The organism is Pseudomonas sp. QD4 (assembly GCF_049199125.1).
Classification (GTDB): domain Bacteria; phylum Pseudomonadota; class Gammaproteobacteria; order Pseudomonadales; family Pseudomonadaceae; genus Aquipseudomonas.
In genome coordinates, this window is the sequence record NZ_JBLZOM010000004.1 from 1 (window position 1) to 57,671 (window position 57,671).

Annotated in this window: 51 protein-coding genes, 1 tRNA gene and 2 pseudogenes (1 of these 54 running past the window's edge); 25 read left to right on the forward strand and 29 right to left on the reverse strand. The window is 60.4% G+C overall.

Annotated features, from left to right (window positions below; genetic code table 11):
• Positions 1–1,654, reverse strand: a 1,654-nt coding sequence (locus ACOZJV_RS22975) for a type VI secretion system Vgr family protein (protein WP_421548592.1), incomplete at its 3' end; no start/stop codon positions are given.
• Between the two features lie 201 nt (positions 1,655–1,855).
• Between ACOZJV_RS22975 and ACOZJV_RS22980 the strand changes: the two genes are divergently transcribed.
• The 8 genes and pseudogenes from ACOZJV_RS22980 to ACOZJV_RS23015 all read left to right on the forward strand — a co-directional run bounded on the left by ACOZJV_RS22980 (position 1,856) and on the right by ACOZJV_RS23015 (position 11,294).
• Positions 1,856–2,374, forward strand: a complete 519-nt coding sequence (locus tag ACOZJV_RS22980; RefSeq protein ID WP_020297291.1) for an RNA polymerase sigma factor — start codon at positions 1,856–1,858, stop codon at positions 2,372–2,374.
• A 199-nt stretch (positions 2,375–2,573) separates the two neighbouring features.
• Positions 2,574–3,545: a FecR family protein gene (locus ACOZJV_RS22985; RefSeq protein WP_421548593.1), complete on the forward strand. Its 972-nt coding sequence runs from the start codon at positions 2,574–2,576 to the stop codon at positions 3,543–3,545.
• Between the two features lie 119 nt (positions 3,546–3,664).
• The gene (locus tag ACOZJV_RS22990; RefSeq protein WP_421548594.1) at positions 3,665–6,271 is read left to right on the forward strand and encodes a TonB-dependent receptor; all 2,607 of its coding nucleotides are present in this window, start codon (positions 3,665–3,667) and stop codon (positions 6,269–6,271) included.
• A 114-nt stretch (positions 6,272–6,385) separates the two neighbouring features.
• The gene (locus tag ACOZJV_RS22995) at positions 6,386–6,994 is read left to right on the forward strand and encodes a biliverdin-producing heme oxygenase (protein WP_078471837.1); all 609 of its coding nucleotides are present in this window, start codon (positions 6,386–6,388) and stop codon (positions 6,992–6,994) included.
• A 153-nt stretch (positions 6,995–7,147) separates the two neighbouring features.
• Positions 7,148–7,549 (forward strand): YbaN family protein, encoded by a 402-nt coding sequence (locus ACOZJV_RS23000; RefSeq protein ID WP_078471838.1) that lies wholly within the window; start codon positions 7,148–7,150, stop codon positions 7,547–7,549.
• Between the two features lie 410 nt (positions 7,550–7,959).
• Positions 7,960–8,919, forward strand: a pseudogene (locus ACOZJV_RS23005) (chemotaxis protein); the annotation flags it as partial.
• A gap of 387 nt (positions 8,920–9,306) precedes the next feature.
• A pseudogene (locus ACOZJV_RS23010) lies at positions 9,307–9,825 on the forward strand (methyl-accepting chemotaxis protein); the annotation flags it as partial.
• 119 nt (positions 9,826–9,944) lie between these two features.
• Positions 9,945–11,294, forward strand: a complete 1,350-nt coding sequence (locus ACOZJV_RS23015) for a CoA transferase (RefSeq protein ID WP_421548595.1) — start codon at positions 9,945–9,947, stop codon at positions 11,292–11,294.
• 42 nt (positions 11,295–11,336) lie between these two features.
• Here ACOZJV_RS23015 and arcD (ACOZJV_RS23020) read toward each other — a convergent pair whose 3' ends face one another.
• The gene (gene arcD / locus ACOZJV_RS23020) at positions 11,337–12,764 is read right to left on the reverse strand and encodes an arginine-ornithine antiporter (protein ID WP_421548800.1); all 1,428 of its coding nucleotides are present in this window, start codon (positions 12,762–12,764) and stop codon (positions 11,337–11,339) included.
• Positions 12,765–13,212: 448 nt separating this feature from the next.
• Here arcD (ACOZJV_RS23020) and arcD (ACOZJV_RS23025) point away from each other — a divergent pair, with 448 nt between their 5' ends.
• The 12 genes from arcD (ACOZJV_RS23025) (at position 13,213) to ACOZJV_RS23080 (ending at position 27,485) form a co-directional block, all read left to right on the forward strand.
• Positions 13,213–14,640, forward strand: coding sequence for an arginine-ornithine antiporter (arcD, locus tag ACOZJV_RS23025; RefSeq protein ID WP_078471842.1), 1,428 nt, complete (start codon positions 13,213–13,215; stop codon positions 14,638–14,640).
• A gap of 46 nt (positions 14,641–14,686) precedes the next feature.
• A complete protein-coding gene (gene arcA / locus ACOZJV_RS23030; protein ID WP_020297282.1) occupies positions 14,687–15,943 on the forward strand; it encodes an arginine deiminase in 1,257 nt (418 codons plus the stop codon).
• 75 nt (positions 15,944–16,018) lie between these two features.
• Positions 16,019–17,029: an ornithine carbamoyltransferase gene (locus ACOZJV_RS23035; RefSeq protein ID WP_078471843.1), complete on the forward strand. Its 1,011-nt coding sequence runs from the start codon at positions 16,019–16,021 to the stop codon at positions 17,027–17,029.
• Between the two features lie 65 nt (positions 17,030–17,094).
• On the forward strand, positions 17,095–18,024 hold the full coding sequence (gene arcC, locus ACOZJV_RS23040; RefSeq protein WP_078471844.1) for a carbamate kinase: 930 nt from the start codon (positions 17,095–17,097) through the stop codon (positions 18,022–18,024).
• 73 nt (positions 18,025–18,097) lie between these two features.
• Positions 18,098–18,457, forward strand: coding sequence for a DUF5064 family protein (locus tag ACOZJV_RS23045; RefSeq protein ID WP_078471845.1), 360 nt, complete (start codon positions 18,098–18,100; stop codon positions 18,455–18,457).
• 123 nt (positions 18,458–18,580) lie between these two features.
• Positions 18,581–20,089 (forward strand): sigma-54-dependent transcriptional regulator, encoded by a 1,509-nt coding sequence (locus ACOZJV_RS23050; protein WP_020297278.1) that lies wholly within the window; start codon positions 18,581–18,583, stop codon positions 20,087–20,089.
• Positions 20,090–20,401: 312 nt separating this feature from the next.
• Positions 20,402–20,785, forward strand: coding sequence for a glycine cleavage system protein GcvH (gcvH, locus tag ACOZJV_RS23055; RefSeq protein WP_421548596.1), 384 nt, complete (start codon positions 20,402–20,404; stop codon positions 20,783–20,785).
• Between the two features lie 9 nt (positions 20,786–20,794).
• On the forward strand, positions 20,795–23,644 hold the full coding sequence (gcvP, locus tag ACOZJV_RS23060) for an aminomethyl-transferring glycine dehydrogenase (RefSeq protein WP_421548597.1): 2,850 nt from the start codon (positions 20,795–20,797) through the stop codon (positions 23,642–23,644).
• 114 nt (positions 23,645–23,758) lie between these two features.
• Positions 23,759–25,135, forward strand: a complete 1,377-nt coding sequence (locus ACOZJV_RS23065; RefSeq protein WP_201127524.1) for an L-serine ammonia-lyase — start codon at positions 23,759–23,761, stop codon at positions 25,133–25,135.
• Between the two features lie 41 nt (positions 25,136–25,176).
• Positions 25,177–26,301, forward strand: a complete 1,125-nt coding sequence (gene gcvT, locus ACOZJV_RS23070; RefSeq protein WP_421548598.1) for a glycine cleavage system aminomethyltransferase GcvT — start codon at positions 25,177–25,179, stop codon at positions 26,299–26,301.
• A 382-nt stretch (positions 26,302–26,683) separates the two neighbouring features.
• On the forward strand, positions 26,684–26,896 hold the full coding sequence (locus tag ACOZJV_RS23075) for a cold-shock protein (protein WP_007977299.1): 213 nt from the start codon (positions 26,684–26,686) through the stop codon (positions 26,894–26,896).
• Positions 26,897–26,996: 100 nt separating this feature from the next.
• The gene (locus tag ACOZJV_RS23080; protein WP_421548599.1) at positions 26,997–27,485 is read left to right on the forward strand and encodes an RDD family protein; all 489 of its coding nucleotides are present in this window, start codon (positions 26,997–26,999) and stop codon (positions 27,483–27,485) included.
• A gap of 61 nt (positions 27,486–27,546) precedes the next feature.
• On the opposite strand, the gene nadA is transcribed toward ACOZJV_RS23080, so the two are convergent.
• The 19 genes from nadA to ACOZJV_RS23175 all read right to left on the reverse strand — a co-directional run bounded on the left by nadA (position 27,547) and on the right by ACOZJV_RS23175 (position 43,544).
• Positions 27,547–28,605 (reverse strand): quinolinate synthase NadA, encoded by a 1,059-nt coding sequence (nadA, locus tag ACOZJV_RS23085; RefSeq protein WP_078471851.1) that lies wholly within the window; start codon positions 28,603–28,605, stop codon positions 27,547–27,549.
• Positions 28,606–28,911: 306 nt separating this feature from the next.
• Entirely contained in the window at positions 28,912–29,670 is a 759-nt protein-coding gene (locus ACOZJV_RS23090; protein ID WP_421548600.1) for a lipopolysaccharide biosynthesis protein, read from the reverse strand.
• A gap of 559 nt (positions 29,671–30,229) precedes the next feature.
• Positions 30,230–30,305 (reverse strand) — tRNA-Lys (locus ACOZJV_RS23095).
• Between the two features lie 63 nt (positions 30,306–30,368).
• Complete coding sequence (gene queC, locus ACOZJV_RS23100) at positions 30,369–31,070, reverse strand: 7-cyano-7-deazaguanine synthase QueC (protein ID WP_421548601.1); 702 nt, start codon at positions 31,068–31,070, stop codon at positions 30,369–30,371.
• A gap of 1 nt (position 31,071) precedes the next feature.
• Positions 31,072–31,719 (reverse strand): 7-carboxy-7-deazaguanine synthase QueE, encoded by a 648-nt coding sequence (gene queE / locus ACOZJV_RS23105; RefSeq protein WP_078471854.1) that lies wholly within the window; start codon positions 31,717–31,719, stop codon positions 31,072–31,074.
• A gap of 166 nt (positions 31,720–31,885) precedes the next feature.
• Entirely contained in the window at positions 31,886–32,707 is an 822-nt protein-coding gene (gene ybgF, locus ACOZJV_RS23110; protein ID WP_201127533.1) for a tol-pal system protein YbgF, read from the reverse strand.
• 6 nt (positions 32,708–32,713) lie between these two features.
• A complete protein-coding gene (gene pal, locus ACOZJV_RS23115; RefSeq protein ID WP_003178634.1) occupies positions 32,714–33,211 on the reverse strand; it encodes a peptidoglycan-associated lipoprotein Pal in 498 nt (165 codons plus the stop codon).
• Between the two features lie 52 nt (positions 33,212–33,263).
• Positions 33,264–34,544, reverse strand: coding sequence for a Tol-Pal system beta propeller repeat protein TolB (gene tolB / locus ACOZJV_RS23120; RefSeq protein ID WP_177326775.1), 1,281 nt, complete (start codon positions 34,542–34,544; stop codon positions 33,264–33,266).
• A gap of 17 nt (positions 34,545–34,561) precedes the next feature.
• Positions 34,562–35,641 carry a cell envelope integrity protein TolA gene (tolA, locus tag ACOZJV_RS23125; RefSeq protein ID WP_020297266.1) on the reverse strand — a complete coding sequence of 360 codons (1,080 nt, stop codon included), beginning with the start codon at positions 35,639–35,641 and terminating at the stop codon, positions 34,562–34,564.
• On the reverse strand, positions 35,641–36,093 hold the full coding sequence (tolR, locus tag ACOZJV_RS23130; RefSeq protein ID WP_161955761.1) for a protein TolR: 453 nt from the start codon (positions 36,091–36,093) through the stop codon (positions 35,641–35,643). Before tolR ends, tolA begins: the two co-directional genes overlap by 1 nt.
• A 23-nt stretch (positions 36,094–36,116) precedes the next feature.
• Positions 36,117–36,812, reverse strand: coding sequence for a protein TolQ (gene tolQ / locus ACOZJV_RS23135; RefSeq protein WP_020297264.1), 696 nt, complete (start codon positions 36,810–36,812; stop codon positions 36,117–36,119).
• On the reverse strand, positions 36,802–37,269 hold the full coding sequence (gene ybgC, locus ACOZJV_RS23140) for a tol-pal system-associated acyl-CoA thioesterase (RefSeq protein ID WP_020297263.1): 468 nt from the start codon (positions 37,267–37,269) through the stop codon (positions 36,802–36,804). The genes tolQ and ybgC overlap by 11 nt, the downstream gene beginning before the upstream one ends.
• 138 nt (positions 37,270–37,407) lie before the next feature.
• Positions 37,408–38,466 carry a Holliday junction branch migration DNA helicase RuvB gene (gene ruvB / locus ACOZJV_RS23145; RefSeq protein ID WP_020297262.1) on the reverse strand — a complete coding sequence of 353 codons (1,059 nt, stop codon included), beginning with the start codon at positions 38,464–38,466 and terminating at the stop codon, positions 37,408–37,410.
• On the reverse strand, positions 38,467–39,075 hold the full coding sequence (gene ruvA, locus ACOZJV_RS23150; protein ID WP_020297261.1) for a Holliday junction branch migration protein RuvA: 609 nt from the start codon (positions 39,073–39,075) through the stop codon (positions 38,467–38,469).
• Positions 39,076–39,191: 116 nt separating this feature from the next.
• Entirely contained in the window at positions 39,192–39,716 is a 525-nt protein-coding gene (gene ruvC / locus ACOZJV_RS23155; protein ID WP_020297260.1) for a crossover junction endodeoxyribonuclease RuvC, read from the reverse strand.
• A gap of 129 nt (positions 39,717–39,845) precedes the next feature.
• The gene (locus ACOZJV_RS23160; RefSeq protein ID WP_201127535.1) at positions 39,846–40,592 is read right to left on the reverse strand and encodes a YebC/PmpR family DNA-binding transcriptional regulator; all 747 of its coding nucleotides are present in this window, start codon (positions 40,590–40,592) and stop codon (positions 39,846–39,848) included.
• Positions 40,593–40,708: 116 nt separating this feature from the next.
• A complete protein-coding gene (gene aspS, locus ACOZJV_RS23165; protein ID WP_020297258.1) occupies positions 40,709–42,484 on the reverse strand; it encodes an aspartate--tRNA ligase in 1,776 nt (591 codons plus the stop codon).
• Between the two features lie 97 nt (positions 42,485–42,581).
• On the reverse strand, positions 42,582–42,803 hold the full coding sequence (locus tag ACOZJV_RS23170; RefSeq protein ID WP_020297257.1) for an FmdB family zinc ribbon protein: 222 nt from the start codon (positions 42,801–42,803) through the stop codon (positions 42,582–42,584).
• 267 nt (positions 42,804–43,070) lie between these two features.
• Positions 43,071–43,544: a Dps family protein gene (locus tag ACOZJV_RS23175; RefSeq protein ID WP_020297256.1), complete on the reverse strand. Its 474-nt coding sequence runs from the start codon at positions 43,542–43,544 to the stop codon at positions 43,071–43,073.
• 458 nt (positions 43,545–44,002) lie between these two features.
• Between ACOZJV_RS23175 and ACOZJV_RS23180 the strand changes: the two genes are divergently transcribed.
• Positions 44,003–44,608 (forward strand): cold-shock protein, encoded by a 606-nt coding sequence (locus tag ACOZJV_RS23180; RefSeq protein WP_020297255.1) that lies wholly within the window; start codon positions 44,003–44,005, stop codon positions 44,606–44,608.
• 76 nt (positions 44,609–44,684) lie between these two features.
• Here the strand turns inward: ACOZJV_RS23180 and ACOZJV_RS23185 are convergent, their stop codons facing one another.
• The gene (locus tag ACOZJV_RS23185) at positions 44,685–44,891 is read right to left on the reverse strand and encodes a SlyX family protein (protein WP_078471858.1); all 207 of its coding nucleotides are present in this window, start codon (positions 44,889–44,891) and stop codon (positions 44,685–44,687) included.
• 3 nt (positions 44,892–44,894) lie between these two features.
• Positions 44,895–45,320, reverse strand: a complete 426-nt coding sequence (locus ACOZJV_RS23190) for an HIT family protein (protein ID WP_078472050.1) — start codon at positions 45,318–45,320, stop codon at positions 44,895–44,897.
• Between the two features lie 921 nt (positions 45,321–46,241).
• Between ACOZJV_RS23190 and ACOZJV_RS23195 the strand changes: the two genes are divergently transcribed.
• On the forward strand, positions 46,242–47,579 hold the full coding sequence (locus tag ACOZJV_RS23195; protein WP_421548602.1) for an OprD family porin: 1,338 nt from the start codon (positions 46,242–46,244) through the stop codon (positions 47,577–47,579).
• A gap of 277 nt (positions 47,580–47,856) precedes the next feature.
• Here ACOZJV_RS23195 and ACOZJV_RS23200 read toward each other — a convergent pair whose 3' ends face one another.
• Together ACOZJV_RS23200 and ACOZJV_RS23205 are read right to left on the reverse strand one after the other, a co-directional pair.
• A complete protein-coding gene (locus ACOZJV_RS23200; protein WP_020297251.1) occupies positions 47,857–48,699 on the reverse strand; it encodes a mechanosensitive ion channel family protein in 843 nt (280 codons plus the stop codon).
• 134 nt (positions 48,700–48,833) lie between these two features.
• A complete protein-coding gene (locus ACOZJV_RS23205) occupies positions 48,834–49,319 on the reverse strand; it encodes a YajQ family cyclic di-GMP-binding protein (RefSeq protein ID WP_020297250.1) in 486 nt (161 codons plus the stop codon).
• 144 nt (positions 49,320–49,463) lie between these two features.
• Here ACOZJV_RS23205 and ACOZJV_RS23210 point away from each other — a divergent pair, with 144 nt between their 5' ends.
• The 3 genes from ACOZJV_RS23210 to ACOZJV_RS23220 are packed head-to-tail and all read left to right on the forward strand — an operon-like array spanning position 49,464 to position 53,048.
• Complete coding sequence (locus ACOZJV_RS23210) at positions 49,464–50,381, forward strand: putative 2-dehydropantoate 2-reductase (protein ID WP_078471860.1); 918 nt, start codon at positions 49,464–49,466, stop codon at positions 50,379–50,381.
• Positions 50,382–50,427: 46 nt separating this feature from the next.
• Positions 50,428–52,464, forward strand: coding sequence for a sensor histidine kinase (locus ACOZJV_RS23215; protein WP_078471861.1), 2,037 nt, complete (start codon positions 50,428–50,430; stop codon positions 52,462–52,464).
• 2 nt (positions 52,465–52,466) lie between these two features.
• Positions 52,467–53,048 (forward strand): cob(I)yrinic acid a,c-diamide adenosyltransferase, encoded by a 582-nt coding sequence (locus ACOZJV_RS23220; protein ID WP_421548603.1) that lies wholly within the window; start codon positions 52,467–52,469, stop codon positions 53,046–53,048.
• A 59-nt stretch (positions 53,049–53,107) separates the two neighbouring features.
• Here ACOZJV_RS23220 and ACOZJV_RS23225 read toward each other — a convergent pair whose 3' ends face one another.
• The 4 genes from ACOZJV_RS23225 to secA all read right to left on the reverse strand — a co-directional run.
• A complete protein-coding gene (locus ACOZJV_RS23225) occupies positions 53,108–54,049 on the reverse strand; it encodes a Nudix family hydrolase (protein ID WP_201127548.1) in 942 nt (313 codons plus the stop codon).
• Positions 54,046–54,678, reverse strand: coding sequence for a glutathione S-transferase family protein (locus ACOZJV_RS23230; protein WP_421548604.1), 633 nt, complete (start codon positions 54,676–54,678; stop codon positions 54,046–54,048). The genes ACOZJV_RS23225 and ACOZJV_RS23230 overlap by 4 nt, the downstream gene beginning before the upstream one ends.
• Before the next feature lie 105 nt (positions 54,679–54,783).
• Positions 54,784–56,001, reverse strand: coding sequence for a bifunctional glutamate N-acetyltransferase/amino-acid acetyltransferase ArgJ (gene argJ / locus ACOZJV_RS23235; protein WP_421548605.1), 1,218 nt, complete (start codon positions 55,999–56,001; stop codon positions 54,784–54,786).
• 123 nt (positions 56,002–56,124) lie between these two features.
• On the reverse strand, positions 56,125–57,671 hold the 3' portion of the coding sequence (gene secA / locus ACOZJV_RS23240) for a preprotein translocase subunit SecA (protein WP_078471866.1). Its footprint extends 1,195 nt past the window's final position; the window shows 1,547 of its 2,742 coding nt (coding positions 1,196–2,742); its start codon lies off the right edge, out of view; the stop codon is at positions 56,125–56,127.

A 57,671-nucleotide genomic window follows, 5' to 3' on the forward strand; every position in this document is an offset into this window, starting at 1 on the left:
GGTCTTGGCCGATATTGACCTGCTCGTTGTTGCCTACGGTTTCCTTGCGGTCGTGACCGATAGAAACAGTTTCGTCGTGCTCGACCTGCTCGCTGCGGTCGTGACCGACGAAGGTGGTTTCGTCGTGGTTGATATGGATGTTCTGGTCTTTCTGCGCGTGGACGTAGATTTCCTCCTGATCCTTTTCGTCCTCGAAACGCAGTTCGTTGAAGCCTTCGCCCTTGTGGGTTTTGCTTTTGAGGGTCATCCGGGTCTTGTGCCGGGGCAGTTCGTAGGGCGGCAGTTGCAGGCGGTTATAAGTGCGGCCGGTGATGATCGGTTGATCTGGATCGCCGTCGTAATGCGAGACGATGACTTCCTGACCGATGCGCGGGATCGCCATATGGCCCCAGGTCGCACCCGAAATGTTCTGCGAAACGCGGATCCAGCAGGAGCTGTATTCGTCCTCTTTCCCTTCTCGATCCCAGGGGAATTGCACCTTCACTCGGCCGTATTCGTCGGTAAATATCTCCTCATTTTTGGGGCCGACCACCGTGGCATTTTGCGGGCCGTCGATACGGGGTTTGGACAGCGGCTCTGCGCGCCATTCGGCATCGTCCGGCACCAGTTCGGCCTGGTAGCTGTAATGGGTGCCCAGCTGCGCCTCGGCACTTTCTTCAGCCTGGCTGGTGTGCTGTTTGCCATGGTGAACGATGCTCACCGGGCGCCAGCCACGGTTCAGGCCTTCCCGTGGGTGGCCCGCGAGAGTGAAGGAAATGCCCGGTTGCAGGCGCGGATCATCGCCCTCCACCAGGGCCATGCGCGCATCGCGCCGATGACCACGTAGGCGGTTTTCAGCGAAGGGTTTTCCGGCCTCGTCAAACTTGGCTCGGGCGGGATAATCGTAGCGTTCGTACTGGCGACCCTGGTGGTCCAGATCGACGCCATCGCGGCTGTGCTGATGGCCATAGCGCGGATGGTGAAAGGTGTAGTCACGCTGGGTCTGGCGCGCCGTGCGCACGTTTTCGCTATAAGCAAAGCGGCGTAGAGCCGGTTGTGGCTGATCACCGCCGGGTATGGGGTTGTAATGCACCGGCTGATCACCCACCCGGCCGTGGATAAAAAGACGGTCGCTGTGGACCAGTTGATGGCCTTCGGCGCTGTGGCGGAAGGAATAAAAGAACCCTTCCTCACGCATGATGCGTTCGACGAAGTGGTAGTCGGTGTCGCCGGCCTGTACGCAGTATTCGCGGGTTTGGTGTTCGGTGGTGAGACGTTGCTCGTAGTCTTGAGTCAGACCGTGAGCCTTGAGCACCGCCTCGGTAATCTGCGGAACAGTCAGCGTCTGGAAAATGCGCCAGTCCGAGCTGAGCTTCAACCGTGCCAAGCGCGGCTCGACCACCGCCGAATAGCGCGTACGCCTGAAGCCGCTGTCGTGCTGCACGAAGGAGGAAACAGCGCCATGCACATAGCGCACGGGCGTCTCACCGTGCCAGAGGGTCAGCAGCGCCGATCGATCCAGCACCTGCCCGAAGTCGATGGCGGGATTGGCACTACTCAGTTCGACAGCCAGATGAAAGGTCTCGGACAGCGCTTCATGCAAGGTGAACTCAACAACGTCAAAAGACTCGTCGCCAATACTGAAGGTAAAGCGCAGATCGGCTTGGCTGGCCATGCATAACTCCCTGTGACTGAGTTCCTGATCTCTAAAGCCCTGGGCCTGTACCGGCCGGCAGGGCTGTCGCCTGACTGCGGGAATCTAGAGTGGGGAGCGAGCGTGGGGCTATAAGGTGAGTCTGAAACTCACCCAGGACTTGACCAAGCACGTAGATGATAAGCATTATCATCAACTGCAAAAAATGGATCAGGCCCCGCTGTGAGTCAATCGCGCTTCAACAATGTCTTCCTCACTCAACGAATTTCTCTGCTGCGCACGCTGGAGCGGATGGTCGATAACCACAGCACCGCCGAGGACCTGCTGCAGGAAACCTACCTTCGTGTGACCCGGGCCCTCAATGAACGGGCCATCGATCACCTCGAACCCTTTGTGTTCCAGACCGCGCGCAACCTGGCTCTGGACCACTTGCGCGCGCGCCGCATCCAGGGCAGGACCCTGCTCGAAGACGTGCCGATGGAAGTGGTGGAGAACGTCGCCGCCCCCACCAGCAGCGCAGAGGATGCGGCCCATGCCGAACAACTGCTTGAGCGCCTGAACCTCAGCCTCAATCAGCTCAGCCCGCGCCAGCAGCGGATTTTTATCCTCAGCCGCCTGCACGGTCACAGTTATCAGGAGATCGCCGAAGAACTGCGGGTGTCCCTGAGCACAGTGCAAAAGGAATTGAAACTGATCATGGCCATCTGCATCGGCGTCGCCGAACGCCTGGACTCACAGTGAGTCTTAGAACCTGTTCACGATCCAGCGAGCGATGCTCAGCCACTTGTTAATGCCCCATGAACCAAGCACAGCGGATCGTGAACAGGTTCCGAGCTGATGATCGGAACGACTGCGTCAGCCCCGGGGGTTTGCTAACCTTGCCCGGCTTTCGCTCTCTCTTGAAAAAACAGCTGTGCACAGACACAGCCGAGGAACACCCGTGACGGATACTCACCGCGCCGAGCCGCCTACCCCCTCGGGCGCCTCTCCACAGGAGCTGGCCATGGATCAGGCGCTGGACTGGCTGATCGTGCTGGACCATCCCAGTGCCGAGCAAACCCGACAATTCCAGCAATGGCTGACGGCCTCCGCGCTCAATGCCCAGGCCTTCGAGAAAGCCCAGGCGATCTGGAACGGCCCGCACGTGGCGCAATCCGCCGTCGCCCTCGACAGCGCCCCGCCCAAGGTGTCACGCCTGGCCCGCCTGCGACCCCATTGGAAACCCCTGGCCACGGCCGCGGTACTGGTGCTCGGGCTGTTCAGCTTCAGCAATCTGCCCCTGCGCCTGCAGGCCGACCACCTGACCCAGGTCGGCGAACGTCAGCGCCTGCAACTGGAAGACGGCTCCAAGGTGCTGCTCAATACCAACTCGGCGTTTTCCAGCGACATCGACGATCAGCAGCGCGTGGCCCGGCTGTATCAGGGCGAAGCTTATTTCGAGATCCCGGCCAACCGCGGCCTGCCCCTGGAGCTGGAGGCCGGCCCGGTCCGGGCCAGCGTGCGCGATACCACCTTTGCCGTGCGCTATCTGGACGGCATTGCCCAGGTCCAAGTGCAGCGCGGCGCTATCGACTTGCGGGCGACCCATGCCGACCAGCGCATTCGCCTGTCCGCCGGGGAAAGCGTGCGCGTCGGCCCCCAGGGCTTCGAACCCCCGGCCAAACTCGATGCAGACAAGGAGCTGGCCTGGGTCCAAGGTCGCCTGGTGTTCGAAAACTGCCCGATGAGCCAGGTCCTGGCCGAACTGCGGCGCTATTACCCGGGCTGGATCGTCAACAACAACCCGCGCCTGACCGATGTGGCCGTGACCGGCAATTACCGCCTCGATCAGCCCCTGAATGTGGTGCGATCCCTGGCCCACATCACCTCGGCGCGGCTCTCGGAATTCCCGGCGCTGGTGATCATCAACTGAGAATAATTATTTTTACTCGATAGCCTTGGGTCGTACGTCTCGTTATAGCCAATGCAATTGATTCGCATTTTAAATGCTGATCTGCACCTATAAGATTCGTGCGACCCGGAGCGCTTTCGATGTCCTCTCGCCTCAACAGCCGATCCCCTGTTCCCTCTGCCCGCCTGCAAAGTTGCACCCTGTCGTTGCTGACCGCCGCGATCCTGCTGGCCGGCGCCCAGGCCACGCCCGCCATGGCCGCCACTGCCCCGGCGCAGTCCAGTTCGAGCATGGGCAATTATCATTTCGCCATTGCCCAGCAACCCCTGGTCTCGGCGCTCAATGCCTTTACCGCGGTCACCGGCTGGCAGGTGGGGCTGCCCGCAGAACTGGGCGCCGGCGTCGCCTCCCCTGGTGTGCGCGGCTCGCTGCCGCCGGAAAAAGCCCTGGACCGGCTGCTGGCAGGCACCAACCTGAACTATCGCAAACTGGGGAACAACACCATCGTCCTGGAAAAGCGCAGCGGCGCCGACGTGGTCAACCTGCAGCAGATGACCATCAGTGCGACCCGCCAGGAACAGGACGTCAGTTCGGTGCCGAGCACGGTGACGGTGCAGGACCGCACCCAGCTCGACCGGCAGAACGTGAATAACATCAAGGAGCTGACGCGCTACGAACCCGGCGTATCGGTCGGTGGTGCAGGCAAGCGCGGTGGCGGCATCAGCGGCTACAACATCCGCGGCATCGACGGCGACCGGATCCTGACCCAGGTGGATGGGGTCGAAGTGCCCAGCAGCTTCTTCAACGGCCCCTACGCCGAAACCCAGCGCAACTACGTCGACCCGGAAATCATCAAGCGCGTGGAAATCCTGCGCGGCCCGGCCTCGGCGCTCTACGGCAGCAATGCCATCGGCGGCGCGGTGAGCTATTTCACCCTCGCCCCGGACGACATCATCAAACCCGGCCAGGACCTGGGCGCACGCCTGAAAACCGGCTACAGCTCCGCCGACAACAGCTGGCTGACCTCCGGCACCTTCGCCGGGCGCAGCGGTGAGTTCGACGGTTTGCTGCACCTGAGCCAGCGCAACGGCCGTGAAACCGAGTCCTACGGCAGCACCGGCGGCACCGGCCTGAAACGCACCGAAGCCAACCCGGAAACCGTGCGCACCACCAACGTGCTGGCCAAGCTGGGCTGGAATTACAACGACGATTCGCGCCTGGGCCTGACCTACGAAAAGTACAAGGACGACCGTGACAGCAATCAGCGCAGCGTGGTCGGCGGCTTGTTCTTCAACGGCATGGGCAGCAACCTGTATCGCGCCCGAACCGCCAACGACACCGTCACCCGCGAGCGTTTCGGCCTGGAGCACAGCTTTGCCCTCGACAGCCTGCTGGTGGACAAGATCAAGTGGAGCCTGAACTACCAGATCGCCAAGACCGACCAGCATGCCGATGAGATCTACCAATCCGGGCGCCGCGTGGCCCGCACCCGCGACACCCTTTACCAGGAAAAACAGTGGGTCTTCGACGCCCAGCTGGACAAGGCGTTCAACATTGCCGATACCGAGCACCTGCTGACCTACGGCACCAATATCAAGCAACAGAAAGTCACCGGTTACCGCTCCGGCACCGCCGTCTGCCTCAACGTGGCCACCAACTGCCCGGTCATCGGCGGGCCGAGCCTGATGCCGGCGGACAGCCTGGTCAAATCCAGTGACTTCCCGGACCCGACCATCAACACCTACGGCGTGTTCGTCCAGGACCAGATTCGCTGGAACGACTGGACCTTCCTGCCGAGCCTGCGCTACGACTACACCCAGCTCAAACCCCACGTGACCGATCAGTTCATCAATACCATCGTCGCTGCCGGCGGCAGTGCCAGCGAAATCGACGCCAAGGAAAAAACCTGGCATCGCCTGTCGCCCAAGTTCGGCCTGACCTACGCCCTGACCGAGCAGTACACCTGGTACGGCCAGTACGCCGAAGGCTTCCGCACACCGACCGCCAAGGCCTTGTACGGGCGCTTCGAAAACCCGGGCCTCGGCTACTCGGTCACGCCGAACCCGAACCTGAAGCCGGAGAAAAGCCAGAGCTGGGAAACCGGCCTGCGCGGCAACTTCGAGCACGGCAACTTCGATGTGGCGGTGTTCTATAACAAGTACCGCGACTTCATCAACGAAGACGCCATTGCTCCGGGCTACAACCAGGTCAAGTTCCTCAGCGCCAACATCAAGCACGCCACCATCAAGGGCGCGGAAGTCAAAGGCCGCCTGAACCTGGACGTCCTGGGCGCTCCCCAGGGGCTCTACACCCAGGGCTCGGTGGCATACGCCTACGGGCGCAACGCCGACAACGGCGAGCCGCTCAACAGCGTCAACCCGCTCAAGGGCGTGTTTGGTCTGGGCTACGACCAGGACAACTACGGCACCCTGCTCAGTTGGACCCTGGTCAAACGCAAGGATCGGGTGGATGACAACGCATTCAAGGCGCCGGACGGCCTGACCAGCAGCAGCCAGTTCAAGACCCCGGGCTTCGGCATTCTCGACCTGACCGGCTTCTACAAGGTCAACGACGACGTCACCGTCAACGCCGGCCTGTACAACCTGACCGACAAGAAATACTGGAACTGGGACGACGTACGCGGCTACGACGGGGTCGGCGAAGCCGGCATGCTCAACCCCGCCAACCTCGACCGCCTGACCGCTCCCGGGCGCAACGTCTCGGTCAATCTGGTGTGGGATATCTGATCCATCCAGCGCCTCGCTGCCCTTTTTTTTCATGGGCAGTGAGGTTTTTTTACTGTGTCGCGTCTTCTTGTTCGTCTAGTCACTTAAGTGCATCTCATTCTCAAGGACATCTTCATGACCGCCCAGGATTCTACCCAGCCTCATCACCTGCGCTCGCAACGCCTGAACCAGATCACCCACGAGCCGCACACCAAGCTCGACACCCTGGTCAAGGCCCACGCGCCGTTTGAAACCCAGGGCAACTTCGCCCGCTTCGTGGTTGCGCAGTACCTGTTCCAGTCGGAACTGGTGGACCTGTACAACGATGCCGAACTGAACAAAATCGTCCCTGACCTCGCGGCCCGCTGCCGCGCCGAAGCGGCCAAGGCCGACCTGGCCGACCTCGACACCGAAGTCCCGGCACCGGTAGCCGGCGCGGTGAGCAACCCGAGCCAGGCCGAAGCCCTGGGCTGGATCTTCGTTTCCGAAGGCTCCAAGCTCGGCGCCGCGTTCCTGATCAAGCGCGCCGTAGGCCTGGGCCTGAGCGAAACCTTCGGTGCTCGCCACCTGGGCGAACCGGCCGGCGGCCGTGCCGAAGGCTGGAAGAGCTTCGTCAAGACCCTCGACGGCCTGACGTTCAGCGCCGAAGAAGAAGCCGCGGCGGAAAAAGGCGCCCTGGATGCCTTCAACCGCTTCACCGTGCTGCTCGAACAGGCTTACGCCAGCGCCCCGGAACTGGCCTGACGCAACCTGGGCAGGCCAGGCCCGACAAGGGCTGGCTTGCCCCTTTCAGCGACTTGGGTACCTGGCTTGAGCCGCCGCCAGCTTGCCGGCGATGGCTTTTTTCAGAAAACCGACCCAGGATTAAGCCTCTGCTCGTCACTCACCAGCGAACCCATGACCCGCTCCCCCCGACCCGCCTCGAAGCTCTCGCGCCTGCTCTTCGGCCTGCTGGCCTACACCAGCCTGGCCATCGGCCTGATCGCCATCGTCGTGCCTGGCCTGCCGACCACCGAATTCATCCTGCTGGCCGCCTGGGCCGCCACCAAAAGCTCGCCACGCCTCAGCGCCTGGCTGGAAAACCATCGCCTGTTCGGCCCCATCCTCAGTAACTGGCGCAACGGCAAGATCGTCAGCCGCCGGGCCAAGGTCAGCGCCACCCTGAGCATGCTGCTGTGCGCCGGACTGATGCTGGCCCTGCTCAATCATCACTGGACCATGTACCTGGCCATCGGCGGCATGAGCCTGGGCAACCTGTGGATCTGGTCGCGGCCAGAGGCCTTGCCTCAGATTTCCTAGCCGAAGATGACCGCTCGTCGGCTGCGTCTCACGCAAATGCCGCGCAAGCCGATGTTCCGGGCATAGCGCTGAATGGACTTGGCGCCATGAGTCATCCGACTCAAGGCTCATCACCTGTCCCTTCGCGAGATCGCCCCATGCTCGACTCTCTCTCCATCCGCCTGAAAATCGTGCTGTTGTCCGGACTGTGCCTGCTGGGCGTGGTCGGGTTGATCGTTGGCATGAACCTCTACCAGACCAACCAGAACAATCAGTTGGTCAGCACCTCCAGCACCCGGATGCTCACGGGCAGCGTGCAGAACCTGTTGCAATCCAGAGCGGGCGAACAGGCGGTCAGGCTGCAACGGAGTTTCGGCGACAGCCTGCTGGCAGTGACCGCCCTGGCCGACCAGGTCAAGGATCTGCGGGCCATGGCCGGCAAACGCGCCCTCGAAGCCTCGGCGCTGCGTGAAGAACTGAACCAGAGCCTGAAGACCGCATTCGAGCGCAATGCCAAGGTGCTGGGCATCTGGCTGGCCTTCGAGCCCGACGCCCTCGACGGCAAGGACAGCGAGTTCGCCAATGACCTGGCCCGGGGCTCCAACGAGCACGGGCGCTTCGCCAGCTACTGGAGCCGCGCCGGCGGCACCGGGCTGAACACGGTGATGACCAACGAAGACCTGAGCAAAACCACCCTCAGCCTCAGCGGTACGCCCTACAACAGCTGGTACACCTGCCCACGCGACGGCAAGCGCACCTGCCTGCTGGACCCCTACGCCGATACCGTCGGCGGCAAGTTGATGCTGATGACCACCATTTCCCTGCCGTTGATCATCGACGGCAAGGTGCTGGGGGTGATCGGCGTCGACATCGCCCTGGACTCCCTGCAAGCCGCTGCCGCTGACGCCCAGCGTGAACTGTTCAACGGTGCCGGGCATATGCTGATCGTCTCCGGCAGCGGGGTCCTGGCCGCCTACAGCTCGGACGCGAGCAAAGTCGGCAAGAACATCGGCGACACCCTCGGCGCCGACGGCAAGGACGTGCTCCAACTGCTAAACGGCAACAGCCCGCAAACCCTGCAACAGGGCGACCTGATCCGCAGCGTGTACCCGGTGAGCCCGATTGCCGACGCCAAGCCCTGGGGCGTGGCCATCGACTTGCCACAGCAGGTGCTGCTGGCCGACTCGATAAAACTCCAGGCCGTGCTCGATGACGCCCAGGCCAGCGGTACCCTCAAGGCCCTGCTGGTGGCCACCGGCGCCGGCCTGCTGGGCCTGTTGCTGATCTGGCTCAGCGCCTCGGGCGTGACCCGGCCGATCAACAGCGTGGCGCAGATGCTCAAGGCTATCGCCAGCGGCGACGGTGACCTGACCCAACGCCTGCACTACAGCAAACAGGACGAGTTGGGCGAACTGGTGAACTGGTTCAACCGTTTCCTCGACAAGCTGCAGCCGACCATCGCCCAGATCAAGCAGAGCATCACCGACGCCCGTGGCACCGCCGATCAGTCTTCGGCCATCGCCCGCCAGACCAGCGAAGGCATGCAGGTGCAGTTCCGTGAAATCGACCAGGTGGCCACCGCCTCCAACGAAATGAGCGCCACCGCCCACGACGTTGCCAACAGCGCTTCCAACGCAGCCAACGCGGCACGCGGCGCCGACCAGTCGGCCCGGGAAGGCATGACCATCATCGAGCGCAGCACCCGTGATATCAGCACCCTGGCCGAGGAAGTGAGCAAGGCGGTGACCGAGGTCGAAGCCCTGGCGGTCAACAGCGAACAGATCGGCTCGGTGCTGGAAGTGATCCGCAGCATTGCCGAGCAGACCAACCTGCTGGCCCTCAACGCCGCCATCGAAGCCGCCCGCGCCGGGGAAAGCGGACGCGGGTTCGCGGTGGTCGCCGACGAGGTGCGCAACCTGGCCAAACGCACCCAGGACTCGGTGGAAGAAATCCGCCAGGTGATCGAACGCATCCAGAACGGCACCCGTGGCGTGGTGGCGACCATGCACTCGAGCCAGACCCAGGCCCACAACAACGCCGGCCAGATCCAGCAGGCCGTGCAGGCCCTGGGCAAGATCAGCGATGCAGTGACGGTCATCAGCGACATGAACCTGCAGATCGCCAGCGCCGCCGAACAGCAAAGCGCCGTGGCCGAAGAGGTCAACCGCAATGTCTCGGCGATTCGCAGCGTGACCGAAACCCTGACCGAGCAGGCCACTGAGTCGGCGAAGGTCAGCAGCCAGTTGAACGCGCTGGCGACACACCAGATGAAATTGATGGATCAGTTCCGGGTGTAACCGCCCCAGGCACTACCGACCGCTGTTGGTCATGAGGGAACCGCCGGCTCTGCCAGCGGGTTCTCGACAGCCGCAGCGGTTTCGGGGTGCAATGCCCCTCCTGCTCTGGAGGGCCTGCCATGACCGACATTCTCACGTCCATTCAAGCTGCGCTGGGGCTCTCCCAGTCGTCCATCGACTTCAGCGAAACCGGGGCCCTGCCCTCGGCCTTTGCCGTGACCGATCTGGCCAGCGCCAGTATCGCCAGCGCCGGCCAGGCCGTGGCCGAGTTGCTACATCGGCAGACCGGGCGCCTGCCGGCGCTGCGGGTCGACCGACGCCTGGCGTCGTTCTGGTTCGCCACGTCACTGCGCCCGATCGGCTGGAACATGCCACCGCTGTGGGACCCGGTTGCCGGAGATTACCCGACCCAGGACGGCTGGATCCGCCTGCACACCAATGCGCCCCATCACCGGGCGGCTGCCGAACAGGTGCTGGGCCGGGTCAGCGAGCGCAGCGCCATGGCGGCCAAAGTGGCGCAGTGGGGCAAAACCGAACTGGAACAGGCGGTGGTCGACGCTGGCGGTTGTGCGGCGCAGATGCGCAGCTGGGCGCAATGGCAGGCCCATCCCCAGGGGCAGGCGGTACAGACCGAGCCCTTGGTGGCGGTGATTGAAAATCCGCCGACCGCGCTCGGAACCTGGTCGGGAAGCCCGGCCCAGCCGCTGGCCGGGATCAAGGTATTGGACCTGACCCGGGTGCTGGCCGGGCCGATCGCCAGCCGCTTTCTCGCCGGGCTGGGGGCCGATGTGCTGCGTATCGACCCGCCGCACTGGAATGAGCCCGGAGTGGTCCCGGAGGTCACCCTGGGCAAGCGTTGCGCACGCCTGGATCTGCATGACCCGGCCGACCGCAGCACCTTCGAAAGCCTGCTCGGGGAGGCCGATATCCTGCTCCACGGTTACCGCGCCGACGCCCTGGAACGCCTCGGTTATGGCGTGGCGCAACGCCAGACCCTGGCCCCGGGGCTGATCGATGTCTGTCTCAACGCCTACGGCTGGAGCGGCCCCTGGCAGAACCGCCGGGGTTTCGACAGCCTGGTACAGATGAGCTGCGGGATTGCCGACGCCGGCATGATCTGGAAGCACGCCGACCAGCCCGTGCCCCTGCCAGTCCAGGCCCTGGACCACGCCACCGGCTACCTGATGGCCGCCAGGGCGATTCGCGCCCTGGACCAGCGCCTGCAGACCGGCGCCGGCAGCAGTTCGCGCCTGTCCCTGGCCCGTACCGCGCAGTTACTGCTGGAGCACAGCGCAGGCCCCTGCGAGCAGCCGCTACGCGCGGAAACAGCCGAGGACCAGGGCTTATTGGTGGAACAGACTCCCTGGGGCCCGGCCCATCGCCTACAAGTGCCGTTGCATATCAGCGGCTCGCCGTTGCAGTGGGCCCTCCCGGCCAGCGAGCTGGGGTCCCATCGGGCCAAATGGTGATGGCCGGCCCAAAGGCAGCCAGGGCGCTGGGCGGAGGGTGATTCAAAGCCTTAGCAGGCCGCTGTACAGGCCGTAGGCCGCCAGTGCCGCGCCCATGATCACGGCGGCGAAGATCAGCTTCTCGAAGCGGGTGAACAGCGGTTCGCCCTGCTCCCGTTTGGCCTGGGCGAACAGCACCACCCCCGGCGCATAGAGCAACGCCGACAGCAGCAGGTACTTCAGGCCGCCGGCATACAGCAGCCAGATCGCGTAGGTCAGGGCGATGGCGCCGATGAACAGGTCCTTCATGCGCTGCGCCGAGGCCTGCTCGTAGGTTTCACCGCGGCCGCTGAGCAGCACCGCATAGGCCGCCGACCACAGGTACGGCACCAGGATCATCGACGAGGCGAGGTAGATCAGGCTGGTGTAGGTACCGGCGGAGACCAGCGTGATCACCAGGAAAATCTGGATCATGCAGTTGGTCAGCCACAGCGCATTGACCGGAACGTGGTTGGCGTTTTCCTTTTTCAGGAAGGCCGGCATGGTCCGGTCGCGGGCAGTGGCGTAAAGGATCTCCGCGCACAACAAGGCCCAGGACAGCAACGCGCCCAACAGCGAGACCGCCAGGCCGATGCTGATCAGCAACGCGCCCCAGGGCCCGACGATATGCTCCAGTACCGCCGCCAGGGACGGGTTCTGCAACTGGGCCAGTTCCGGCTGGGTCATGATCCCCAGGGACAGCACATTGACCAGCACCAGCAACGCCAGCACCCCGAGAAAACCGATCACCGTGGCCCGACCGACATCGGAGCGTTTCTGCGCCTTGGCCGAGTAGACACTGGCGCCCTCGATGCCGATGAACACGAACACCGTGACCAGCATCATGCTGCGCACCTGATCCATCACGCTGCCGAAATTCGGGTTGCTGCGGCCCCAGATATCGCGAGTGAACACGTCGGCCTTGAACGCCACGGCGGCGATCACGATAAACATCAGGATCGGCAGGATCTTGGCCACGGTGGTCAGTTGATTGATGAACGCCGCCTCCTTGATCCCGCGCAGCACCAAAAAGTGCACCGCCCACAGCAGCACCGAGGCACAGCCAATGGCAACGGGGGTGTTGCCCTGGCCGAACACCGGGAAGAAGTAGCCCAGGGTGCTGAACAGCAGCACGAAGTAGCCGACGTTGCCCATCCAGGCACTGATCCAGTAGCCCCAGGCCGAAGAGAAGCCCATGTAATCGCCAAACCCGGCCTTGGCATAGGCGTAGACCCCGGAATCCAGCTCCGGCTTGCGATTGGCCAGGGTCTGGAAGACGAAGGCCAGGGTCAGCATGCCGACGGCGGTGATCGCCCAGCCGATCAGGATCGCACCGGCATCGGCACGCGCCGCCATGTTCTGCGGCAACGAGAAAATCCCGCCGCCGATCATCGACCCCACCACCAGGGCAATAAGCGCACCGAGTCGAAGCTTTTGCGCCGGTTGTGCCATCCCTACCTCTGCATTCATGAGTCCATCCGGCGTCAACGCTACACGCAATTAAATAACTTCTACAGATTTACGTATTACTCAGTAAGTCAATTAACCATCGCTTTTTCTATAAATGGCATCACAACTCGTGGAACGCGCTGAATAACCGGCGCTTTTATCGAGCCCACGTACTAAGTGCCATCATTATGACCTGTTTCAATACCGTTACATGATTTGCACATTCGGCAAAACGAACTAGCTTGAACCCTCGTCGCCGATGAGAAGTCTTGTTGTTCACGCAGCTTGAAGGCTCTGGAAAGCGCTTTCCAGACGCCCAATGATCATATGGAAATGTTCCTTAAGTCATTCATAAACAATGGAATGTAGCAATGAACTGATCTAAGTCAGCTATTCAAAATGATATCAGCCCTACGCTGACAACTCTCTTCTCCTGCATTGGAGTCATGCAATGTCTGACACTCCCGGAAAACTACGATTAGGTGCGCTAGTCGCCTTGGTAGTCGGCTCGATGATTGGCGGCGGGATCTTCTCATTACCGCAAAACATGGCCGCCAGTGCCGACGTCGGTGCAGTTCTTATTGGTTGGGCCATTACCGCGGTGGGGATGTTGACCCTGGCTTTTGTGTTCCAGACCCTGGCCAATCGCAAGCCGGACCTGGACGGCGGGGTTTACGCCTACGCCAAGGCCGGTTTCGGCGATTACATGGGTTTTTCCTCGGCCTGGGGCTACTGGATCAGCGCCTGGCTGGGTAACGTCGGCTACTTCGTGTTGCTGTTCAGCACCCTGGGTTACTTCTTCCCGATCTTTGGCGAGGGCAATACGCCCGCCGCGGTGATCGGCGCCTCGGTGCTGCTGTGGGCCGTGCACTTTCTGGTGCTGCGCGGGATCAAGGAAGCGGCGTTCATCAACCTGGTGACCACGGTCGCCAAAGTCGTGCCATTGCTGCTGTTTGTGCTGATCGCGATCTTCGCCTTCCGCCTGGATATCTTCACCGCTGACATCTGGGGCGTGAAAAACCCGGACCTGGGCAGCGTGATGAACCAGGTGCGCAACATGATGCTGGTCACCGTCTGGGTATTTATCGGCATCGAGGGCGCGAGCATCTTCTCGTCGCGGGCGGAAAAACGCTCGGACGTGGGCAAGGCCACGGTCATCGGCTTTATCACCGTGCTGCTGTTCCTGGTCCTGGTGAACGTGCTGTCCCTGGGGATCATGACCCAACCGGAACTGGCCAAGCTGCAGAACCCGTCGATGGCCGCCGTGCTGGAGCATGTGGTCGGCCACTGGGGCGCGGTGCTGATCAGCGTCGGCCTGATCATCTCGCTGCTGGGGGCATTGCTGTCGTGGGTGCTGCTGTGTGCGGAGATCATGTTCGCCGCGGCCAAGGACCACACCATGCCGGAGTTCCTGCGCAAGGAAAACGCCAACCACGTACCGGTCAATGCGCTGTGGCTGACCAATGCCATGGTCCAGCTGTTCCTGATCATCACCCTGTTTTCGGCCAGTACCTACCTGTCGCTGATCTACCTCGCGACCTCGATGATCCTGGTGCCCTACCTGTGGTCCGCGGCCTACGCGGTGCTGCTGGCGGTGCGTGGCGAAAGCTACGAACAGGCCCTGGCCGAACGCAAGAAAGACCTGTTCATCGGCGCCATCGCCCTGATCTATGCGATCTGGCTGCTCTATGCCGGCGGCGTCAAATACCTGCTGCTGTCCGCCCTGCTCTATGCCCCCGGCGCGATCCTGTTCGCCAAGGCCAAGCTGGAACTGGGCAAACCGATTTTCACCAACGTCGAGAAGCTGATTTTCGCTGCGGTGGTCCTGGGCGCCCTGGTGGCGGCCTACGGACTCTACGACGGCTTCCTGACTCTGTAAGACCCGCTCGTAACATTGGATGTTATGTCACTGGAGGAACACTGTAATGACCACGGTAAAAGCTAAGTACGGCGTACATTCCGAAGCCGGCAAACTGCGCAAAGTCATGGTTTGCTCCCCAGGCCTGGCCCATCAGCGGCTGACCCCGAACAACTGCGACGAATTGCTGTTTGACGATGTGCTGTGGGTTGCCCAAGCCAAGCGCGACCACTTCGATTTCGTCACCAAAATGCGCGAGCGCGATATCGACGTGCTGGAAATGCACAACCTGTTGACCGATATCGTCGCCATCCCCGAAGCCCTGGACTGGATCCTGGAGCGCAAAATCACTGCCAACCAGGTCGGCCTCGGCCTGGTCAATGAAGTCAGCTCCTGGCTGCGCAGCCTGGAGCCGCGCAAGGTGGCCGAGTTCCTGATCGGCGGGGTTTCCGCCGATGACCTGCCGAGCAGCTTCGGCGGCAAGACCATCGAAATGTTCCGCGATTTCCTCGGCCACTCCAGCTTTATCCTGCCGCCGCTGCCCAACACCCAGTTCACCCGTGACACCACCTGCTGGATCTACGGTGGCGTGACCCTGAACCCGATGTACTGGCCGGCGCGACGCCAGGAAACCCTGCTGGCCAGCGCCATCTACAAATTCCACCCCGAGTTCACCAATGCCGACTTCCAGGTCTGGTACGGCGATCCGGACCAGGAACATGGCAACGCCACCCTGGAAGGCGGCGACGTGATGCCGATCGGCAATGGCGTGGTCCTGATCGGCATGGGCGAGCGTTCCTCGCGCCAAGCCATCGGCCAACTCGCGCTGAACCTGTTCAAGCACAAGGCCGTGGAACGGGTGATCGTTGCCGGCCTGCCGAAATCCCGCGCAGCCATGCACCTGGACACCGTGTTCAGCTTCTGCGACCGCGACCTGGTGACCATCTTCCCGGAAGTGGTGAACCAGATCGTCGCCTTCACCCTGCGCCCTGATGAAAGCAAGCCGGGTGGCATCGATATCCAGCAGGAAAAAACCAGCTTCCTCGACACCGTGGCCGCCGCCCTCAACCTCAAGGCCCTGCGCGTGGTGGAAACCGGTGGCAACAGCTTCGCCGCCGAACGCGAGCAGTGGGATGACGGCAACAACGTGGTGGCCCTGGAACCGGGCGTGGTGATCGGTTACGACCGCAACACCTACACCAACACCCTGCTGCGCAAGGCCGGTGTCGAAGTGATCACCATCAGCGCCGGCGAACTCGGCCGTGGCCGTGGCGGCGGCCACTGCATGACCTGCCCGATCATCCGCGATCCTATCGACTACTGATTTTTCTTCCATGCTTGCCGCCGCGCGCACCCCGAGCCGCGGCAAGTGGACGACCGAAACCAAAGGAGATCCATCATGGCTTTTAACATTCACAACCGCAGCCTGCTGAGCCTTGAGCACCACACCCCGCGTGAACTGCGCTACCTGCTGGACCTGTCCCGCGACCTCAAGCGTGCCAAGTACACCGGCACCGAGCAGCAGCACCTCAAGGGCAACAACATTGCGCTGATCTTCGAAAAAACCTCGACCCGCACCCGCTGCGCCTTCGAAGTGGCGGCTTATGACCAGGGCGCGAACGTCACCTACATCGATCCGAACTCGTCGCAAATCGGCCACAAGGAAAGCATGAAGGACACCGCCCGCGTGCTCGGGCGCATGTACGACGCCATCGAGTACCGCGGCTTCAAGCAGGAAATCGTCGAAGAACTGGCCAAGTTCGCCGGCGTCCCCGTGTTCAACGGGCTGACCGACGAATACCACCCGACGCAAATGATCGCCGACGTGCTGACCATGCGTGAACACGCCGACAAGCCGATCCACGAGATCAGCTACGCCTACCTGGGCGACGCCCGCAACAACATGGGCAACTCGCTGCTGCTGGTGGGCGCCAAGCTTGGCATGGACGTGCGCATCTGCGCGCCCAAGGCCCTGTGGCCCCATGACGACCTGGTCGAGCGCTGCAAAAAATACGCGGAAGAAAGCGGCGCACGCATCACCCTCACCGAAGACCCGAAAGCCGCGGTCAAGGGCGTGGACTTCATCCACACCGACGTCTGGGTCTCCATGGGCGAGCCGGTGGAAGCCTGGGCCGAGCGCATCGAGCAATTACTGCCGTACCAGGTCAATGCCCAGCTTATGAAGGCCACCGGCAACCCACGGACCAAGTTCATGCACTGCCTGCCTGCATTCCATAACAGCGACACCAAGGTTGGCAAGCAGATCGCCGAGCAGTATCCGCACCTGGCCAATGGCATCGAAGTCACCGACGACGTCTTCGAATCGCCGGCCTGCATCGCCTTCGAGCAAGCGGAAAACCGCATGCACACCATCAAGGCGATCCTGGTTTCGACCCTGGCCGATCTGTAATCCCCCCCTCCCGTGCAGGCGCCGCCCTGCAGACGCCTGCACGGGAGCTCTAGAAGGACTGCATTATGCGTATCGTCGTTGCACTGGGCGGTAACGCCCTGCTCCGCCGTGGTGAACCCATGACCGCGGACAATCAACGCGCCAACATCCGCATCGCCACCGAACAGATTGCCAAGATCCACCCCGGCAACCAGTTGGTGATCGCCCACGGCAATGGTCCGCAAGTCGGCCTGCTGTCGCTGCAGGCAGCGGCCTATACCCAGGTTTCGCCCTACCCGCTGGATGTGCTCGGTGCCGAAACCGAAGGCATGATTGGCTACATCATCGAACAGGAACTGGGCAATCTGCTGGACTTCGAAGTCCCGTTCGCCACCTTGCTGACCCAGGTCGAAGTCGACCCCAAGGACCCGGCATTCAAGAACCCGACCAAGCCCATCGGCCCGGTGTACAGCAAAGCCGAGGCGGAGAAACTCGCCGCCGAAAAAGGCTGGGCCATCGCTCCCGACGGCGACAAGTTCCGCCGCGTGGTGGCCAGCCCGAAACCCAAGCGCATCTTCGAGATCCGCCCGATCAAGTGGCTGCTGGAAAAGAGCAGCATCGTGATCTGTGCCGGCGGTGGCGGAATCCCCACCATGTACGGCGAGGACGGCAAGCTGCGGGGCATCGAGGCGGTGATCGACAAGGACCTGTGCTCGGCGCTGCTGGCCGAACAGCTGGAAAGCGATCTGCTGGTGATTGCCACTGACGTCAACGCAGCCTTTATCGACTTCGGCAAGCCGACCCAGAAAGCCATCGCCCAGGCCCACCCGGATGAAATCGAGAAGCTGGGCTTCGCCGCCGGCTCCATGGGGCCCAAGGTCCAGGCCGCCTGCGAGTTCGCCCGCAACACTGGAAAAGTCGCGGTGATCGGTTCACTCTCGGACATCGAGGCGATCGTCCAGGGCAAGGCCGGCACCCGCATCAGCACAGCCAAGCCGGGTATCAGTTACCAGTAAATCGCCAGTCACAAGAACTTCGGGGCGGGCCCTGTGCCTGCCCCTACTTCAATGCCTTGAAGGAGAGACGCCCATGGCCACGTTCGAGCCCGGTCACCTGCATATCGAGCGCCACGCGCTGAACAAGGACGACTACAGCTACAACCTGTGCATCGACTACGAGGTCACCCAGGACCCCAAGGAAGGCAAAGGCATGCTCTTCACCCTGCATGGCACCATCGAGGACAAGCCCCTGAAGGAACAGTTCTTCCTGGCCAAGGACCTGGCCTTCGACTTCGCCCGCCATGCCACCCGCATCGCCCAGCAATACGGGATGCCCAAAATCGCCAGCATCGGCTCGATGCACAAGTACTACGACGAAATGTTCGAAGACGTACGCAAGCAACTGGAGGTCAAACCCGGCGACCCGGTGAAACCCGAACACCTGGCGTAACCCCCTCCCCGTGGTGAGGGAAGCACTGCCCTCGCCACCCTGTTCACGCTGCGCGCATTTCACCTTGGCCCTCCCCCAAGGCATACTGGCCACCCTCCGCTTCGCAGAACCGTCAGCCTCCTCATGCGTATCCACGTCAGCTTCATCGACCGCGTCGGCATCACCCAGGAAGTCCTGGCCCTGCTCGGCGGGCGTAATCTCAACCTGGATGCGGTGGAGATGGTTCCACCCAACGTGTACATCGATGCCCCGACCCTCAGCCCGCAGGTGCTGGAAGAGCTGCGCGATGCGCTGTTCAACGTGCGTGGGGTCCAGGCGGTGACCGTGGTCGATATCCTCCCCGGCCAGCGTCGCCACTTGCAGCTCGATGCCCTGTTGGCGGCCATGACCGACCCGGTGCTGGCCCTGGACAGCGCGGGCAAGGTGCTGCTGGCCAACCCGGCGCTGATTGCCCTGTATGGCCGTGAACCGGCCGGCGAAAGCGTCGCCGAGCTGTTCGCCGACCCGGCGCTGCTCGACAGCCTCCTGGAACAAGGCTTTCGCCTGCCCCTGCGGGAAATCACCTTGAATGGCCAGACCCTGCTGCTGGACGCAACGCCCATCACCGACGCCGGCGCGCTGCTGACCCTGTATCAGCCGAACCGGATCGGCGAGCGCCTGTCGGCCCTGCACCACGACCATGCCGAAGGTTTTGATGCCCTGCTCGGGGAATCACCCGCCATCCGCACCCTCAAGGCCCGCGCCCAACGCGTGGCAGCCCTGGATGCGCCGCTGCTGATCCAGGGTGAAACCGGCACCGGCAAGGAGCTGGTAGCCCGCGCCTGCCATGCCATCAGCGCGCGCCATGGCGCTCCCTTCCTGGCCCTGAACTGCGCGGCGCTGCCGGAGAACCTCGCCGAAAGCGAACTCTTCGGTTACGCCCCCGGCGCGTTCACCGGAGCCCAGCGCGGCGGCAAGCCGGGGCTGATGGAACTGGCCAACCAGGGCACGGTGTTTCTCGACGAAATCGGCGAAATGTCGCCTTACCTGCAGGCCAAGTTGCTGCGCTTCCTGAACGACGGCAGCTTCCGTCGGGTAGGGGGCGATCGCGAGGTCAAGGTCAATGTGCGGATCCTCAGCGCCACCCACCGTGACCTGGAAAAAATGGTCAGCGAAGGCACCTTTCGCGAGGACCTGTTCTATCGCCTGAACGTGCTCAATGTCGAAGTCCCGCCGCTGCGCGAGCGCGGCCAGGACATCCTGCTGCTGGCGCGCTACTTCATGCAGCAGGCCTGTGCGCAGATCCAGCGCCCGGTCTGCCGCCTGGCCCCCGGCACCTACCCGGCCCTGCTGGGCAACCGCTGGCCGGGCAACGTGCGCCAGTTGCAGAACGTGATCTTTCGCGCCGCGGCCATCTGCGACAGCAACCTGGTGGACATTGGCGACCTGGACATCGCCGGCACCTCCGTGGCGCGCCAGGGCGACTCCGAGGTCGGCAGCCTGGAGCAGGCGGTCGAGGCGTTCGAGAAGAGTCTGCTCGAAGGTCTCTACCTCAATTACCCCTCGACCCGACAACTGGCCAACCGCTTGCAGACTTCCCACACGGCCATCGCCCACCGCCTGCGCAAGTACGGCATTCCCGGTAAAGCCTGAGCCTTCAGGCAAACCCGCTGAAAACGACCTCCACCTGTACTGAAAGCGCTACAGCGGAACGATTTCGCTACACGCGTCTACAATCAGTGCTGCCCAAGGCTTTGATCCTCAAAGCGTTTTTTCAAACGCCCCAGCTGTAGCGATTTCGCTACAGCTGCGCCCACACCCTCTTCCGAAAAACCCTGCAAGCCATTGATTTTAAACAACTAAAAAACATTGGCCGCGTTTTTGCTATGGGTTTAGCCATTCGCTCTGCATTGCAAGAGCATTCAATCGCGTCCACCAGACGAGTCTGGCCCCTGAGGAGTTTCCATGAGCGAGTTGCGTTTTACTGAAGATCACGAATGGCTGCGTACCGAAGCTGATGGCAGCGTCACCGTAGGCATTACGCCTTTCGCGCAAAACGCCCTGGGCGACGTGGTATTCGTGCAACTGCCGGAGCTGCAGAGCTACGAAAAAGGCGCCGAAGCCGCCACTGTGGAATCGGTAAAAGCCGCCAGCGGCGTGTACATGCCACTGGACGGGGAAGTGGTCGAGACCAATCCGGCCCTGGACAGCAGCCCGGAGCTGGTCAACGAAGACCCGCAAGGCGCAGGCTGGTTCTTCCGCTTTATTCCCGCCGATGCCGCCGCCGTCGGCCAGTTGCTGGACCAGGACGCCTACGACCGCCTGATCAAAGCCAACGCCGAAGCCTGAGGAGCCGCCATGACTATCAATCTCAGCACCGCCAACGAATTCATCGCCCGTCATATCGGCCCACGCCAGGGTGACGAGCAAGCCATGCTCAACAGCCTGGGCTTCGACTCCCTGGAAGCCCTGAGCGCCAGCGTCATCCCCGAGAGCATCAAGGGCACCAGCGTGCTCGAACTCGGCGCCGGGCAAAGCGAAGCCGATGCCCTGGCCTCGATCAAAGCCATCGCTGCCAACAACGAACTGTTCAAGACCTACATCGGCCAGGGCTACTACAGCTGCCACACGCCATCGCCGATCCTGCGCAACCTCCTGGAAAACCCGGCCTGGTATACCGCCTACACGCCCTATCAGCCGGAAATCTCCCAGGGTCGCCTGGAAGCCCTGCTGAATTTCCAGACCCTGATCAGCGACCTCTCCGGGCTGCCGATCGCCAACGCCTCCCTGCTCGACGAAGCCACCGCCGCCGCCGAAGCCATGACCTTCTGCAAGCGCCTGAGCAAAAACAAAGGCAGCCACGCCTTCTTCGCCTCCGTGCATTGCCATCCGCAAACCCTTGACGTCCTGCGCACCCGTGCCGAACCCCTGGGCATCGACGTGGTGGTGGGCGATGAGCGCGAACTGAGCGATGTCAGCAGCTTCTTCGGCGCCCTGCTGCAATACCCGGCGAGCAACGGCGATGTGTTCGACTACCGCGAACTGACCGAACGCTTCCACGCCGCCAATGCCCTGGTGGCCGTGGCCGCCGACCTGTTGGCCCTGACCGTGCTGACCCCGCCGGGCGAATTCGGCGCCGACGTGGCCATCGGCAGCGCGCAGCGCTTTGGTGTGCCGCTGGGTTTCGGTGGCCCGCACGCGGCCTACTTTTCGACCAAGGATGCATTCAAGCGCGACATGCCCGGCCGCCTGGTGGGCGTGTCGGTGGACCGTTTCGGCAAGCCGGCGCTGCGCCTGGCCATGCAGACCCGCGAGCAACATATACGCCGCGAGAAAGCCACCAGCAACATCTGCACGGCCCAGGTCCTGCTGGCCAACATCGCCAGCATGTACGCTGTGTATCACGGCCCGAAAGGCCTGACCCAGATCGCCAACCGCATCCACCACCTGACCGCGATCCTGGCCCAGGGCCTGGGCGCGCTGGGGGTGACCGTGGAGCAACAGCACTTCTTCGACACCCTGACCCTGGCCACCGGCACGCACACCGCCGCTCTGCACGACAAGGCCCGCGCCCAGCGCATCAACCTGCGGATCGTGGATGAGCAACGCCTGGGCCTGTCCCTGGATGAAACCACCAGCCAGGCCGACGTTGAAACCCTGTGGAGCCTGCTGTCCGACGGCCAGGCGCGGCCGGATTTCGCCGCCCTCGCCGCTTCGGTGACCAGCACCATCCCCGCCACTCTGGTGCGCCAGTCGCCAATCCTCAGCCACCCGGTCTTCAACCGTTACCACTCGGAAACCGAGCTGATGCGCTACCTGCGCAAGTTGGCCGATAAGGACCTGGCACTGGACCGCACCATGATCCCGCTGGGTTCGTGCACCATGAAACTCAACGCCGCCAGCGAAATGATCCCGGTGACCTGGGCCGAATTCGGCGCCCTGCACCCGTTCGCCCCGGCCGAGCAAAGCGCCGGCTACCAGCAACTGACCACCGAGCTTGAGGCCATGCTCTGCGCCGCCACCGGCTACGACGCGGTGTCCCTGCAGCCGAACGCCGGCTCCCAGGGCGAATACGCCGGCCTGCTGGCCATTCGTGCCTACCACCAGAGCCGTGGCGATGAGCGCCGTGATATCTGCCTGATCCCTTCGTCCGCCCACGGCACCAACCCGGCCACCGCCAACATGGCCGGCATGCGCGTGGTGGTCACCGCCTGCGATGCCCGGGGCAACGTCGATATCGAAGACCTGCGAGCCAAGGCCATCGAACACCGTGAACACCTCGCGGCACTGATGATCACCTACCCCTCGACCCACGGCGTGTTCGAAGAAGGCATCCGCGAAATCTGCGGCATCATTCATGACCACGGCGGCCAGGTGTACATCGACGGCGCCAACATGAATGCCATGGTCGGCCTCTGCGCCCCGGGCAAGTTCGGCGGCGACGTTTCGCACCTGAACCTGCACAAGACCTTCTGCATCCCCCACGGCGGTGGCGGCCCGGGCGTGGGCCCGATCGGCGTCAAATCGCACCTGGCGCCCTTCCTGCCTGGCCACGCAGCCATGGAGCGCAAGGAAGGCGCGGTGTGCGCGGCACCGTTCGGCAGCGCGAGCATCCTGCCGATCACCTGGATGTACATCCGCATGATGGGCGGCGCCGGCCTCAAGCGCGCCTCGCAGCTGGCTATCCTGAATGCCAACTACATTTCCCGGCGCCTGGAAGAGCACTACCCAGTGCTCTACACCGGCAGCAATGGCCTGGTGGCCCACGAATGCATCCTCGACCTGCGCCCGCTGAAGGACAGCAGCGGCATCAGCGTCGATGACGTGGCCAAGCGTCTGATCGACTTTGGCTTCCACGCACCGACCATGTCGTTCCCGGTGGCCGGCACCCTGATGATCGAGCCGACCGAAAGTGAATCCAAGGAAGAGCTGGACCGCTTCTGCGACGCCATGATCCGTATTCGCGAAGAGATCCGCGCCGTGGAAAACGGCACCCTGGACAAGGACGACAACCCGCTGAAAAACGCCCCGCACACGGCGGCGGAAATCGTCGGCGAGTGGACTCACCCCTACAGCCGCGAACAAGCGGTGTACCCGGTCGCGTCCCTGATCGAAAGCAAGTACTGGCCACCGGTAGGCCGGGTCGACAACGTATTTGGCGATCGCAACCTAGTGTGCGCCTGCCCGTCGATCGAGCTTTACGCGTAAAGCAGTTGCAAGCGCCAAGTTTCAAGCTGCAAGTTAAAGGCCGGCCGGCTCTTTCTTGCAGCTTGTGACTTGAAGCTTGCCGCCGCTCCTATAACAAGAAACCGGAGAGCCACCATGTCCCTGAGCGTGTTCGACCTGTTCAAGATTGGCATCGGCCCCTCCAGCTCCCACACCGTCGGCCCGATGCGCGCGGCTGCGCGCTTCGTCGAAGGACTGCGCCGCGAGGGCCTGCTGACGGCCACCACCCGCGTCAAGGTCGAGCTGTACGGCTCGCTCGGCGCCACCGGCAAGGGCCATGGCAGCGACAAGGCGGTGCTGCTGGGCCTGGAAGGTGAACACCCGGATACCGTGAATACCGAGACCATTGCCACTCGCCTGCATGACATCCGCAGCAGCGGACGCCTCAACCTGCTGGGCGAACACCTCATTGCATTCAACGAGAAAGAACACCTGGCCATGATCCGCAAGCCGCTGGCCTACCATCCCAACGGCATGATCTTTCGCGCCTTCGATGCCGCTGGCATCCAGATCCGCAGCCGCGAGTACTACTCGGTCGGTGGCGGTTTCGTGGTGGATGAAGACGCCGCCGGCGCCGACCGGATTGTCGAAGACGCCACGCCCCTCACCTTCCCCTTCAAGAGCGCCAAGGACCTGCTCAGTCATTGCAGCACCTACGGGCTGTCCATCAGCGCGCTGATGCTGACCAATGAAAGTGCCTGGCGCCCGGAAGCGCAAACCCGCGCCGGTCTGCTGCAAATCTGGCAAGTGATGCAGGACTGCGTGGACGCCGGCTGTCGCAACGAAGGGATTTTGCCCGGTGGGCTCAAGGTCAAGCGACGGGCAGCGGCGTTGCACCGGCAACTGTGCAAGCACCCTGAGTCGGCGCTGCGCGATCCGTTGTCGGTGCTGGATTGGGTCAACCTGTATGCCCTGGCAGTCAACGAGGAAAACGCCAACGGCGGGCGCGTCGTGACGGCGCCCACCAACGGCGCCGCCGGGATTATTCCGGCCGTGCTGCATTACTACATGCGCTTTATCCCGGGTGCGAATGAAGACGGCGTGGTGCGTTTTCTGCTCACTGCCGCCGCCATTGGCATTCTGTACAAGGAAAACGCCTCGATTTCCGGTGCCGAAGTGGGTTGCCAGGGCGAGGTCGGCGTGGCCTGTTCGATGGCCGCCGGTGCGCTGTGCGAAGTATTGGGCGGCACGGTGTCTCAGGTCGAAAACGCCGCCGAGATCGGCATGGAACACAACCTGGGCCTGACCTGTGACCCCATTGGCGGGCTGGTACAGGTGCCGTGCATCGAACGCAACGCCATGGGCTCGGTGAAAGCCATCAACGCCGTGCGCATGGCCCTGCGCGGCGATGGCCAGCACTTCGTGTCCCTCGACAAAGTCATCCGCACCATGCGCCAGACCGGCGCCGATATGAAAAGCAAATACAAGGAAACCGCCCGCGGCGGTTTGGCCGTCAACATTATCGAATGCTGAAGCGACCTCGATCGCTTGCGCAGTTTTTTCAGGAGCTCAATATGTCCACCGAACACCTGCTGCACACCCCGCTGCACGCCCTGCACCTCGAACTCGGCGCGCGCATGGTGCCCTTCGCCGGCTACGACATGCCGGTGCAATACCCACTGGGAGTGATGAAGGAACACCAGCACACCCGTGAACAGGCCGGGTTGTTCGACGTGTCGCACATGGGCCAGATCCGCCTGAGCGGCGCCAACGCGGCGAAAGCCCTGGAAACCCTGGTGCCGGTCGACATCATCGACCTGCCGGCCGGCATGCAGCGCTACGCCATGTTCACCAATGACCAGGGCGGTATCCTCGACGACCTGATGGTCGCCAACCTGGGCAACGACCAGCTGTTCCTGGTGGTCAACGCCGCCTGCAAGGACCAGGACCTGGCCCACCTGCGTCAGCACATCGGCGATCAATGCAGCATCGAGCCGTTGTTCGAGGAACGCGCCCTGCTCGCCCTGCAAGGCCCGGCCGCAGTCACGGTGCTGGCACGCCTGGCCCCGGAAGTCGCACAGATGACATTCATGCAGTTCAAGCCGGTGACCGTCAGCGGCATCGACTGCTTTGTCAGCCGTTCGGGCTACACCGGCGAAGACGGTTTCGAGATTTCGGTCCCAGCCTCCAGCGCCGAAGCCCTGGCCCGTGCGCTACTGGCGGAACCGGAAGTGGCGGCCATCGGCCTTGGTGCCCGTGACTCGCTGCGCCTGGAGGCGGGCCTGTGCCTGTATGGCCACGACATGAACAACGAGACCACGCCCATCGAGGCAAGCCTGCTGTGGGCCATCTCCAAGCTTCGACGCGCCGACGGCGCCCGAGCGGGTGGCTTCCCGGGTGCCGAACAGGTGTTCGCACAGCAGCAGAACGGCGTCAGCCGCAAACGCGTCGGCCTGCTGCCGCAGGAGCGTACGCCGGTGCGTGAAGGTGCGGAAATCGTCAATGAAGCTGGCGACATCATAGGTAGCGTCTGCAGTGGCGGTTTCGGTCCGACCTTGGGTGGCCCTTTGGCCATGGGTTACATCGACAGCCGTTATAACGCACTCGATACGCCAGTTTGGGCAATTGTTCGTGGGAAAAAGGTGCCTATGCTTGTAAGCAAAATGCCATTTGTCCCACAACGCTACTATCGCGGTTGAACAACTGTTTCTATAAGTAACGCGGTTGCGTTAGAAGTGCACTAATCTGTAACGCAACCGCCATAAAATAGTGCACGTTTTCGATATTGAACTTGGCTTATAACAATTGAATAACTCTATCGTCTAAGCATGGCCAGACAGGTCCAACCAATAGGCCAAAGCCGAGCAAAACCGGGGGATTTCGCAGGGCTTGTTTTTTCTCCCGTAGTTGGCGTAGAGTTTCCCCACTGTGTTTGCATGGGTCGCTTGGAACCGTGACCTGGGCAGTAGCCAACAAGTTAGCTACAACCCGTTCGACGTCTCTTACTTTCCTGCAACCCAGCCCAGTACTCTTTCTTGAGAAAGAGACTGTCATTAATTTTTGTGTCAAAGGAAATAAGAAATGTCCCAACGTCAGAGCGGTACCGTCAAGTGGTTTAACGACGAGAAAGGTTTTGGTTTTATCACTCCAGAAAGCGGTCCGGATCTGTTCGTGCATTTCCGCGCCATTCAGGGCAACGGCTTCAAGAGCTTGAAAGAAGGCCAGAAAGTGACCTTCATCGCCGTGCAGGGCCAAAAAGGCATGCAGGCTGACGAAGTTCAAGCCGAAGCTTAATCGTCTGTAACGAAAAAGCCTCTGATGCTGACATCAGAGGCTTTTTTGTGCGTGCAATTCCGTAAAATGGCTTCTTTTCAGCCCAGACGAGAGCCGTGCCATGTCAAAACACCTGCTAAGCCCCCAAGGCGACTTCCCTGCCGTCGGCCTGGGCCGCCGCCTGGCAGCGATGTTCTATGATTTCCTGCTGTGCACCGCATTGATGATCGTCACCGGCGGCATCTACAAAATGATCCAGATGCAGATCATCGGCGAAGCCAAAATGCGTGCGTTGACCGAAGCCGGCGCCTTGGATGGGGACCCGCTGTACTCCACTGTGTTGCTATTTGTGTTGTTCGGCTTCTTCGCCAAGTTCTGGACCTACTCCGGCCAGACCTTGGGCATGCAGGTCTGGGGCATTCGCGTACAGAACGCCGATGGCAGCAGCATCAGTCTGTGGCAGGCGCTGCTGCGCTTTATCGTCTCGATCGCCTCGTGGCTATGCCTTGGCCTGGGGTTCTTCTGGGTACTGATCGACAAACAAAAGCGCAGCTGGCACGACATTTACTCCAGCAGCCAGCTGGTACGCATTCCCAAGAAGAAAAAGTAATTCGCCACATATAAAAACGCCCCGACAGATCGGGGCGTTTTTGTTTGACCGGCAAAACAGATCAGGCATTGCCTGCCAGCTTCATCCGCGCGGCCTGGGTGAAGTCCAACATGCGTTTGAGCGGACGAATCGCGTGAGGGATCAAGGCCGGGTCGACGAAGATCTCGTTACTGCCCGTACGCAGGCATTGCAGGGTGCGCTCCAGGGTGTTCATGGCCATCCAAGGACAATGCGCGCAACTGCGGCACGCCGCGCCGTTACCGGCCGTAGGCGCCTCGATGAAAACCTTGTCCGGGCACAGCTGCTGCATTTTGTAGAAAATCCCGCGATCGGTCGCCACGATCAGGGTCTTGTTCGGCAAGCGTTGGGCCGCGGCAATCAGTTGACTGGTGGAACCCACCGCATCGGCCAGCTCGATCACTGAGGTCGGGGACTCCGGGTGCACCAAAATCGCCGCGTCCGGATACAAAGCCTTCATGTCTTCGAGCTGTTTGGACTTGAACTCTTCATGGACGATGCACGCACCGTCCCAGAGCAGCATGTCGGCTCCGGTCTGGCGCTGGATATAAGTACCCAGGTGTTTGTCCGGCCCCCAGATAATGGTTTCGCCGTTATCCATCAGGCTTTCGACAATTTCCAGGGCGCAACTGGAAGTCACCACCCAGTCAGCGCGGGCTTTGACCGCCGCCGAGGTATTGGCATACACCACCACGGTGCGCTCTGGGTGTTGGTCACAGAACGCCGAGAACTCTTCCACCGGGCAGCCCAGGTCCAGGGAGCAGGTCGCCTCGAGGGTCGGCATCAGCACACGCTTTTCCGGGTTGAGGATCTTTGCGGTTTCCCCCATGAACTTGACCCCAGCTACCACCACCGTCTTGGCCGGGTGCGCATTGCCGAAGCGAGCCATCTCCAGGGAGTCGGAAACACAACCGCCAGTTTCCTCGGCCAGGGCCTGAATAACCGGATCACAATAGAAATGCGCCACCAGCACCGCGTCCTGAGCCTTTAGCTCGGCGGCGATAGCAGCACGGTAGCGGGCCTCCTCATCAGCACTGAGCGGCTTGGGCTGCTTGGCATCGAGGTGGGCTTGAACCAGAAGGCGTTCGGAAATCTGCGTCATGTTCGCAAGACCTGCAGGCGCATTCGCGCGAAAGTCGAGTATACACCCGGCTCCGGACCACTCGGGTCCCGCCGGGAGAGTGAGTATTTATCAGGCACGGACAGCTGTTAGGCGGGCAAGGCTACAGAATATCCCCTTGATGTAAAAGATGATTCTGAGCGGTGGGAGGTCGTGCACATTGCCCGTGCAACGCCCTGGGCACTCAGTGCTCGCCCAAGAGCGCCAGGAACCGTTGGTGCCTATCAAGAATGGAGAAACGTGGGTGATTACTGAGTGTGTGGTCGTCACCGGTTGTTCGGAGCCCTATTAGATAATGCGGCCAAGTTCATCCAGGCTTATCTGAGGTATTACATCCGAAGGTATGCGTGAGGAGTTGGATAAGTTGTAGACCTGAAAGCGATCACCCATCACTTTCTCGGAAACTATTTCGAAGGAAGGCAAAATTCTGGTGAAAAAATGTTGATCCAGTCCACAGGGGGAAAGATCCGTAGTCCTGTCTTCGTAAAATCGTCTTGCTGATTGGTTGAGGTCGACTCCCACCATTACTGCTTTGGTAAAACCCGCGTGATAAGCAATTTGCAGTGCCAGATAAGCCACTGTGCGGGCATCAAAGAAACCCCGCTTCAGATTTTTACTGAAGCCAATTCTGCGATTGCGGCGACTGAAGAAATTGCGGTTCCTTATCAACTCCTTGTCTTCGCCCATTAACTCTGTCCAGGAAAGTTTGGGGGCTTTACTTAGCAGAAACACCTCCCCCCTTGGAGTAATGGAAGAGGCCCGTAAATGCTCTTCCCACAAAGCAACCCGCTCACTAATCAACATCGCCTGGGAAAACAACTCGGGCTGCTGATTGGAGAAGTCCCTATCGGTACAGGTATAGAAGAACGGTTTGACTCCAGTGCCAACAAACTTTGAAATCGCCCCATTCATGGTAATCATTGGGACGTGAGCAAAATCCTCAGGATGAAAATCCTTGGCAGATGCACCCGAGGCAATAATAAACACAGTGCCTTGCTGGATGTTACGACAATCATCCAAGTCGCGAATATTGGGAATGCAACTCATTTGCACTCATCCAACCTTTGAAGTCATCTGGCTCAACATCAGATAAATCACACTACTAACCCCTTCGCGCAGAAAACGAAAAATTATATACAGACAAATCCACACAAAAAACCAACACATGTAAAAAATAATTACTCAATCTAAATCGATAGCAAACAAACTCAATCATCGAATCATATTGATAGCATTGAACTGATTGGTATCAAATTGCTTACATTGACCACTGAGGCGGCGAACTTCGGATAAAGAGCGGCGATAAAGCAGACTTAATCTATCAAGCGGGGAAAGACGAGGCCTTATCATACTCTGCGGAAGCTAGAGCGTGCAGAAAGACTGCAAAAAAATCGGGCGCTTGCCCGATACACCTCTGAAACCCTTCGGCACTTGATGTCGATTCGGCCCGATCAATTCAACGGCGACCTGAGATACCGGTCCAGGCAGGGAAAACAGCACGAGACCGTGCCCGGGAGGACTGACCCTGACCACCGAATTGCGAGCAAAAAAAAACCCGGAAATCCTCACTTGCGTGGGCCTTCCGGATTTTCTAAACCGCCAAAAATGGTGGGTCGTGTGGGATTCGAACCTACGACCAATTGGTTAAAAGCCAACTGCTCTACCAACTGAGCTAACGACCCGCTGTGTGGTGGCGCGTATAATACTGATTTCTAACGGGAATTCAACACCTTATTTGAAATAAATCAGAAATAAGGTGTTGGGTCAGTAATCCCGGCTGCGGAAAAGCCTTCTGCGCGCAGGCGGCAGCTGTCACATTTGCCGCAGGCGTAGCCTTTATCGTCGGCCTGATAGCAGGAAACGGTCAGCCCGTAGTCGACCCCCAACTTGCTCCCCGCCTTGACGATTTCAGCCTTGCTCAGGTTCTGCAGGGGCGCCTGGATGCGAAAGCCCTGCCCCTCTACACCGGCCTTGGTCGCTAGGTTGGCCATGCGCTCGAAGGCCTCGACGAACTCGGGGCGGCAATCCGGGTAGCCGGAATAATCCACAGCGTTGACGCCGATGAAAATGTCGCGTGCGCCCAATACTTCCGCCCAGCCCAGCGCCAGGGAAAGAAACACGGTATTACGTGCAGGCACATAGGTGATCGGAATGCCTTCACTTGGGCCTTCCGGCACAGCGATCGCGCTATCGGTCAAGGCCGAACCACCGATGCCATTCAGATTCAGGCCGATGACCTTGTGTTCAACCACCCCCAAGTCGCGAGCCACGCGCTCGGCCGCCTGCAGTTCGGCGCGATGTCGCTGGCCATAGTCGAAGCTCATGGTGTAGCAGCTGTAGCCCTCGGCACGGGCCATGGCCACCACCGTGGCCGAGTCCAGCCCACCAGACAGGAGGATTACCGCACGCTTCTGCGTGGAGGGAATGTCATCTGCTTGCTCGGTCATATCAGCGCCCTGGCTCGTCGTTCCAAAGATATTTGTGCAACTGCAATTGCAGGCGCACAGGCAGGTTGTCCGCCACCACCCAGTCAGCCAGGTCGCGTGCGTTCAGGTCATGGTGGCTGGGGGAGAACAACACCTCGCCTGCACGCCGCTCAAGGCCGTACTGGATCAGCTTGGACACAGCCCAGTCATAGTCTTCACGGGAACAGATGACAAACTTGACCTGATCGTTAGGTGTCAGCAGGTCGATGTTTTCGTAGCGATTGCGCCGAACCTCTTCCGACCCGGGAGTCTTCAGATCAAGCACCCGACTGACTCGCGAGTCGACCGCAGAAATATCCAGCGCACCACTGGTTTCGAGGGAGACCTCGTAACCCGCGTCGCACAACTGTTTGAGCAAGGGAATGGCGTTAGGTTGCGCCAGCGGCTCGCCACCGGTGACACAGACATAACGCGGGCGGAACTCGGCAACCTGCTCGAGGATGCTGTCCAGCGTACGCAGGGTGCCACCGCTGAAGGCATAGGCACTGTCACAGTACTGGCAACGCAACGGGCAACCGGTCAGGCGCACAAATACTGTGGGCAGCCCGGCAGTCCGAGTTTCCCCCTGCAACGAGTAGAAAACTTCGGTGATTCTCAATGTGTCTTGCATAGTCGCCACGGGCGTAACAGCTAAACAGGCTGTCCGCCTCCGTCAGGCACTTCAAGAGACTCCGCCAACGCGTGAGCCCCAGGAAGCGTGTTTCATAAAAAGGGCATGGATTCTAACGAAAAAACCCGCGGCAAGCGCGGGTTTCTTCAAAACGGTCAAGCCATGATTACATGCGTTGCAAATCGCGCTGTGCCAATTGAGCAGCGGAAGTGCCCGGATATTGCGCAACCACCTGCTGCAGAATGCCTTTGACCCGGTCGGTGTGACCCAGGCGGCGCTCTACGTCAGCCAGTTTATACAGCGAGTCCGGCACTTTGGCGTGCTTGGGGTACAGCTGGGATACCTTGGCAAAAGCCTGACCCGCGCCTTGCAGGTCGCCCTTGGCCAGGTTCACTTCGCCCAACCAGTACTGGGCATTACCCGCGTATTGGCTGTTCGGGTATTTACGCAGGAAAGCGCCAAAAGCCTGGCTGGCCTTGTCGAAATCCTTGGCTTTGATCAGGTCGAAAGCTGCATCGTAATACAGCTTTTCCTTGGCCGGATCACCCGGTTCACTGCTGGCTGCAGGGGCTTGTGTCGCAGCTCCGGCAGCCGCACCGGCGGTATTATCACCACCGGCAGAAGAATTATCAGGAGTGGCGGCAGGTGCAGCGCCAGATCCAATGCGCCGATCAAGATCCTGGTATCGCTCCAGGTTTTCCTGCTTCATGCGCGAAACATCATTTTGCAATACTTCAATCACACCTTGTTGCCGTGCGATTTGCTCCTGCATTTGCTGCAGTTGCTGGAACAGCTCGCCCTGTGCCGAGACAGGGGTCGAAACCCCTCCCCCGGCATAGGCGCCGTTCGTACCATAACCCGCTGGCGGATAACTGCCCCCGCTATTGTTATAGCCTGAGTTGTTATCGACCACAGGAACCGCAGCCCACGCCGCAAGCGGCGCGAGGCTGAGAGCCAAAATAGTTACAGCACGACGGCACGTTCGCATGACGAATTACTTACGCAGTTCGACGCGACGGTTTTGAGCCCAGGACTGCTCGTCGTTGCCGGTAGCAACTGGACGCTCTTCGCCGTAGGAAACCAGTTCCAGCTGAGCTGGGGAAACACCTTGCAGTACCAGGTAGCGCTGAACGGCTTTCGCACGACGCTCGCCCAGTGCCATGTTGTACTCACGAGTACCACGTTCGTCGGTGTTGCCTTCCAGAACAACGCGAGCGCCGTTTGCTTTCAGGTCTTTGGCGTGAACGTCCAGAGCGCGCATGGCTTCTGGCTTCAGGTCCGAGCTGTCGTATTCGAAGTAGAAGGTGGTGATTGCGCGCAGAGCAGCTTCTTCGCTCAGGGAGCCGTCAACTGCACCAGTGTTAGCGCCGTAACCAGCGTTTGGATCAACAGCGCCTTCGCCAGCGTTGTCGCCGCCTTTGGAGGAGCAACCTACAGCTACAGCCATGGCCAGAGCCAGCGCAGCAAACTTACCAAACTTCAGCATTTCCATCGTGAAACTCCTAATGAACCCCAGTGTGTTAAGTAAAACGTGTAGCGCCGCGTCAGTTCAGGTAAGGGGACCAGGAAGGTTCTCTGACTTCGCCTTGTGCGGTAGGAAGCGGGAGCCTTACGCGTCCATTAATGGACACGAGCATCAAGACTCCCCGGCCCTGCTGGCGGGTGGCGTAGATTACCATGGTGCCGTTGGGCGCAACAGTAGGCGACTCATCAAGTGTGCTATCTGTAAGGATTTTTACGCTTCCGCGCTGCAAATCCTGAGCCGCAACCTTGAAGTTTGTGAAGCCGTCCTGCCGGTGAATCATTACCAGCGTCTTTTCATCCGCCGACAATTTCGGGTTGGCGTTGTAGTTACCAATAAAGGTCACACGCTCTGCACCACCGCCGCTGGCGCTGGTTTTGTAGATCTGTGGCTTGCCGCCACGGTCCGAGGTGAAGTAGATGGTCGACCCATCCTTACCCCAGAAAGGTTCGGTGTTGATACCCGGGCCACTGGTGACACGGGAGATCTGACGCGAACCCAGGTTCATCACATAAATATCCGGGTTACCGTCCTTGGACAGCACGAAAGCCAGGCGCTGACCATCTGGAGACCAAGCAGGAGCACCGTTCAGGCCTTCAAAGTTGGTGATCTGCTCGCGGCGGCCGGTGTCGATGTGCTGGACAAAGATGCGCGGACGCTTCTGTTCGAACGACACATAAGCGATACGCTTGCCATCCGGAGCAAAGCGTGGCGACAGGATCGGCTCACGGGATTGCAACAGAGTCACCGCACGCGCACCGTCGTAGTCCGATCGTTGCAGGGTGTAACGGGTGTTTTTCTCGGAAAACCGCTCAGCCGTCACATACAGCATGCGTGTCGAGAAGGCACCCTTGATACCGGTGAGCTTTTCGAACGACTGGTCGGCGATGTAGTGGGACATGTCGCGCAGTTGATCGATGCTGCCCGACACGCTGCCGGTCAGCACTTGCTGCTCGGTGGCGACGTTGAACAGGGCGTATTGCACCTGCAGGCGACCGCCCGCCGGAACAATGCTGCCGACCATGATGTACTGGGCGCCCAGGGCCTTCCAGTCACGGTAGATGACTTCGCTGGCCTGAGTCGGCAGGCCGATCATGTTCTGTTTTGGAATCGGCGAGTAGTAACCCGAGTTGCGCAGGTCGTTACCGATGATTTCCGCCATGTCGTCCGGCAGCACGCTGCCACCCTGCCAGCCGAAAGGAACTACGGCGATAGGGGTGGCCCGGTCACTACCGCTAGTGACCAGAATGTTCTTTTCATCCGCTGCCGCTATCCCTGCCATACAGCAAATAACGACAAGCATTCCTCGAAGAAGGTTTCTCACAAGGCTAGATCCTCAGGTGTGAATGTCATCTTGAATGAACGATAGGGAGCGAAATCGCTCGGTTTCATTCCCTGCATTTCTGTCAAACGCCCAATGTTCTTGACTGCCGCCACCGCCGAAGCGTCGAACGGACCGTCACCACTGGACTTGGATACGCTGACCGTGGTCACCGTACCGTCAGGCAACATGCCGATTTGAAGCACAACCGTCATACCCTTGCGTGCCGAAGGAGGACGAGCCCACCCTTCTGCCGCCCGAGCACGAATCAGATCGTCGAAACTGCCCGCGACTTCATCGCCCTGCTCATCGGCCAAGGCCTGCTGGCGCTGCGGCGTGTCGGAAAGCAAGTCAGCCAAGGCCTGAGCCTTTTTCTCTTCGGCTGATTTACGCGCGGCTTCCTGCGATTTCTTCTTCGCAGCATCGGCGGCAGCTTTCTTCTTCGCGTCTTCGGCGACTTTTTTCTTCGCCTCGTCAGCTTCAGCTTTCTTCTTGGCGTCTTCCGCGGCTTTTTTCTTCGCGTCTTCGACTATCTTTTTCTTCGCTTCTTCAGCGGCCTTTTTCTTGGCCTCTTCTTCAGCGGCTTTCTTGGCTTCTTCTTCGGATTTCTTCTTGGCTATATCAGCCAATTGTTTCTCTTCAGCTTTTTTAGCTTCCGCGGTCTTCTTCGCTTCGTCGGCTTTCTTGGCTTCATCAGCCTTTTTTGCCTCGTCCGCTTTCTTCGACTCGTCCGCTTTCTTTGCTTCTTCGGCTTTTTGAGCCGCTTCTTCTTTCTTTTGTTCCGCAGCCTTCACCGCTTCCTGCTCGACCTTCTTCTGCTCCATCTGTTCGACTTCGGTCTGACGCGCGGCGGATTTCTTCGCCTCACCCGCAATCTTCTGATTGGTCTGGGTGGTTGCCTGACTTTTCGATTTCAGCTGATACAGGGTCGCCTGGACAATCGGCTTGGCCGGTGGCAACTCAGGCGTAAAGGCAAAGCTGACGAACAGCATGCCAAATACCAGAATGTGCAGGCCTACTGCCCAGACACTCGGCCAGAAGTAGCTTTCCGAGGCGGACGGCTCTCGCTGTTGGTGCATCAGGGCGCCTCGGTAATCAAGCCAACGTTACCGACCCCGGCTTTCTGCAATCCGCCCATGGCCCCCATCACGGCACCATAGTCGACGGTCTTGTCGCCGCGAATGAACACCTGGGTGTGCTTGCCGCCTTCATTGCCGGCACGGATGATCTTGGTCACCGCGTCGGTCATTTGCGGCAAGGTCATCGCCTTGTCCTGCTGCTTGTCGGTATCGACTTCGCTGCCAAGGTTCCAGTAATAGGTCTTGTCAGCCTTGATCGAAATGGTCAGGACCTGGGTGTTGTTGTCTTGCGGCAAGGCTTCGCTGGAAACCTTGGGCAGATCAACCTTCACCCCCTGATTGAGCATCGGCGCGGTCACCATGAAGATGACGAGCAGCACCAACATCACGTCGATGTAGGGCACTACGTTCATCTCGGCAACCGGCTTGCGCTTTTTGCGAGCTCGAGCGATTAAAGCCATTGGAAATTACCTGCTTATTCTTCGCTGGTGTGCACTTTACGGTGCAGGATCGCCTGGAACTCATCGGCGAAGGTGTAGTAGCGGCTGGTCAGGGTTTCGCTGCGCGCGGCAAAGCGGTTGTAGGCGATAACTGCCGGAATCGCCGCGAACAGGCCGATTGCGGTGGCAACCAGGGCTTCGGCGATACCCGGGGCCACAGTGGCCAGGGTCGCTTGCTGGGCGGTAGCCAGGCCACGGAAGGAGTTCATGATCCCCCACACCGTACCGAACAGGCCGATGTACGGGCTCACGGAGCCAACGGTCGCCAGGAACGGCAGGCCGGTTTCGAGCTTTTCTTCTTCGCGGGAAATAGCCACGCGCATGGCACGGGCGACGCCTTCCATCACGGCTTCCGGGTCAACGCCGGGCTGCTGGCGCAGGCGGGAGAACTCTTTGAAGCCAGCACGGAAAATCTGCTCCACACCCGAATCCGGGTCCGGGTTGCTGCCAGCCTGACGATAGAGTTTGGACAGGTCGATACCCGACCAGAAGCGCTCTTCAAAGCTCTCCAGGGCACGTCGACCGGCACGCAGCATATTGCTGCGCTGAAAAATCATGACCCATGAGGTCACCGATGCGGCCACCAGAATCAGCATTACCAACTGCACCACGACGCTGGCATTGCTGACCAAGCTCCACATGGAGGAATGGTCGACGACGTTAGCTTCCACGCTTTATCTCCTGCTCTGAGTGTGTACCCGCGCCGCTCACGTCGGCAAAGGCCGCACGTAGAGCTTCGGGAATGGCCCGGGGTTTCAAACTATCGGCGCGCACACAGGCCACCAAAAACTGCCCTTCACAGAGCAGCGCATTATCCGTAGCCCGCCTGACCTGCTGTTTAAAGCGCAGGCTGACCCGGTTCAATTCGATTACTTGTGCACTTACCAGAAGTTCGTCATCCAGTCGCGCCGGCGCGTGGTAGCGCGCTTCGCTGGAATGCACGACGAACAACAGGTTCTCCCCTGCCAGCTGCGATTGGGCGAAGCCCAGATCACGTAGCCGCTCGGTTCGAGCCCGCTCCATAAACTTAAGGTAATTAACGTAATACACGATGCCGCCGGCATCGGTGTCCTCGTAATAAACGCGACAACGATGTGCGAACGACTCAAGCCCGTTTTGCGCGCGCATACTCTAGTGCTTACTCCTCAGGTTGCCAATCCGGCCAGGCAACTGTTTTTCATTCTCCTGCGCCTTTCTTGCGAAAGAACGGTCATGCCTGCCCCTAGGACAGCACAAACCTCGAATAAATCGACACAGGACGAGTTTTTAATCGTCTACGGCATCGAGGAATTCGTCTACCACAGGCATCTCCCCCAATCGTGACGGGATGTTAAGACCGAAGTGCAAATAGGCATGCCGAGTCACCACGCGCCCACGTGGCGTGCGCATGATGTAGCCCTGCTGGATCAGGTACGGCTCGAGCACGTCCTCGATGGTGTGCCGTTCCTCGCTGATCGCTGCCGCCAGACTGTCGACCCCCACCGGCCCGCCATCGAACTTCTCGATCATGGTCAGCAGTAGACGTCGGTCCTGGTGGTCGAAGCCACGTTCATCGACGTCAAGCAGGTTCAGTGCAAGATCGGCAATCGGCTTGGTGATATGGCCCTTGGCCCGGACTTCGGCGTAATCGCGCACCCGACGCAACAGGCGGTTGGCGATCCGCGGCGTGCCTCGGGCACGACGGGCGATCTCGAACGCACCGTCCGGGTCCAGGGGCAACCCCAGAATCGTCGCTGAGCGTCCGACAATGGTTGCCAGATCGGCGGTGCTGTAGAACTCCAGGCGCTGGACGATACCAAAGCGGTCACGCAACGGGTTGGTCAGCATCCCCGCACGGGTAGTGGCGCCCACCAGGGTGAACGGTGGCAGGTCGAGCTTGATCGAGCGCGCCGCCGGGCCCTCGCCAATCATGATATCGAGCTGGAAATCCTCCATCGCCGGATACAGTACTTCTTCGACGATTGGTGAAAGCCGGTGGATCTCGTCGATAAACAGTACGTCATGGGGTTCCAGGTTGGTCAGCAGCGCCGCCAGGTCTCCCGGACGCTCCAGCACCGGACCCGAGGTGCTCTTGATCGACACCCCCATTTCCTGGGCGATGATATTGGCCAGGGTGGTCTTGCCCAGGCCCGGCGGACCAAAGATCAGGGTGTGATCCAGCGACTCATTGCGCCCACGGGCCGCCTGGATAAACAGCTCCATCTGCTCGCGCACGGTCGGCTGGCCGATGTACTCGGCCAGGCTGACAGGGCGAATCGCACGATCCTGGACTTCTTCGCGGTCACGGGGGCCCGTGGCGGCGATCAGACGATCAGCTTCAATCACTTAAATCATTCCCTTCAGGGCGCGGCGGATCATGTCTTCGCTACTCAAACCTTTTTCCTTGATGGCAGATACAGCCTTGCTCGCCTCCTGGGGCTTGTAACCCAGGGAAATCAGCGCGCTGACCGCATCGGTCTCGGCACTGGCCACTGGCGCCGGCCCGTCCGGCTGGTTGGGCACCAGGGCAAACATGCTCGGTACGGTTTCCCAGGCCTTGAAGCGGTCCTTGAGCTCAACCAACAAGCGCTCGGCGGTCTTCTTACCCACCCCTGGCACCTTGGTCAGCGCCGACGTGTCCTGGGCTTGCACACAACGCACCAGCTCATCGACTTCCAGACTGGACATCAAGGCCAGGGCCAGTTTCGGCCCGACACCATTGAGACGGATCAACTCGCGAAAAAAGTCTCGCTCGCGCTTGGTGCTGAAGCCGTAGAGTAACTGCGCGTCTTCACGCACGACCAAATGGGTGTGCAAGGTCAGGGGTTCGCCGACCGACGGCAGGCGATAAAGCGTGGTCATGGGCACTTCAACCTCATAACCCAGACCGTTTACATCAAGAATCAGATGCGGCGGCTGTTTTTCAGCCAAATTGCCGCGCAAGCGTCCAATCACGTTTCAGATCCTTAAAGACTGGCCAGATTCAATGGCTGGCGAATAACCGAGCGAGCATGGCGGCCGGGCAGACAGGCGCACCAGGCTCCACTCCTGAATAGACTGCGCTGATGCTATCAGAGACGCAGGCGACCGCCACGACTGCGTGCCGTACCCAGGCCATGGGGCAACAGGCTGGAGCGGGTGTGAGCATGGCAGATGGCAATTGCCAGGGCGTCCGAGGCGTCGATCTGCGGCTTGCTGGTGAGTTTGAGCAAGTGCATGACCATCATCTGCACCTGCTCTTTATTGGCGCCGCCAGTGCCGGCCACCGCTTGCTTGACTTGGGTCGCGGTGTATTCGGCGATCTCCAGGCTTTCCTCGGCCCCCGCGACAATCGCCGCGCCACGGGCCTGGCCCAGCTTCAAGGCCGAGTCGGCGTTGCGCGCCATAAACACCTTTTCGATGCCCATGGTCACCGGGCCATAGGTCTGTATGACTTCGCGGACACCGCGATAAACGATCTGCAAGCGCTCGTGCAACTCGCCGCCACCGGTTCGAATGCAACCGGAGGCGACGTACACGCAGCCACGCCCGGTATCACGGACCACGCCATAACCGGTGATGCGCGAACCGGGGTCGATGCCAAGAATAAGAGTCATAACGCCTGCTGCTGGAAAGAAGTTGCCCGCCGACCGAAGCCGGAACCGCTAAAAGGCAGAAGCCGGAAGTACAGCACCGTTCGATCATCACGGCATTGCACCTCCGGCTTCATGAGTATTGCAGATGGATCAGCCGAGCTGCTCTGCCACCGACTCAGGAATATCCGCGTTGGAATAGACGTTCTGCACGTCATCAAGATCTTCCAGCATATCGATCAGCTTGAGGACCTTTTCCGCGCCTTCCAGATCCAGTTCGGCACTGGTAGTCGGCAGCATGACGATTTCCGCATCGTCGGCCTTGAATCCGGCGGCCTCCAACGAATTGCGCACCGCGTAAAAACCGCCGAAGGAGGTGAACACGTCGACCGAACCGTCCTCGTTGCTCACCACATCATCGGCGTCGGCTTCCATGGCGGCTTCAATCAGCGCGTCCTCATCGACACCCGGCGCAAAGGAAATCTGCCCCTTGCGCTCGAACAGGTAGGCCACCGAACCGTCGGTGCCCAGGTTGCCACCACACTTGCTGAACGCGTGACGCACGGCTGCTGCGGTACGGTTGCGGTTGTCGGTCATGCATTCGACCATCACCGCCACGCCGCCCGGTCCGTAACCTTCGTAGGTCAGCTCGACCATGTCGTCGGTATCGGCCGCGCCGGCACCACGTGCCACCGCACGATCGATGATATCGCGGCTCATGTTTGCGCCAAGGGCCTTGTCCAGGGCCAGCCGCAGACGCGGGTTGGAGCCCGGGTCCCCACCGCCCTGACGGGCAGCGACAGTCAGCTCACGAATCCACTTGGTGAAAATCTTGCCTTTCTTGGCATCCTGACGCTCTTTGCGGTGCTTGATGTTCGCCCACTTGGAATGACCTGCCATAACTTGCTCCAAATTCTCTTTGAAACCTTGTCCGCGACGCCCTTGCAGCGCGCGAACAACAAAATCCAGACCCAATAGAAAAAGGCGCACCCGAAGATGCGCCTTATCAGGTCAGCTTACTCAGCCTTGGGCTGTTCGCGCAGACGAATGTGCAGCTCGCGCAAGGCCTTGGCGTCTACCAGGCCCGGGGCCTGAGTCATGACGCAAGCGGCGCTCTGGGTTTTCGGGAAGGCGATCACTTCACGGATCGACTGGGCGCCGGTCATCAGCATGACCAAGCGGTCCAGACCGAAAGCCAGGCCACCGTGTGGCGGCGCGCCGTATTTCAGGGCGTCGAGCAGGAAGCCGAATTTCTCTTCCTGTTCCGCTTCGCTGATACCCAGCAGGCGGAAGACCGATTGCTGCATCTCTTTGCGGTGGATACGGATCGAACCGCCACCCAGCTCGGTGCCGTTCAGAACCATGTCGTAGGCACGGGACAGAGCGGTCGCCGGGTTGGCTTCGAGCTCTTCCGGGGTGCACTTGGGCGCGGTGAACGGGTGATGCAGGGCGGTGAAGCTGCCATCGTCGTTCTCTTCGAACATAGGGAAGTCGACGACCCACATCGGAGCCCACTCGCTGGTCAGCAGGTTCAGATCGTTACCGACCTTGATCCGCAGCGCACCCAGGGCCTCGCTGACGATCTTCGACTTGTCGGCACCGAAGAACACGATGTCGCCATCGACCGCACCAACGCGATCCAGGATCACATTGAGGTTGGCTTCAGGGATGTTCTTGACGATTGGCGACTGCAGGCCTTCGACGCCTTTGGCGCGCTCGTTGACCTTGATGTAAGCCAGGCCCTTGGCACCATAGATGCCAACAAACTTGGTGTAGTCGTCGATCTTGCTGCGCGGCATGCTCGCACCGCCAGGTACGCGCAGGGCGGCAATACGGCTTTTCGGGTCGTTGGCCGGGCCGCTGAACACCTTGAACTCGACATCCTTGAGCTGGTCGGCAACGTCTACCAGTTCCAGCGGGTTACGCAGGTCCGGCTTGTCGGAACCGTAACGACGCATGGCCTCGTCCCAGGTCATGTGCGGGAATTCGCCGAATTCCAGACCCAGCACTTCCTTGAACAGGTTGCGGATCATGCCTTCGGTGAGGCCCATGATGTCTTTTTCATCGAGGAAGCTGGTTTCGATGTCGATCTGGGTGAATTCAGGCTGGCGGTCGGCACGCAGGTCTTCGTCGCGGAAGCACTTGGCGATCTGATAGTAACGATCGAAACCGGCCACCATCAGCAGTTGTTTGAACAGCTGCGGCGATTGCGGCAGGGCGAAGAAGCTGCCGGCGTGGGTGCGGCTCGGCACCAAATAGTCACGCGCGCCTTCAGGGGTGGCACGGGTCAGGATCGGGGTTTCGACATCCAGGAAGCCGTTTTCATCCAGGTAGCGACGGATGCTGGTGGTCATGCGCGAGCGCAGACGCAGTTTTTCCAGCATTTCCGGGCGACGCAGGTCGATGAAGCGATAACGCAGGCGGGTTTCTTCGCCAACGTCGGAGAATTCGTTGAGCGGGAACGGCGGGGTTTCCGCTTCGTTCAATACTTCCAGCTCGTAGCCCAGCACTTCGATCATGCCCGACGCCATGTTGGCGTTGCCGGCACCGGCTGGGCGCAGGCGCACCTTACCGGTGATCTTGACTACGTATTCACTGCGCACACGGTCGGCAGCAGCAAAAGTGTCAGCGCGATCCGGATCGAATACCACTTGAGCCAGACCTTCACGATCACGGATATCGAGGAAAATCACCCCGCCATGGTCACGACGACGGTGGACCCACCCGCAAAGAGTAATTTCCTGACCTTCCAGGCTTTCGTTCAGTTGGCCGCAATAATGGCTGCGCATCATGGTAGTGGTTTCACTTCTCGTAATTCGAAATTCGGTGGGAGGCCTTGCGCACCTCTAAGGTGCCGGATAGTGCAAGAACTCGCGCGTGTCGTTCAACTTAGTCAGCTTTGTCGCCGCCGGCCAGATTCTTCTTGGTGCCGGTCTTGAAGTCGGTCTCGTACCAGCCGGTGCCGCTGAGGCGAAAGCCAGGCATGGACAGCATTTTCTTCAATTCGGGCGCCTGGCAGGCAGGGCAGTCGACCAGTGGATCGGCACTGATCTTTTGAATGGCTTCCAGCTGATGACCGCAGGAGGCACATTGGTAGTCGTACATGGGCATGGGACGTCTCGACAATCAGAATGGAGCTTGAACTGCAGTCAGAGCCCACGCCAAAGCCCGGGCTACGGAAACAAAGGGCGTGATTATATCCATTAAATCGGCCCTGTGCAGCCGTATCCGGGCACAGAGCAAGGTTCACAGTACCCAGAGTGGCACCCGCCCAGTGACAGACCGCACCGCAGTCATTGCTGAGCATCGGCCAAATGGCAGGATATAAAGGCAGCGCGACGACGAGTGACGCCAAACGGCACCACTCGTCCCCGGCGGTTAGCGGTTATCGAGCAGGGAGCGCAGCATCCATGCGGTTTTTTCATGCACCTGCATGCGCTGGGTGAGCAAGTCCGCGGTAGGTTCGTCACTGACCTTGTCCAGCAACGGGAAAATGCCGCGCGCCGTACGGGTCACGGCTTCCTGACCGGCGACCAATTGCTTGATCATCTCTTCGGCACTCGGCACGCCCTCTTCTTCCTTGATTGAAGACAGGCGGGCATAGATCGAGTAGGCGCCAGGTGCCGGGAAGCCCAGCGCGCGGATGCGCTCGGCGATCAGGTCGACTGCCAGGGCCAGCTCGTTGTATTGCTCCTCGAACATCAGGTGCAGGGTACGAAACTGTGGACCGGTGACGTTCCAGTGAAAGTTATGAGTCTTCAGATAAAGCACGTATGTATCTGAAAGCAGGCGGGAGAGGCCATCCACGATGGATTTGCGGTCTTCTTCGCTGATACCGATATCGATTGCCATGTTTATCTCCGTTGACAGGTTGAATTCACCAAACCAGGTGCCGAACCACTCTAGCAAGAGTCAATCACCCTCGCTGAGCGGATTTCCCTTGAGGCCTGCGGTCAATTGTCCCGCAAGCTGCGACGTGCCATCACTCGGCTGCGAAAGCTCACGATGGAACGACTGAAAAACGGTGCTTATTGAAAATGCGGGCGCCAGCTCTCTAAATCAAGGCTTTGCACGATACTGCAAAGATTTGCGCTCCCCGCCGCCGCCCTGCCCGCTCCCACCGACACCGCAGCTGATTTGAGAAGGCAAGGGCTTTACTGTTAAATAGGCACCGTGTCGTTGTTGCCTATTTCTTCGGCCACAACGCATAGGCTGATACCACGTACGTGCCCAACGCCTCCCATTGTTCAGAAGCGAACCGTGCGTCATCAGCTCTTCCTTGCGATCCGTCTTAACGTGAGTTAATTAAAATGTTGAAAATCGTCCACCTGCTAACGGGCGCTGCGGCTCTGCTGCTGTCCTTTATCCCCAGCCTTCGGTCTGAGGCCATTCCCTACCTGCAACAACCTGATGCTGTATACCTGGCCTTTTTCGGCCTGCTCAACCTCACTCTGGCTCCGGTTATCCCTTACTGGAACAGAGGTCCACGTCACCAACTGCAAAACCTGGTCAGCGCGCTGCTGGTTCTGGCCGTGGTCCTGCAGACACTCACCCTGCTCGCTCCAATGCCGGTCATCGGCGGCCAACCTGCCGTCCTGTTCAGCCTGCTGACGGCAGTGATTGCCGTAGTTCTGCACCTGGCGGTCAGCTTCTACAAGTCGTCACCGGCTGCTGCCTCCTCCCAAACCTATGACATGACCAATCGCGATACGGGCACCGTCAAATGGTTCAACACGTCCAAGGGCTTCGGTTTTATTTCCCGCGATTCCGGGGATGATATTTTCGTGCACTTTCGCGCTATTCGCGGAGAAGGCCATCGCGTCCTGGTCGAAGGCCAGCGCGTGGAGTTTTCGGTGATGAACCGTGATAAAGGCCTGCAAGCCGAAGATGTGATCGCCGCTCTGCCGCGTCGCTGATTCAGCCGAAAAAAAACCGCGTTGCAGCCTCGCTGCAACGCGGTTTTTTATTGCCCGGCCAATACACGACCTTGAATCAGTAATGCGGCGGCGGGGCCTCCTCCTCGAACGTTTCGAATTGACCGGCCATTTCCGCCTGGCGCTTGAGCAAGGCTGCCATCTGCAATTGCAGGCGCTCGACCACGCGCTGTTGCGCAACCAACACATCGTTCAGGGTCTGGATGGTGTCATCCTGAAACGCCAATCGGCTTTCCAACTCCATTACACGCTCATCAAGGCTCATGAGTCAGGCCTCCAGGAACTTGAAGTCATCGGCCAGCACCAGGCGCAAACGCTCACGAATAGTTGCCACCTGCTCGGCCGTGTAAGGCCGCGCCGGGTGCTTGCCCCATACCGGGGCTGGCCAGGCAGCATCGTCACGTCGCCGCACAATAACGTGCATATGCAGTTGGCTGACTACATTACCCAGGGCTGCCACATTCAACTTGTCGGCATCGAACGAGTCTTTGAGCAACTCGGCGAACGCCGTGGTTTCGCGCCACAGTTGTTGTTGATCAGCATCATCTAATTGAAACAACTCGCTGATGTCGGCGCGACGTGGAACCAGAATGAACCAGGGATAATTCGAGTCGTTGGACAACAGCAACCGGCACAACGGGAAGTCGCCGATAGGCAATGTGTCTTGTTGAAGCCGTGGATCTAAAGCGAACACCGCGCGCACTCCCGCTCAGTTCATCAAATTTAAGCTTGGTGCCCGACAAGGCTGGCAGCCTGCCTGGCGAAAGGATGCAGCATACCCGCGAATGCCTTCGGGTTCATCGCCATCCGCCCTGAACTGCACGCTGCGCTACACACCCTGCAAAAGAAAAGTCCATCGCCCCACGGCGGAACATTTTCAGCGCCAACGCACCATCAAAGCGCCGACCGTTAGGCGTGATCTCGATCGGGCACCGCGCCCGCTCGGCCATGGCAGCGTCTGCAATGGCACAACTGTATGAATTCGGCACAGCAGTCATGAACTTTTGCACCAAAACCGCACAGTGCGTCTACTCTTAGTGCGTCACGCATCCGCCGTTTACTCACAAACGGGGTGAACCGGTAACGTTTTTGATGGTCTCGCGATTTTTTCGCAGGGAGCAACACAACCCAAGAAGCGGCGTCAAGCCCGAACCAAAGGACCTTAAAACGCAGGTTTTATGAGGTTTTTACAGGCCCGGGCCGAAGGTTAAAAAAAAATCCGAGCTTTTGCTGATTTGAGCACGCTTGTTGCATTCACCCCCACATCGTCTAAAAGAGGCTCTGCGAAAGAGAACCGCTTATAGGCCAATAATAATAGTGGCAGGGTCGCCCCATGCTGTTTTGATTGCCCACGACGAGAGTCTTTCTTACGTCAATACGGCTTTCAAAAACGACGCTTTAGTTGTCAGTCCGAATACAGTTGGACTACGAAATTGCGACATGGATCGAGCAATTTGCGACAGGCTCGTAAAGAAGCCGAAAGGATAGATACGCAAGTATCGCCAACATTGTCAGCGTGATATAAGTTTGCGCCGACACAAAAAGAAAGAGCCGCCCAGATAATAAATCAGGTGGGACGGCAGTACTCTTCTAAAAACCAAAGGAGCAAATCACGATGCGCGTGATGAAGTGGAGCATGATCGCCCTGGCTGTTTCAGCAGGCACCTCGCAGTTCGCAATCGCGTCTTCTCAGGACGAAGCCAAGGGCTTCATCGAAGACAGCACCCTGACTGCGAAAACTCGCATGATGTACATGAACCGCGATTTCAAAAGCGGCGTAGGCAACGATCGTCGCGCTAACGGTACCAATACCACCAGCGATGACGGCATCAGCGGCTATCGCCAGGACACTGGCATCAGCGAATTGCTCAACTATCAGTCCGGCTTCACTCAAGGCACCGTAGGTGTCGGCGTGGACGCAATGGCAATGGGCAGCGTCAAGCTTGATGGCGGCGCAGGCCGTGCAGGTAACGGTCTGTTCGGTACCAACGGTGCCGGCGAACCAGAGAACACCCAATCCAAAGCTGCAGCAGCCGTCAAACTGCGTTTGTCGAACACTGTACTCAAGTACGGCAACCAGGTTGTATCCAGCCCGGTATTCACCACCGATGACGGCCGTCTGTTGCCTGAAATCGCGACTGGTACCTTGCTGACCAGCAACGAAATCAAAGGCCTGGAGCTGACCGCAGGTCGCTTCACCGCCATGAGCGGCCAGACCGGCATGGCTCGTGACAGCATCAACGGCCGCAACACCGTTGACGGTACCTACAAGCCAGGTCTGACCGTAGCCAACATCGCAGGCGCTACCTACTCCGGCCTTGAGAACTTCATCTTCGCGGTCCATGCGTCCGACGTTGAAGACTACTGGAAGAAGCAGTACATCAACGTGAACTACACGTTGCCACTGAGCGAAAAACAATCGCTGAACTTCGACCTCAACGCCTACCGCAGCAAAGACGACGGCAAGAAACTGGCCGGCGATCTGGACAACAAAGTCTGGAGCCTTGCAGCTGCCTACAGCATCGAAGCTCACAAATTCACCGTGGCCTACCAGCAGTCCAGCGGCAAGACCGGCTACAACTACGGTGTTGACGGCGGCGGTACTGTGTACGTAGCCAACTCGGTGCAGATCTCCGACTTCGTGGGTGAAGACGAGAAATCCTGGCAGGCTCGCTACGACATCAACATGGCGTCGTTCGGTGTTCCTGGCCTGAGCTTCATGACTCGCTACATCCGTGGTAGCAACGTCACTGTTGCCGACTCCAGCGATGGCACCGAGCACGAGTGGGACCTGGAAGCCAAGTACGTGCTTCAAGAAGGCCCGGCCAAGGACCTCTCGTTCCGTCTGCGTAACGCAATTTACCGTGGTAGCAACGCCGACTACCGTGCCGGTAACTACGACAACCTGAACGACCTGCGTCTGATCGTCGAGTACCCGCTGAGCATCTTGTAATTCAGCGACTATTCGATAGCGCTAGAGCCCTGCTCTAACAAAAACCGCCCACCTGATTCAGGTGGGCGGTTTTTTTATGCCTGACGCATAACAAACAACCAAACTACTAAATAGGTAGCTAACAAAGTTATGGCTGGTGCGGCAGCTAAAGTTGCGACGCAAACTTAGCCCAAAAGTTATTAACCCTGATTGCAGTACGCCAGAAACAATCAAGGGGCGTAACGCCCCTTGAGTTTATTGCAGATACTTGACTGATCAGACAAGTAATAAAACTGTCTTATTGCGGTGCAGCTTCCTGAACGACTCGAATGACTCGCTGTGGAAACGGGATATCGATCCCGGCCGCCCGCAATCGATCACGGGACAACTCGTTAAAGCGGAACATCACATCCCAATAGTCCGCAGTCTTCACCCATACCCGCAACGACAAGGTAATAGCGCTATCACCCAGGGTAGAAACCACAGCCACCGGTGCCGGGTCGGCCAGGACTCGTTCATCCTTGGCCAGCTCCAGCAACACCTCGCGGGCCTTCTGCAAATCGGCGTCGTAATCCACCCCGACATCAAACACCACTTTGCGGGTCGGTTGACGGTTGTAGTTGGTGATGATGCCGTTGGACAGATTACCGTTAGGCACGATGACCGTCTTGTTATCACCGGTGCGCAGCACGGTATGGAAGATCTGGATGCTGTCGACCGTGCCGCTGATGCCCTGGGCTTCGATCCAGTCGCCGATGCGGAAAGGACGGAACAGCAAAATCAGCACGCCGCCGGCAAAGTTTGCCAGGCTACCCTGCAACGCCAGGCCGATGGCCAGGCCGGCAGCACCGATCGCGGCCACGAAGGACGTGGTTTCGACACCAATCATCGAGGCCACGCTGACAATCAGCAGCACCTTGAGAATAATATTCGCCAGGCTGCTGATAAACCCCTGCAACGCCAGGTCGGCATTGCGCAGTGCCAGCAATTTGCCGACTTTGTGGGTCAACTTGTTGATCAGCCACCAGCCCACGGCCAAGGTAATGACTGCCAGCAACACGCGGCTGCCGTACTCCATGATCATCGGGATCCAGGCTTGGGAAGCCTTGACCAGATTGTCCACTTCAGCGTTCAAATCCATCTATATCTCCAGATTTCCGGGGTTCCGGCTTGCATGACTGAGTGGCAGAACAACCAAGCCCACACGCTCAATCGTTTCTGCCCTTGCTCCGGCCTCGGACGCCAATAAGGCCTGGAGGTTCCCGAAGCAGCCGATCAGTCGCGGAAGTTGTTGAATTGCAGCGGCATGCCGAACTCTTTGGCACGCAGGGCTGCGATGGCTTCCTGCAGATCGTCGCGCTTCTTGCCGGTGACCCGCACCTGCTCGCCCTGGATTGCAGCCTGAACCTTCAATTTCGCATCCTTGATATGAGCGACGATCTTCTTCGCCAGCTCTTTATCGATACCTTCCTTGAGGACCGCGTCCTGCTTCATCAATTTGCCCGATGCATAGGCATCCTTGACTTCAAGGCACTGCACGTCGATTTTGCGTTTGACCAGCGCCAGCTTGAGGATCTCGATCATCGCTTCCAGCTGGAAGTCGGCTTCGGCGGTGAGGTTGACGGTCAGGTCCTTTTCCTTGAACTCGAAGCTGCCCTTGCCCTTCAAGTCGTAACGACGGTCCAGTTCCTTGACGGCGTTTTCCACTGCGTTAGTGAGTTCGTGTTTGTCCAGTTCGGATACCACGTCAAACGACGGCATGTAGTCTCTCCAATAAAAAGGGGCGCAGCTCGATAAAAATGGAGCGCGCCTGGCTTGCGGTTAAAATCCGCGCTCATTATAACGGGTCTTTTCCCTCCTTCACCGCGAGCCACTCATGTGTTCGCCAAACAGAGCAGAAAGCTGATGAGCACCACCTGGCATGTACTCGGCGCCGGCAGCCTCGGCACCTTGTGGGCTACGCGACTGGCCCGGGCCGGCTTGCCGGTCAGGCTGATCCTGCGGGACCAGGCGCGCCTGCTGGCCTACCAGGCGGCCGGCGGGCTGACCCTGGTGGAACACGGCCAGGCCTGCGTCCAGGCAATCGCAGCTGAAACCCTGGATGCGTCGACACCTATCAAGCGGTTGCTGGTGGCGTGCAAGGCATACGACGCCGCGCAGGCTGTCGCTCACCTGGCGCCACGCCTGAGTGCCGACGCTGAACTGATCCTGCTGCAGAACGGCCTGGGCAGCCAGGACGCGGTGGCAGCCCAGGTCCCGCAGGCGCGGTGCATTTTTGCCTCGAGCACTGAAGGCGCCTTTCGCGACGGTGACTGGCGAGTGGTGTTTGCCGGCCATGGCTACACCTGGCTGGGAGACGTCGGCCACCCGGTCGCTCCGCCCTGGCTGGATGACCTGACCCACAGCGGCATTCCCCACGAATGGAGCGCCGATATCCTGACCCGGCTGTGGCGCAAGCTGGCCCTCAATTGCGCGATCAACCCGCTGACGGTGCTCCACGATTGTCGCAATGGTGGCCTGCAACAACACCAATGCGAAGTCGCCACCCTCTGCGCCGAACTCGGCGAACTGCTGGAATGTTGTGGACAGCCCGCCGCCGCCCAGGACCTGCAACAGGAAGTCGAACGGGTGATCCAGGCCACCGCCGCCAATTACTCGTCGATGCATCAAGACGTAGCCAGCCAGCGCCGCACCGAAATCAGCTACCTGCTGGGGTACGCCTGCAAGGTGGCAACCAGGCATCAGTTGAACCTGCCCCACCTTTTCCAATTGCAGCAACGCCTGATCGAACTCCTGCAACAGCGCGGATTGCCCAGCGACTGAGCAGCGGCTACGCTGCCCACTTGCTCATCCTTAGCGACGTTCCCTGATGCCATTGCGCCAGCGCCTTGAAAACCTGCCGGTCGGCCAAAAGCTGCTGGCAGCCCTGCTTGTCCTGCTGACCACGGTCTTGCTGGTCGCCAACCTCACGTTTATCAGCGCCGCCTACTGGATCTCCCAGGAAAGCATGGCACCCCAGGCCTTGCAGACCATCGGCCGCCTCATCTCCAACCCGACACTCGCCACCGAGGCGCTGGATTCGCCACAAAGCGCCGAACGCCTGCTCAACGAACTCAACAGCTATTCGCCGTTACGGGCTGCAGCGGTCTACGACGGCAAAGGCGCTCGCCTGGCGCAGTTGCAACACGGCGAGCGGCTCAAGCTGCCAGAACGCTATCGCCATATAGAAGCCTGGCAACTTACCGAATTCCGCAGCAACCAGGTGATTACCCTGCCCCGCCCCGGCCAGGCTCCCGGGCACTTGCTGCTGGTGGCCAGCAGCGAACTGCCGATGGCCTTCTACACCGGCACCCTTACCGCCAGCCTGGGGATCCTGATCTTCAGTGTGCTGTTGTGGCTGGTCATTGCCCGACAGATCAAGCGCCTGATCACCCAGCCGATTCATCAGCTTGAAGAGCTGTCGCGACAGGTCACACGCGAGGAAAACTACGCCCTGCGGGCCGGGCGCGGCAACCACGATGAAATCGGCAGCCTGGCTGAAGCCTTCAACACCATGCTGTCGCGCATCGAAGCCCGCGAACAGCAGCTCAAGCGCGCTCGCGATGACTCCCAGGCAGCCTATGACCAGGCCCAGGGGCTGGCGGAAGAAACTCGCCACACCAATCGCAAGCTGGAGCTGGAAGTCCAGGTACGGAGCAAAATCGAGAAGAAGCTCACCGGCTTCCAGAACTACCTGAACAGCATCATCGACTCCATGCCCTCGGCCCTGATCGCCCTCGACGAACAGCTTTATGTCACCCAGTGGAACCAGGAAGCCAGCGCCCTTTCCGGCACACGCCTGGACGAGGCGCTGAACCAGCCGATCTTCCTCGCCTTCGAGCCACTCAAGCCGTTCCTGCCACAACTCAAGGAAACCGTGGAGCAGCACACCGTGACCAAGGTCGAACGGGTCACCTGGTTCAAGGACGACGAGGCCAAGCACTACGCCCTGACCTTTTACCCCTTGATGGGCGGTGCCGGGCGTGGGGTGGTGATCCGCATCGATGACATCACTCAGCGCCTGTCACTGGAAGAAATGATGGTGCAGTCGGAAAAAATGCTCTCGGTCGGTGGGCTGGCCGCCGGCATGGCCCATGAAATCAATAACCCGTTGGGCGCGATCCTGCACAACGTGCAGAACATCCGTCGCCGCCTGTCCCCCGAACTGCCGAAAAACCTGGAACACGCCGAGCAGGTCGGCATCGAACTGGACACCGTCAACCGCTACCTGCAAAGCCGTGAAGTGCCGCAACTGCTCGACGGCATCCAGCAGGCCGGGGCTCGGGCAGCGAAAATCGTCACCCACATGCTCAGCTTCAGCCGTCGCAGCAACCGGCAGATGGCTCCCTGCGACCTGCCGGCGCTGATCGATCAGGCAGTGGAAATCGCCGGCAACGACTTCGACCTGACCATAGGTTTCGACTTCAAGGGCCAGGCCATCGTCCGCCAGTTCGACCCGCAACTGGGCCCGGTGCCCGGCACCGCCAATGAATTGGAACAGGTCCTGCTCAATCTGCTGAAAAACGCCGCCCAGGCCATTCACCTGCGTGAAGACGACAGTGAGCCGGGGCGGATTATCCTGCGCACGCGCCTGAACCCGCCCTGGGCGGAAATCCAGGTCGAGGACAACGGCATCGGCATGAGCGAAAACGTGCGCAAACGCACGTTCGAGCCCTTCTTCACCACCAAGGAAATCGGCCAGGGCACCGGCCTTGGGCTGTCGGTTTCGTACTTCATCATCACCAACAACCACAAGGGGCAGATGGAAGTGCACTCGACCCAGGGCCAGGGCACTTGCTTCACGCTGCGCCTGCCACTGGCCGGCGCCCAACTGCCCAACCCCGGACAACTGGAACTGGAGAGATAAGCATGGGCTTTCGCCTGTCGAAGATTTACACCCGCACCGGCGACAAAGGCGAGACCGGGCTTGGCGATGGCCGCCGGGTGCCCAAGGATCATCCCCGGGTCGAAGCCATCGGCGAAGTCGACACCCTCAACAGCCAATTGGGCCTGCTGCTGGCCGGATTGGCCGAACACAGTGTCGAGCACCCTGGCTTGAAGCAGGTCATCGAAGTACTCACGCCGTGTCAGCACCGGCTGTTCGATTTGGGTGGGGAGCTGGCGATGCCGGTGTATCAGGCGCTGAACACGGCAGAAGTCGAGCGCCTGGAAACGGCCATCGACCTCTGGAACGAGGAACTTGGCCCCCTGGAGAACTTCATTCTGCCCGGCGGCTCGGCATTGATAGCCCAGGCCCATGTCTGCCGCAGCCTGGCGCGTACTGCCGAGCGTCGCTGCCAACAGCTGAATGCGCTGGAGCCCCTGGAAGGCGTTGGCCTGGCGTATATCAATCGCCTGTCGGACTTACTGTTTGTCGCTGCGCGCCTGATCGCCAAGCGCCAGGGCATCGCTGAAATCCTGTGGCAGGCGGCGGAAAAACCCTCCGCGTGATCGGCCAACCGCCCCCGGAATGATTCTATCGAGGGCGGCTGACGGGCAACGGGCGCGTTTCAATCCGGCCAGAACGCACGAATCCCCGCCACGCCCTGGGCTCCGGCGGCCCACGCCTGCTGGCACTCGGCCGGTCCGACCCCGCCCAGCAGGTACACCGGCTTGTTGAAACCGCTGATCAACTGACTGGCCTGCTCCCACCCTAGCGGCTGGGCATCGGGATGAGTCTGGGTGGGCTGGACGGGCGACAAGGTGACGAAATCCACATCCATCTGCTGTGCCAGGGACAACTCCTCGGCATTGTGGCAGGAGGCCGCCAGCCAGCGGTCCTTGGGAAATGGTCGCCCGGCGCTGGCGTGCTTGCGCAGTTGTGCCGAGGTGATGTGCCAGCCTGCCGAAGGGAAATCCCCCAGCCACTCGAACGGTCCCTTGAGCATCAACTGCGCCTTGCCCGCACACAGGCCGACCGCATCCACCGCCAGGTCGCGGTATTGCGGGTCGTAGCCGTTGGGCGCACGCAGCTGGACCAACTTGATGCCGCCGGCGATGGCCTTTTGCATACCCCGCAGCAGCGCCGGGGTTTCCAGGCCCTCAGGGGTGATCAGGTACTCGGAAGGCAAGCGAGCGGCCGCCACGATCGGCTGGTTGGCTGCCGGAAACTCGTAGTTCGCCAGTTCTCGCGAGCTGACCCAGGCCAGAGGTTGCCCTTCCGCGCCATGGGCTTCACCGCTGAACGCCGATACTTCCCACACATCCAGCAGCACCTGCTTGTCCGGATAATCGTGCTGCACCTTGATCAGGGGTCGTGCCGCCTGCACCACAATCCCCAGTTCTTCCAGCAGCTCGCGGGCCAGCGCCACCTCCACCGCTTCACCGGCCTCGACCTTGCCGCCCGGGAATTCCCACAGGCCGCCCTGATGCTGGGTGTCGGCACGCCGGGCAATCAGGATCTTGCCGCTGACATCGCGGATAACGGCCGCGGCCACATGTACTCGTTTCACCGCACTATTTCCTCTAAACCGGCTTGCTGCCAGACCTTGAAGGCTGGCCATTGATAGATTGCCTCGACATAGGCCGCATCAACCGCCGGCAATGGCACCTGATAGGTCCGCAGGCGCACGGCGACCGGTGCAAAAAACGCATCCGCGAGAGTCGCAGGGCCAAACAGGAACGGCCCGGGCTCGGTTGCCGTGGCACGGCACTCGGCCCATAACGCCAGCATCCGCTCGATATCCGCCTGGGCCTCCGGCGGCATTGGCGACAGTGGCGCGTCACGTGCCAGGTCGAAAGGCAAGTTGCCCCGCAGGCCGAAGAAGCCGCAGTGCATCTGCGCACACGCCGAACGCGCCTGGGCACGAGCGGCAGTATCAAGCGGCCATAGACGGGCCTCGGGAAAGCGTTCAGCCAGGTACTCGGCAATCGCCAACGAGTCGGCAATCGTGCCGTGCTCGGTCTTCAGCAAAGGCACCTTGCCAGTCGCCGAATGCCTGAGCAGGCGCTCGCGGGTGTCGGGCTGGTTGAGTTTGATCAGCTCTTCGCTGTAGGGGACGGCGGCCAGCTCCAGCGCCAAAGCCCCGCGCAAGGACCAGGAAGAATAGAGTTTGTCGCCGATGATCAGGTGGAAGCTCATGGTCTGACACCTTGTGTGATGCGAGGGACAGCGGGCTTGCCAGCGCCGGCAAGCCGCCTCTGGCCCATGGAAGCCAGAAACAGCCTGTCGGCGCGGGCACCGGCCTCAGGTACGGTATTCGGCGTTGATCTTCACGTACTCGTGGGACAGGTCGGTGGTCCAGATGGTTTCGCTGCACTGGCCACGACCCAGCTCGATACGAATGGTGATTTCTTCCTGCTGCATGACCGCAGCGCCCTGGGCTTCGGTGTAGCTGGCGGCACGCGCACCGCGGCTGGCGATGCACACCTCACCCAGAAACACATCGATCTTGCTCACGTCCAGATCCGGCACACCGGCGCGACCGACAGCGGCCAGGATCCGCCCCCAGTTCGGGTCGGAAGCGAACAGCGCGGTCTTGATCAGCGGCGAGTGGGCGACGGTGTAGCCGACGTCCAGGCATTCCTGATGGTTACCGCCGCCATTGACTTCTACCGTGACGAACTTGGTCGCGCCTTCGCCGTCGCGCACGATGGCCTGTGCCACCTCCATGCACACCTCGAACACCGCCTGCTTCAGCGCGGCGAACAGCGGGCCGCTGGCCTGGTCGATTTGCGGCAGGTTGGCCTGGCCGGTGGCGATCAGCATGCAGCAGTCGTTGGTCGAGGTATCGCCATCGATGGTGATGCGGTTGAACGACTTGTTGGCACCGTCCAGCAGCAGGTTCTGCAGCACGTCGCGGGAAACCTTGGCGTCGGTGGCAATGTAGCCAAGCATGGTCGCCATGTTCGGCCGAATCATACCGGCGCCCTTGCTGATGCCGGTCACCGTGACAGTCACACCCTCATGCTGGAACTGGCGACTGGCGCCCTTGGGCAGGGTGTCGGTGGTCATGATCCCGGTCGCGGCGGCGGCCCAGTTATCGACCGACAGATCGTCGAGGGCGGCCTGCAGCGCGCCTTCGATCTTCTCCACGGGCAGCGGCTCGCCGATTACCCCGGTGGAGTAAGGCAGCACGGCGCTGGCATCGACACCGGTCAACTCGGCCAGCTTGGCGCAGGTGCGGGTGGCCGCGGCCAGGCCCGGCTCACCCGTACCTGCGTTGGCATTGCCGGTGTTGGTCAGCAGATAACGCACTGGGCCCTGAACCCGCTGCTTGGCCAGAATCACCGGCGCCGCGCAAAAGGCATTCAGGGTGAACACGCCTGCAACCGTGGAGCCTTCGGCACAGCGCATGACCACTACATCCTTGCGCCCCGGGCGCTTGATGCCAGCCGAAGCGATGCCAAGCTCAAAACCGGCAACCGGGTGCAACGTTGGCAAAGGACCAAGACCAACAGCCATGAATGCGCTCCTCTTTAATGTGATGTCAGCACCGTCGTCGCGAAAGACAGTGTTTCAAATGGAAAAACGCCGCGACGGCTGATGCCGGTCGCGGCGCGGGTATTTCAGTGTCCGGCGGAAATCTTAGTTGATCTGGCCGTGACAGTGTTTGTACTTCTTGCCCGAACCGCAGTAGCACAGTTCGTTGCGGCCCAGCTTCTGATCATTGCGAACCGGGGCCGAGGCCAGGGCTACATCGACATCGACGCCCTCTTCCAGGGCTTCGGGCTGATCCAGGCCAGGCGCTTCAGGATGCTCGAACTGCATGCGCGCAGCCAGTGCCTCGGCTTCCTGGCGCAGGCGGACTTCTTCTTCGACCGGATCTTCGCGGCGGACCTGAACGTGCGACAACACACGGATCGAGTCGCGCTTGATGGAATCCAGCAGCTCGGAGAACAGGGTAAAGGACTCGCGCTTGTATTCCTGCTTCGGGTTCTTCTGTGCGTAGCCACGCAGGTGGATACCGTGACGCAGGTGATCCATGGTCGACAGGTGGTCTTTCCACAGGTCGTCCAGGACGCGCAGAACGATCTGCTTCTCGAAGCTGCGCAGGGCTTCTGCGCCAGCCTGGTCTTCTTTCTCGTTGTACGCCGCGACCAACTCGTTCAGGAGCTTCTCGCGCAGGGTTTCTTCGTACAGGTGATCGTCTTCGTCGAGCCATTGCTGGATCGGCAGTTTCACCCCGAAACCGCTTTCAATTTCGGTTTCCAGACCCGCCACGTCCCACTGTTCAGGCAGCGACTGTGGTGGAATGTGGGCGCTGACGGTGGCGCTGAGCACGTCCTGGCGGAAGTCGGAAATGGTCTCGCCGATGTTGTCCGCGGCCAGCAACGTGTTGCGCATGTGATAGATCACTTTACGCTGCTCGTTGTTGACGTCGTCGAACTCCAGCAGTTGCTTGCGGATATCGAAGTTGCGGCCTTCTACCTTGCGCTGCGCCTTCTCGATCGCGTTGGTCACCATGCGGTGCTCGATCGCTTCGCCAGGCTGCATACCGAGGGCTTTCATGAAGTTCTTCACCCGGTCGGAGGCGAAGATGCGCATCAGGCTGTCTTCCAGAGACAGGTAGAAACGGCTGGAACCGGCGTCACCCTGGCGACCGGCACGACCACGCAACTGGTTGTCGATACGGCGCGATTCGTGACGCTCGGAGGCGATTACCTGCAGGCCACCCGACTCGAGTACTTGCTGATGGCGCTTCTGCCAATCGGCCTTGATCTGGGCGATCTGCTCAGGGGTCGGGTTTTCCAGGGAGGCGACTTCCACTTCCCAGTTACCGCCCAACAGGATGTCGGTACCACGACCGGCCATGTTGGTGGCGATGGTCAGGGCGCCTGGGCGACCGGCCTGGGCGATGATTTCAGCTTCTTTTTCGTGGAACTTGGCGTTCAGTACCTTGTGCTCGATGCCTTCCTGGTTGAGCAGGTTGGACATGTGCTCGGAAGTCTCGATGGTCGCCGTACCTACCAGTACCGGACGCCCAGAAATCATGCACTCCTTGATGTCCGCCACGATCGCCGCGTACTTCTCTTCGGCGGTAAGGAACACCAGGTCGTTGTAGTCTTTACGCGCCAGCGGCTTGTTCGGCGGAATGACCATTACCGACAGACCGTAGATCTGGTGGAATTCGA

Excerpts from the sequence above, each read along its gene's own strand:
- ACOZJV_RS23035 (WP_078471843.1), top strand. The coding sequence starts at position 16,019 with ATGGCTTTTAACATTCACAACCGCAGCCTGCTGAGCCTTGAGCACCAC.
- queE (WP_078471854.1), bottom strand. The coding sequence starts at position 31,719 with ATGCAAGACACATTGAGAATCACCGAAGTTTTCTACTCGTTGCAGGGG.
- ybgC (WP_020297263.1), bottom strand. The coding sequence starts at position 37,269 with ATGCGCGCGCAAAACGGGCTTGAGTCGTTCGCACATCGTTGTCGCGTT.
- ACOZJV_RS23230 (WP_421548604.1), bottom strand. The coding sequence starts at position 54,678 with ATGAGCTTCCACCTGATCATCGGCGACAAACTCTATTCTTCCTGGTCC.
- nadA (WP_078471851.1), bottom strand. The coding sequence starts at position 28,605 with ATGACGCAGATTTCCGAACGCCTTCTGGTTCAAGCCCACCTCGATGCC.
- ACOZJV_RS23050 (WP_020297278.1), top strand. The coding sequence starts at position 18,581 with ATGCGTATCCACGTCAGCTTCATCGACCGCGTCGGCATCACCCAGGAA.
- ACOZJV_RS23180 (WP_020297255.1), top strand. The coding sequence starts at position 44,003 with ATGTTGAAAATCGTCCACCTGCTAACGGGCGCTGCGGCTCTGCTGCTG.
- ybgF (WP_201127533.1), bottom strand. The coding sequence starts at position 32,707 with ATGCGAACGTGCCGTCGTGCTGTAACTATTTTGGCTCTCAGCCTCGCG.
- ACOZJV_RS23090 (WP_421548600.1), bottom strand. The coding sequence starts at position 29,670 with ATGAGTTGCATTCCCAATATTCGCGACTTGGATGATTGTCGTAACATC.
- ACOZJV_RS22995 (WP_078471837.1), top strand. The coding sequence starts at position 6,386 with ATGACCGCCCAGGATTCTACCCAGCCTCATCACCTGCGCTCGCAACGC.
- gcvP (WP_421548597.1), top strand. The coding sequence starts at position 20,795 with ATGACTATCAATCTCAGCACCGCCAACGAATTCATCGCCCGTCATATC.
- ACOZJV_RS23200 (WP_020297251.1), bottom strand. The coding sequence starts at position 48,699 with ATGGATTTGAACGCTGAAGTGGACAATCTGGTCAAGGCTTCCCAAGCC.
- ruvC (WP_020297260.1), bottom strand. The coding sequence starts at position 39,716 with ATGACTCTTATTCTTGGCATCGACCCCGGTTCGCGCATCACCGGTTAT.
- tolB (WP_177326775.1), bottom strand. The coding sequence starts at position 34,544 with ATGCTTGTCGTTATTTGCTGTATGGCAGGGATAGCGGCAGCGGATGAA.
- ACOZJV_RS23175 (WP_020297256.1), bottom strand. The coding sequence starts at position 43,544 with ATGGCAATCGATATCGGTATCAGCGAAGAAGACCGCAAATCCATCGTG.
- ACOZJV_RS23045 (WP_078471845.1), top strand. The coding sequence starts at position 18,098 with ATGGCCACGTTCGAGCCCGGTCACCTGCATATCGAGCGCCACGCGCTG.
- ACOZJV_RS23080 (WP_421548599.1), top strand. The coding sequence starts at position 26,997 with ATGTCAAAACACCTGCTAAGCCCCCAAGGCGACTTCCCTGCCGTCGGC.
- gcvT (WP_421548598.1), top strand. The coding sequence starts at position 25,177 with ATGTCCACCGAACACCTGCTGCACACCCCGCTGCACGCCCTGCACCTC.
- arcA (WP_020297282.1), top strand. The coding sequence starts at position 14,687 with ATGACCACGGTAAAAGCTAAGTACGGCGTACATTCCGAAGCCGGCAAA.
- gcvH (WP_421548596.1), top strand. The coding sequence starts at position 20,402 with ATGAGCGAGTTGCGTTTTACTGAAGATCACGAATGGCTGCGTACCGAA.
- pal (WP_003178634.1), bottom strand. The coding sequence starts at position 33,211 with ATGGAAATGCTGAAGTTTGGTAAGTTTGCTGCGCTGGCTCTGGCCATG.
- arcD (WP_078471842.1), top strand. The coding sequence starts at position 13,213 with ATGTCTGACACTCCCGGAAAACTACGATTAGGTGCGCTAGTCGCCTTG.
- ACOZJV_RS23160 (WP_201127535.1), bottom strand. The coding sequence starts at position 40,592 with ATGGCAGGTCATTCCAAGTGGGCGAACATCAAGCACCGCAAAGAGCGT.
- ACOZJV_RS23015 (WP_421548595.1), top strand. The coding sequence starts at position 9,945 with ATGACCGACATTCTCACGTCCATTCAAGCTGCGCTGGGGCTCTCCCAG.
- ACOZJV_RS23000 (WP_078471838.1), top strand. The coding sequence starts at position 7,148 with ATGACCCGCTCCCCCCGACCCGCCTCGAAGCTCTCGCGCCTGCTCTTC.
- tolA (WP_020297266.1), bottom strand. The coding sequence starts at position 35,641 with ATGCACCAACAGCGAGAGCCGTCCGCCTCGGAAAGCTACTTCTGGCCG.
- ACOZJV_RS23065 (WP_201127524.1), top strand. The coding sequence starts at position 23,759 with ATGTCCCTGAGCGTGTTCGACCTGTTCAAGATTGGCATCGGCCCCTCC.
- ACOZJV_RS23210 (WP_078471860.1), top strand. The coding sequence starts at position 49,464 with ATGAGCACCACCTGGCATGTACTCGGCGCCGGCAGCCTCGGCACCTTG.
- arcC (WP_078471844.1), top strand. The coding sequence starts at position 17,095 with ATGCGTATCGTCGTTGCACTGGGCGGTAACGCCCTGCTCCGCCGTGGT.
- ACOZJV_RS23205 (WP_020297250.1), bottom strand. The coding sequence starts at position 49,319 with ATGCCGTCGTTTGACGTGGTATCCGAACTGGACAAACACGAACTCACT.
- ACOZJV_RS23075 (WP_007977299.1), top strand. The coding sequence starts at position 26,684 with ATGTCCCAACGTCAGAGCGGTACCGTCAAGTGGTTTAACGACGAGAAA.
- ACOZJV_RS23195 (WP_421548602.1), top strand. The coding sequence starts at position 46,242 with ATGCGCGTGATGAAGTGGAGCATGATCGCCCTGGCTGTTTCAGCAGGC.
- arcD (WP_421548800.1), bottom strand. The coding sequence starts at position 12,764 with ATGGCACAACCGGCGCAAAAGCTTCGACTCGGTGCGCTTATTGCCCTG.
- ACOZJV_RS23220 (WP_421548603.1), top strand. The coding sequence starts at position 52,467 with ATGGGCTTTCGCCTGTCGAAGATTTACACCCGCACCGGCGACAAAGGC.
- ACOZJV_RS23215 (WP_078471861.1), top strand. The coding sequence starts at position 50,428 with ATGCCATTGCGCCAGCGCCTTGAAAACCTGCCGGTCGGCCAAAAGCTG.
- ACOZJV_RS23185 (WP_078471858.1), bottom strand. The coding sequence starts at position 44,891 with ATGAGCCTTGATGAGCGTGTAATGGAGTTGGAAAGCCGATTGGCGTTT.
- ACOZJV_RS23170 (WP_020297257.1), bottom strand. The coding sequence starts at position 42,803 with ATGCCCATGTACGACTACCAATGTGCCTCCTGCGGTCATCAGCTGGAA.
- queC (WP_421548601.1), bottom strand. The coding sequence starts at position 31,070 with ATGACCGAGCAAGCAGATGACATTCCCTCCACGCAGAAGCGTGCGGTA.
- argJ (WP_421548605.1), bottom strand. The coding sequence starts at position 56,001 with ATGGCTGTTGGTCTTGGTCCTTTGCCAACGTTGCACCCGGTTGCCGGT.
- aspS (WP_020297258.1), bottom strand. The coding sequence starts at position 42,484 with ATGATGCGCAGCCATTATTGCGGCCAACTGAACGAAAGCCTGGAAGGT.
- ACOZJV_RS22990 (WP_421548594.1), top strand. The coding sequence starts at position 3,665 with ATGTCCTCTCGCCTCAACAGCCGATCCCCTGTTCCCTCTGCCCGCCTG.